This is a genomic window from Mesorhizobium sp. M0590 (assembly GCF_040320905.1).
Classification (GTDB): Bacteria; Pseudomonadota; Alphaproteobacteria; order Rhizobiales; family Rhizobiaceae; genus Mesorhizobium.
In genome coordinates this window covers 165415-223085 of the sequence record NZ_JAMYQN010000010.1, presented here as the reverse complement: position 1 = coordinate 223085, position 57671 = coordinate 165415, and the positions used below count along the sequence as shown (strand labels likewise).

Genomic DNA, 57671 nt, shown 5'->3' with positions numbered 1-57671 from the left:
GCCTGACTACGCTCTCGCGCACTCCATAACGTGCCAGGCCGGCACCGCACATGGCGGTGTCGTGCGGCCAGATCGAACCATTGTGGTAGGACATCGGATTGAAGAATATCGCATCGTCGGCCAGCGTCCTCACTCCCCAACCAGAGTGGAACGACGCAGAGAGCAGCTGATCGGCGACCATCTGCGCCCGTTCCGGCTCGGGCAGCCCGACAAAGAGAAGATGGCCGGCATTCGACGTCCGTACCTTGCAGAGCTCGCCTGCACCATCGATCGCCAGTGCATAGAAATTGAGATCGTCCATCCAGAAATGGCGTTCCACCGCGGCGCGCATGGTTTCGGCGCGTTCCTCCCAATGATCGGCCTTGTCGTCCTCGCCGCGGCGGCGGGCGAGCGCCGCCAGCCCACGGAACGCGGCAAAGACGTAGCCTTGCACCTCGACCAGGGCGATCGGCCCCTTGGGCATGCGGCCATCGGCATGGAAGACGGAATCGAAACTGTCCTTCCAGCCCTGGTTGGCAAGGCCGGTCTCGGCGCCGCGCTGGTAGGTAACGAAGCCGGTCGCGCGGCTTGTCTCCTCCGTCCATTCGGCCGCTGCACAGAGCGATGGCCACAGGCTGTCGACGAACGCCATGTCGCCGGTACGATCCGCATAGGCGCAAGCGAGATGAATGTAGAGCGGCGTGGTATCGACGCCGCCGTAATAGCGGCCGAACGGGAGCTCCCGCAGTGCCGCCATCTCGCCCTTGCGGGTCTCGTGCATGATCTTGCCCGGCTGCGAATCGCTGAACGGCGACGTTTCGGTCGCCTGATGCTGGGCGAGAAAGGCGAGTACGCCGCGCGCCAGCCCAGGATTCAACCACAGCATCTGCAGTGCGGAAATCACCCCGTCACGGCCAAATGCCGTCGAGAACCAGGGTATGCCGGCATAGGGGTAAGGTCCGGTTGAAAGCTCGGTGGTCAGCAACGCCACGTCCGCGCGCGCGCGTTCGATCCAGTCGTTGAAGACGCGGCCGGAGCTGTGCACCGTCGCGCCGTGGCGGCGTTTGGCGCGCATGCCGAAGCGAGCGCGGGCGGCAGCAGCCCGAAAACGGTCGCGGTCGGGTGTCTCCGCCACTTCCGGGCCGACCTCGATATAGAGGACCTCGCTGCTGCGCTTCGTCACCGCAACCAGGAAATCCGCGCGGCTGGCGGTCAAATTGTCCGGCGCCTGCGAGAACGAGATCGCCGACAGGCGCACGAGCTGGTCCAGCCCGTCATATCGAAGCACCACGGATGTCGGACTGGTCTCGGCGGCGTGGGCTATTCCGCGCTTGAGCCGGGTCGAACCGCGCACCTCGAACATGTCGCGGAAATCTGCTGCGAAATGCAAGGAAACCCGAATGGCCGACGATTCCTGGCTGTAGTTGGAAAGGGTGATGCGCTCGAACAGCCGGTCCTGCCAAAGCAGCCTGACGCGTTCTATGTGGATCGCGCCCTGCGGAATGTCGCGACCACCGACACTCTGGATCGGCAGATTGGTCAGGTTCGAGGTGAAAAGCACATTGTCCTGGCTGAGCGAGGCGCCGAGCAACGACATTTGCCGGCCACCGACCGTCAGCCGGAATTCCGAAAGCACACGCGTGTCGTCTCGGAAAAAGCCATCGCCGGCGCCGCGGATGTCGCCATAGGCGTCGGCCACCGCGAAGCAGTCGGCTTGCTTGAGGGCGAACAGCCGGTGCGGCTCCCGGGGCGCAACCTCGTCGAGGGAGGCAAGGGCTACGGCGGGATCAAGCTTACGCTCGTCGAGTTGATTCATACGTCACAAGCTCTGTCGTTTCGTTCCAACGTCCACAATGACGCCGATCAGGACGCTCTCGCTTCACCGGGAGCGTCGATCACGCGCGTATACGCAGCCACATAGTCGTGGGCCATTCTCGTGGCAGAAAAACGGTTTTCGAACACGGCTCTCACCTGTCGCCTGTCGAGGCGCAGCAATTCCGGTATCGAGGTGACTGCGGCATCGACCGTATCGACAAGGAAACCGGTCACGCCGTGGTCGATGATCTCCGGCAGGGCACCGCATTTCCAGGCGATTACCGGCGTGCCACAGGCCATAGCCTCTATCGCGGCAAGACCGAACGGCTCCGGCCAATCGATCGGAAACAGCAGGCCGGCCGCCTTGCCGAGGAATTCCGCTTTTCTGTCCTCTTCGATCTCGCCGATATAGTCGACACGGTCGCCGTCGATCAGCGGCTCGACCGTGTCGTGGAAAAAAGGGCGGTCGTCGTCGCCGATCTTTGCTGCAAGCTTCAGTTTCAGCCCGGAGCGCAAGGCGATCTCAATGGCACGCTCCGGGCGCTTGTCGCGCGACAGCCGGCCGAGAAAGGCCAGATACGGCTCGTCCGCATTCGTCTCGAAAGTCGGCTCGTACATATTGATCGGCAGCCCGTGATGGATGGTCGCCAGCCAATTGGCCCTGGGTAGCCCGGTTCTCTGGCTGCGGGAAATGGAGATCATCGGAAAGCGCGGAAAATGTTCGTAGGCCGGGGCTAGGTCGACATAGTCGAGCCTGCCATGCGGTGTCGTCACCGTCCGGTCGGGCATGTGTTCGAAGAAAGGAAAATGCAGGAAGTGGCTGAGATGGAAATGGATGATGTCGAACTGTTGCGCACGGCTCCTCACCTCGGCGAGCATCGAGAGATGCGCCGCGGTTTCGGATTTGTGCGGGCGCGGATCGAGACGGAGCGCGCGCTCGCGACACGCCACCAATTTCGCCGACGTCTTGGTATCGCCACTGGCGAACAGGGTCACGTCATGGCCAAGCTCGACCAATCCTTCGGTCAGATAGGAGACGATGCGCTCCGTCCCTCCATAGAACCGGGGTGGCACGGATTCATGGAGCGGCGCCACATGGGCTATTCTCATGTTTTGGCATTTCCCTCAAAAAGACTGCTCGTGGCATCGAAATGCATCAGCCGCGCTAACGTTCCCGTACAATGGCAAGATGTCACCCAATTGGGGCAAGATGTCACCCAATTGGAGCTGCCGGGCGCGTCCACCGCTGCTCGTCTCGTGCAGCCAACATTTTTCAGGCCAAGCCCTCTTTTGCCGGGAACCAAAGTCGGGTTCGCGAGTTTAGTGGGGTTCGATCGCACGCATCCGGTCGACGGGGAGGAAATGATGGACCGCTTGCAATTCTTTTCGCCCGTGCGGGTTTTGCGCGGACAGGGACAGCCTGTGGAGGAGATCGACAGCGTTGCCGAAGCAATGGCATTCTTGCGAAAATGGCCGGCGGGGCGGCGCGGGCCGGTTTACCAGTGCGCCGTGAATTGCTGCGCTGCGGCCATGGCCGGCCGGATGTCGGCCGAGGAAGCGAGAAAGGCTTTTGCCGGCTTCGCCCGGATCACCCGCCTGCTCGAGGGCGATCGGCCGTTGCCGATGAGCGGCGAGGATCGGCATCGCGATCACGCCTTGAGGCGATAGCGCCGACTGCCGCAGATGGTCCGAGCAAGGGTGGCATTCAGCCGGAGCGCCCGATCGGCGACCGACGAGCAGCGCCGGCAAGGTGTCGTAGAGCGCTGCCCAGTAGGGGGCGTAAAACTCACGCCGGTATTCCGGCACTATCCAGTAGACTGCGGCAATGGTCGTGAGCGTAACGATGAAGCCGATGAGCTTGCGCACGACACGCTCGACTTCAAGCGCTCGCATCGGCTTCGCCTGCAATCCCGTTGAACGCCTTCGAAACGTCTGGAAATAAGCCGTGTCGACCGCGATCATTGCTGCAGTAGTAGCTGCAATGACAGTCATGGCCTGCAAATGCACAGGCCAGCTTCTGTCGGCGAGCATCGCGACGGTGAGCGCAAGACCAAGCAATCCTGCAAGGCCAGTGAGGGGCGCGGTCGCCGATTTCGGTCGGAGCGTCATACTACTACTCCCGTTGTCGTGAGGATCGATCGTCGTTGCCGGCCGCGTGGTCGCCGCCACGGTTCAACTCGAGTGGCGCCGCCACCGGAGCCGCTTGAGCAGCCGCTACACTCCGCCGCTGCCGTTAGACCCGCCGCTGCTTGTTCCGTCGTTGCCGCCACTGGATCCGCTGCTGCCGCTCGAACCGCTGCTGCCGCTCGAACTGGTAGTACCGCTTGAGCCGCTGGCGCCGCTCGATCCGCTCTGCTGCTTGAGCCGCCGATGGGCCCCTTGTTGACATTGTGCGGGGAGGGATGATTGTTAGCGCCCTCGCTTACATTTTCGCAGGTGCATTTGCGCTGATATTTGGCGCCGAAGGCACTGCCTTCATTGCTCGCCTTCTGGCAGACCAACCCATGGCAAATCAACGTCGCTTCGGTTGTCTCGGGGGTAAGGCCCGTGATGACTAGTGCGGTTGTCGTGGCCGCCATGCCCGTGATCGTGAACCGGAGTAAATTCCGAAAATTTTGCATAGATACCTCGCTTTCTGACGCCTCGCTTCTCGGGCTCGCGCCCAAGCTTCCTCGTTGTCGAGTGGATGTTTGCGACAAGGCCGCATACGGATCGCTTACGCCTCAGCGGTCGGGGCTCAGGGGCGGCATAAAAAGTTGGACGAAACGCAGACAATGGTGCCGCATTGCGGTATTTCGACCGGAAAAGGCCAAAGATGCACTTTTGGGGGAATGGATAATGTCGAAACGGCTTAGACTGGTGCTGGGAACGGCCGGCGCAATTGCCGTCGCCATTGTCTGGGGGATCGTCGCCACGTCGATGGGGGTGCCATCGATTCTGATCACTGTAGGAGCGGTCGCGATCGGCGCGGGCATCTACAGCTATGTCGATCGAAGCCGAAGCTGATCCGGTTATCAGGCTACGGGCATAGCGCAAAAATCCCACGGTCGCAGACTGTCTGCGGCAATGCTCAGTGTACGAAAATTACCAACGACAGCGTTCTGTGGAACGAGTGGCCTGCCGAAGCTATTGTGGTGGCGGTCCGAGACACCCCCGCCTCGGGTCATTGGCTCACCCGGCCGAGTGGTCCGCTGCTACCCGATGGCAGCGGACCTTTATCCGGAGGACAGACCCGGAAGACGGACATTGTGCCGAATCGAGGGAGAACGATGGTCGTTGACGAGATTGCCGCGCGGCGCCTGAAAAGTCAGCTCGAGCAATACATGGAGACCAGGAAGAGGCGCCACGATGCGGTTTCCACCGCAGCGGCTGAGATCGCGATCAGGGCTGTCATGCCGAATTGCCCGGCCTCCGGAAAAGCCCTGGACGACATGATTGCGGCATGTGCGTTCGAACACGGGCTGGGGGTACTGTTCGATCGACCTGACGCATGAAGGCCTAAACGCCATGAATCCCAACGCCAAAATCGCACGGTGCTGTCGTGCACAAATCCGACGCTGTTCCTGAGACCGCTTGCGACTAGATAAATCAACCAACCGGAGCAGGCATGCCGAGATATTTTTTTCATTTCCGAAACAATGACGGCCGCTTGACGGAAGATTTCGAGGGTCAGGAGTTGGACGGTTTGTCCGCGGCTCAGGATAACGCAATGGCTTCGGCCAAGGAAATCCTGGCCGAGGGCCTGCTCAGCGGCAGCCCGGTCCTGACAGGCCTTTCCTTCGAAATCTGCGACGAGAACCGGAACCTGCTTTTCCGATTTCCATTCTCGGAAGCTGCCGAAAAGGCCGGCACTCGGCCGTGATTGGCCAAAAGCCCCGCGATGCGGGCGAGCTTTGATCGAGCCTGGCTGAAAAACCGCATGTCGCGGCAAGACGGTCGTTGGTGCAAATCAGCACCATAGGCAAATTAGTAGCATAGCTGCCGGCACAAAGCAAGAACAAATATGGGCTTGCCTTGCCTACGGGGCATTACTTATGTCCCTGCGTGTGCCGGCCCGGGCTATCGTGCGTTTCAGGAACTCGAGGGCAGGCACGGGTAGGGGGCACCAAGCGACGTTGCCATTTCCAACCAGTATGTCGATTTGTCGGGCCGGGTGTTCGTCAACTTACCGAAACGTCTTCGCAGGATGCTGTGATCAGGAGTTCCTTTCTCCCGCGGTTGCGTTTACAGGACGCTCAGGACAGTGTCGTTTGCGCGCCAGCAACTGGACCGAGTTAGGCCGGGCGCACAGTCCCCCTCCGTCAAGGTAACCAGTCCGGCGCCGTTTTTGGAGAACAATGATTTGTGGTGGTCAAATAAGCAAAAGAGATTCAAGGGAACGTGGGACGACCGACTGGACGGCCTATTCTCAGCAGAGGTCGACTACGCCGGGAAATCCATTCTCGATGTTGGCTGCAACATGGGTGTTGTCGCCTATGAGATATCCAAGCTAGGACCGAGTTCGATCCATGGGATCGACATTCTCAAGCCGCATATCGAGACGGCCAGGATGATCTTCCTGGGTTGTCCGGTCCAAAGCCGGTTCGATTGTCTCGATCTTGGCAGCCGGAAGCTGCAAAATGTTCTCCAACCGCAGTACGACATCGTCATGCTGCTGGCGGTCTACCATCACATGCAGTGGAGCCTCGGCGCGGACAAGGCGCGACGCGTGCTGTGCGATATCGCCGGGCGTGCTCAAACGATCGTTGCCCGCGTCCCTCCTGGCAAGGATAAGGAGATGATCGCGGTGCTTTCGGATGTGGGCTTTTCAATCAAAAGCAATCACACATCGCCTCTTGGAAGCCATCTCATGGTCCTCGCGAAACACTGACCAGGCATAGCGCGGCCGACGACGAATGGCGCAAGAGCCGCGTGGCTGGGGTCCGCTATGCTCGCATGCGAGGAACCGACGGTCATAGGCCGATGACGTGCAAGGATCCGGTTCGGCATTGACTGCGGTCGGGAACGAAGCCACAGACAGGTGATCGAAACCGTCTCGCGCTTCAAGATAACGTGAAGACCGGACGGGATCGCAACGGGCGGCGACGAGATGATTACAAAGAAACGAGTGTCAACGGCCCCAGCATATCCGCTGATCAAGCGTCTGATTGGCGAAAATCTGCCGCCGCACAAGATGCTGTATGTGACAGGTTTGCTGTGCTCGATCGCCGCTGCTGCGGCGACCGGCGCGGCGGCCTGGATCATGAAAGTCATGATCAACACCATCTATGTCGAGCGAGACGCTGCCGCTGTATCGGGTATCAGCGCCGTCATCATCGGCATTTTCCTGGTCAAGGGCATAGCTGCCTACTGCCAGACCATCACGACGGGAAAGATTCGCCGGGCTATCGTTTCGGACCTGCAAAACCGGCAATTTTCCCGAATGGTGTATTTCGACATCAGCCGTTTCGCGAACCAGCATCCGGCAAAATTCATCTCCAAAATCATGTTCAACGCGCGCGCCGGGGCGACCGTTATTCTCACCCTCACGAGCAGCGCCGTCTCTGATCTGCTGACCCTGATTGCCTTGGCCAGCGTCATGGTCAAGCAGGACCCGGTGATGTCGCTGATATCCGTGGCGGTTCTGCCGATGCTGTTCCTGTCAGTCGGCGCGATAACAAGGAAGCTCAAGGCGCTGGCGAGGGGCGAGACGGAATTGGCCGCACAAGTCCAGTCGATCGGCACGGAAGCCGTCGAAGGCATCCGCACCATCAAGTCCTTCCAGCTCGAGGACAAGGCGGTTGCCAGCTTTGCAAAGGCCGTCCGCAAGATGGAAAGACGTGGCATCCAGATCAACCGGACGTCAGCATTGATGAGCCCATTGATGGAGACCGGCGGCGGCGTGATCATCGGGCTTTTCGTTATGTACGCCAGCTGGCAGACCCTCGGCAACGGCAAGACGCCCGGCGAATTCATGGCCTTCATTACCGCGTTCCTGCTTGCCTATGAGCCTGCCAAGCGGTTGGCCCGGGTCAATGTCGACATCCAGAAGCAAATGGTCGCCGTCGAGCAGATGTATGATTTGATCGACACGCCCGAGCAACGGCGACTCGCGATTGCGGGCGAGCGTCTGACCGACGTCGATGGTGGTATCCGCTTTGAAGATGTGGCCTTTTCCTATGACGGCAACAGCCCCGCGCTCGAGGGTGTTTCCTTCGACGTGCGACCTCGTGAGAAGCTGGCGATCGTCGGCCGCTCCGGCGCCGGCAAGACCACCATCGTCAATCTGATCCTGCGCCTGATGGAGCCGGACAAGGGCAGGATCCTGATCGACGGAAAGGACATTTCGAAGATCAGCCTGGCCGACGTTCGCGATAACATCGCACTGGTATCTCAGGACGTCTTCCTGTTCGAAGGCTCGATCCGCGACAACATTCGCGACGGTCGCCCAAACGCCACCGATCAGGAAATCGAGTCCGCTGCGAATCTCGCCCGGGTCACCAGCTTTGCGTCTGCGCTCGAAAACGGGCTCGACACGCTTGTCGGGCCGAGCGGCACCAACCTGTCGGGCGGGCAGAAACAACGCGTTGCCATCGCACGCGCCCTGCTCAAGAATGCTGCGGTAATCGTCTATGATGAAGCGACATCCGCGCTCGACGGTGAAAACGAACGGGCGGTCATGGAGGCAGCCTTCGACAACACATTTCAGCGCACGGTGATCTGCATTGCGCACAGGCTGTCTACAATCAAGGCGGCCGATCGTATTCTCGTGTTTGACGCCGGACAGCTTGTCGATGCTGGAACGCATGACCAGCTTGCCAAGCACAGCGAGATATATCGTTCGATATTCCACCTGGAGACGCCCGATCCGATGGTCGAAAGCGGCAAAAAGCTGCGGCAGAGCGTATTGCGCTGAAGGCCAATGACCAGCTTTTATCACGGTTCCTATGTCCGGTATGTGATTGGTGGACTGGGCCTTCAGGTGCGCCGGTACAAAAAGGCGGTGCGCAGGTTGTTTTTCAGTCCCAAGCAGCCTCGTTCCATTCTTGAGCTACAGGCCAAGGTTGAGGCCCTGATCGTGCGCAGGGACTGGAAAGGCCTTGAAGCCGGTACCAATGAGATGGCTGTCACGGCCGATCATAATCGCGACCCGGAGCTGATGCAGAAGGCGGGCCAGGCGTTCGAACGCCTTGGCAACTTTGCGCGGGCAGCTGAGCTTCGGCTTTCCGCTCGCCGGCTGCGGAAAGGGAAGAGCGCCAACGAGTGGACCGGCGAGAATCTCGGATCGGATACACTGGCGATCGATCTTGTGGAGGATGACCCGCGCAGCCTTGGCCGGGTTATCCGCCACGCGCGACTGGCCGGCGCTGCCGCTGCCTATGCCCAAAGTGCAACAATTCGGGTCGAGCCGCGCCTGGTATCAATTCTGCAGCGAACGTTCCCGAAGGCGACCGTGGTCCCGGCGCAGCGGGATGTGGTCGGCGACAAACACGCGACTTTCGAAGATCTCGCCTGGGTGTTCGGACGCGACGCCGAAAAGCTTGCTGCCGACTTCGTACCGCTGCGGGCAGATCCTGAACTCGTCGAGGCATTCCGCAAGCGCTATCGGGCGATGACGGATCTGCCGCTGGTCGGTCTCTCCTGGGGCAGCAAGTCCCATACCAAGGACGTGCCTGATTTTCCTGAATGGGCACGGTTCATCGCCCAGACGCCAGCGACATTCGTTTCGCTCCAGTACGGGCAGATCAAGCCGGCGTTGCGGCGCCTTCGCAACGGCAACGACGCGCGTCTGATCTTTGACGACAGCGTCGACCAGATGGTCGACATGGACCGTTTCGCCGCACAGCTCGCCGCACTCGATGCTGTCGTGACGATCAGCAATACGGCGGCCCATCTTGCGGGAGCCATTGGCGTGCCGACTGTTTTCCTCATCGACGATAATTTTCAGACGGCATGGCCAGTGACTGGCGACCGGACACCCTGGTATCCGAAGGGCATTGTCATTCGCAAGGAGGGGCGCCCTTGGTCGCTGGTGCTCGACGAGGCCGGCCGGCGGCTCTCGTCGATCCTGACGACGCTTTCCGACGCTCCCCGGGGACGATAGAACATCGCCGTGCAGAACAGACGAACCATCCTTCAGAAGGCAAAAACCGCCGATCTGCGCCCGCAAGGCGCCGTCGGCAAGCGGCTGCAGAAGGTTCTCGAGCGGGCAAAGGAACTTCTTAGACGTCCTTCGCGCCACGCCGACGAAAGCGCCGAACGGCATATGAGGCTGATGGAGGAAAGCGTGCAGCGTGGTGATTGGCAAACTGCTCGCGACCATGCACTGGCGCTTGGCGTGCTTGGTGAGCAGCTTGGCGATCTCGGCCTGATCAAGAAAGCGGGGCGTGGACTGAGGCGTCTCGACGGAGGAAATCGCATCTGGCAGTTGATGGCGGCGAGCAAGCAGCTGCGCGGCAGGCCCGATTGGGATGGCAGTGATCTTGCGGGTCGCACGCTTCTCGTCGATCGTCGCGAAGGCGACCTGGCGATCTTTTTCCAGTTCGCGTCTTTGCTTGGTCCAGCAGCTGCGGCTGCCGGTCGATGCATCGTCTTCGTCGAGCCGCGACTGGCACCGCTTTATCGCAGAACATATCCTGCGCTCGATGTCAGGATTGAAGGGGAAGAGGACATGGCGGCGGTGGACGCCGATGTCGTTGCCGGTTTCGAGACGCTCGCAAAGCATTTCTGGCCGGACGACCCGGCGGCACGCGCGCCCTTCGTTCCGCTGGAGCCGGACCGCCGACTGGTTGCCGAGCTGCGCGGCACCTATCTCGATGGCGGCCCAGGTCCCCTGATCGGATTTGCTTGGGGAAGCCTCAACAAGAGCAAGGATCTGCCGGCCCTGGACGATTGGCGGACGCTGTTCAGCAGTCTGCCGGGGCGCCTCGTCAGCTTGCAATATGGCGATGTCGGGCCGGCCCTCTCCGAGTTCGAGCGCCACGCGCCGGGGCGCATCATCCATGACGCTTCCGTCGACCAGTTGACGGACATGGACCGCTTTGCCGCCCAAATTGCGGCGCTCGACGCGGTGGTGACGATCAGCAATACCGGCGCCAACCTGGCCGGAGCGCTCGGCGTGCCGACGATTGTCATGCTCGACGACGGGTTTCGACTGTCCTGGCCTGCCTTCGGCGAGACCGTCGCCGCATATCCGAGCGTTCGACTGGCCCGAAAAGGCGGCCGAGCCTGGGCGTCGGCAGTGCAGGAAGCAGGCGGACGGGTCATGCAAATCATCAGCGGAGCTGGCGATGGAAGGTAGCCTACTTCTCGGCCGGTTGCGCCGCGCTGTCGCGCTTGCAGGCTACAAATACAAGGTCTGGTTCCGACGTCACCGCCGGCAGCTCTTCCTTCGCTGGCGCGACGGCGACATTGCCGATCAGATGGCGGATTATCGGCGAAGCGTCGAGTCCCGCGATTGGCCGGCGGCCCTGCCGAAAGCCCTGGCTCTTGGATCCATTGCGAAGTCGAGGGGCGAGGTCCACCTGATCGACGAGCTCAGCAAGGCGCTGATGCGGATGGGCGCTTATGGCGCAGCCGCCGAACTCAGGATCGCCCGACGCCACATCGTCAACGGCCGCGTCGATGGCGAGTGGCTGGGCCAGGATATTTCTGGCCAGACACTGCTGATTGATCTGATGGAAACCGAAAAGCAGGGTCTGGCCACCGCGATCCATCATGCGAGTTCCGTCGGCTGTGCCCTGGAGCGCGCCGCCCGCTCGATCGTGCTGGTCGAGCGCCGCCTGGTACCGCTCTTTCAGCGCACTTTTCCGACCGCCGATGTGCGGCCGGTCGGCGCTGGCGGCAAGGCCGCCTATGCCGAGGCGCAGGCCTTCGCCGGCGTCCAGCATCTGACTGCCGTTTTCGAAACCGACGAGGCGACGATCCGCGAGCATTTCGTGCCCCTTAAGCCGGATCCGGCCCGGGTCGCTGAACTTCGCGCCCGCTACCGGAAGGAAGGACGGCCGTTGGTCGGTATCGCATGGGGCAGCTCCAATCCCGGCAAAGACCTGCCGCCGCTTGCCGCCTGGCGAAACCTGATCGGCCGACCGGACCTCCGGTTCGTCTCGCTGCAGTACGGCCAGATCGAGACCGATCTGAAGATCCTGACCGACGGTGAGCCGGAGCGAATTCTTCATGACAGATCGGTCGATCAGCTCGTCGACATGGATCTTTTCGCCGCGCAGGTTGCCGCGATGGACGCCGTGGTGACCATCAGCAATACCGGAGCGCATCTGGCCGGCGCGCTCGGCATCCCCTCGGTTTTCATTCTGGGCGACGGCTTCAAACGCTCCTGGCCGGTCGAGGGCGACCGCACGCCCTACTATCCATCGGCCGTGCTGGTCTCGAAACGGGAACGCCCCTGGTCCGTGGTGATGGGCGAGGCCGAGTCCATTCTGGCGCCATGGCTCACAAAAGTGAGTGGCTAATGCATGTCGTCCAAAAGCGCGTCACTGAATACGCTTCGACGCGATGCGCATTAAGGAGTTCGGCCGACGGACCGCGGAATGGAGCGCCCGTGTCGAACAGTCGTCGCAACAGGCCAAAAAACATAAGGCATTCCGAACCGGGATATAGTAAAGGCCAATTCGCCCCGCAGAGGATCGCAATTCTTGCCGGCATTTCTGCCTTGTGTTCGAATTAGCCGTAGGCTTAGGCGCCCAGTAATGGGGTTGGTCTGGCCGGCAGCGGTTCGGGCGCCAGCTCTGATAATCTAAAGGAGGTCTCTCCATGTCCTTTCTAAACATGTCCTTTCTAAAATTTTTCCAGGCCAAAGAGCCGCCTCTTCCTCTTATCGTATCCTTTCCAAAATCGGGGCGCACGTGGCTGCGTGTCATGCTGGACGATCTCGGAGTTGAAGTTCAATACATTCACGACGGAACCGACCACAAGTTACTTCGACCGATATCGGGCCTCAAGGAGAATAAATCTCGATACAAGAAGAGAAGAACAATAATGCTTGTTCGCGATCCAAGAGATACGGTGGTCTCAGGGTACTTTCAGGTTCAGAAGCGCCACATGCTTCCAGCGGGATCGTTCAGCGATTTTATCAGAAGCGACAATCATGGGATTGAAAAGATCATCAGATTTAATCTGCATTGGTTCGCGGCCATGCCCCGGATGCGCGAAATCCGGTATCTTCAATATGAAGATATGCATCGGGATACGGCTGGTGTCCTTCGCGCGATCCTTGGATTCCTGAACCAGCAGGCTGACGATCGGACGCTTGTCGAGGTGGCGAACAACCGAACGTTCGACAAGATGAAAGTGAGTGAATCGACCGGTGATCTGTCCGATCGATACGGCAAGATATTACAGCCGCGCGATGCGAATGATCCCGAAAGCTTCAAGGTGCGCAAGGGCAAGATAGGCGGTTACGGGGAATATCTTTCCGAGGACGACGTGGCCTATTGTGACGAGCAGTTGGCTAAGTTCGAATATTGGGAGAAGCTGGACAAGGTTTTTAGCACGAACGGCTTGTGCTACGCTCGCGTCGATAACCGCGCCCGGGTCGCCTTGGGTTAGGGAGCATTGCCGACATGGTGATGCGGACCGGATTCATTTGCGGCTGCGGCCATAGCGGGACGACGTTGATTGCGACGATCCTTGCGTCGCATCCCGACGTCTACCTGCCGCTCCAGGAAACCAACATTTTCTTCAAGTGGACGCCACTGGCCATGTTCCGCTTCTGGAAACTGAAGCGGGCGGCGCTCGATGCTGGAAAGAACCTGCTGCTTGAAAAGACACCGCGGCATATCCGCCGTGTCGCCCGCATTCGCCGGCTCGTGCCCGGTGCGCGTTTCGTCATGCCGGTGCGAGATGGGCGCGACGTCGTAGCGTCCCTGATCAAACGACTTGGCGACCCAACGGAGGCTCTCGACCGCTGGATCAACGACAATGCGCTGGTTCTTGCGGAACGGGGAAAGCCGGATGTGCTGATCTATCGCTATGAGGACCTGGTCGAGAATCCGGCCAAAGTCGTCGAGCAGATATGCGGCTTTCTCGATGTAACCTTCAGCCCGGATCTCCTCGACTATCACAAGAACCCGCAGCAGTGGTTCAAGCCGACCGACGCCAGCGGCGAGACGCCGCATGCGGTGCTCCGGAACCAACAGGTCAATCAGCCGATCTATGACGGGAGCGGAAGATGGCGCTCCGAACTTGGAAACGCCGAGCTACAGGACCTGGTCCAAGGACGAGGTGCCCAGCTTATGAAAGCATTCGGTTATGCATGATGTCGGTTCGGCATCTGCTTGAAATGCCGTCTACCAATCAATTTTGTCGATCAAACCCGTTTTGAACAGGCTGTGAGCTCCTTCGTACAGCATTGACTGTTCGCTCATCGCGCTGAGAGCGGCTTTACCGCTCGATACCTCATGATACTGGCGATATTTGGAAGCGCCGTTCCAATACTGACCTTCCGCCACCGCGACCTGCGCCTTGTCGTTGAAATCGGCGAAGAACTTGAAATGAAGCAGGCCAGCCAATCCCTTTATATAGTTTCGCCAGTAGGGCAGCGGTGAGTGAATCGACGTAAAAATCGTCTGGCGATCAACATATATCAGAGGAAACTTGGTCAACTTGTGCTGCCTGGCGAAAAGCCGGGTTCTCGGGCCGCCTGTGATCTTGAGATGCCGAGGGCTCCTCGTCACCTCATAGCCGCTGCCGTCGAAATGGTCCGCAACTTGCCATGGCGGCACGATGGGATCGAAGGGTACGTCCCAGATGTTTCCGCTCGGATACATGTCGATCATCGGCGCCAGCAGGCGTGTCATTCCGCGCCGCTTGAGCCAGTCGGCCATCGCACCGAGCGGATGCTGATCCATACCGTCATAGACAAGATATTCGTCCGCATCCACGGTCAGATACCAGCGAGGCTGACCATAGATCTGCACAATCCGCTGACGCCAAAGGTTTCCCAGGTCCGACTGCGAATAGGTGATCGGCGAGCTGAATAGATCGACATCTGGCTGCTCGGCCAGAAGCTCAGCTGTTCCGTCTGTCGAGCGGTCATCGAGGACGGCGAATCTGGTGACGCCGAGTTCGCGATAGTGCTTCAGGAACGGGCGTAGCCTGTCCGCCTCGTTGCGGATGACGAGGATCAAAGGCAGGTCATTCGCTTTAAGGGGCGTTATCGGCCGCAGCGATGACACTTCTGCCCGTCTTCCGAAGGTGTGTCTCAGCCGATATATGGCGGTGTCGGTAATCGTCCGGCGGACAATGGCGGGCCAGGTTGCTTTGCTCAAGCCATCGATTCCCCTCATGGCGGTCACCGCCCGGCTGGAGCTGGCGCTGATCCGCTGTTTGCAGTTAATTTCTACATGCAGCACCGTTAGGCAAATCGCAAGCAGTTGCGGACAATGGACACAGGCCTGTTCTGAGTTCCGGCGGGTGAGCTTTCCAAGTGTTGCCGATGCGAGCTGGCCTCTATAGACATCGTCAGATGGCAACAAGGCCGGAGCCCAGACCCCATGTACGCCGGCATTCGTGGCACCGAAATTCAATTCGACAGGCCGCTCCTGTTCGTGCGCCAGCGTTATGCGCCTTTCGGTGGCGGCGAGATCATGTTGGAAAACATCATGGCCGCATTCGCCGCGCGTCAGCGGCGGGTGGCCGTGCTGTCCGGCGACTGGCCGCGTTATGAAGGCATCGAGTTCATCCATTGTGCCGGCCGCCGGTTTCCGCGTTCGCTGCGGGCGACGTCCTTTGCCCAAGCTGCCTGCCGCAAGATCGCCGAGATGCCGCCGGCGCTGGTGCAGAGCAACGATCGCCTCCCGTGCTGCGATGTCTTCCGGGCCGGGGAGGGCGTTCATGCCGCCTATCTTGCCGAGCGGCGGCGTTTCGAGACGCGGCTTGGCAGGGCGGCAATGGCGCTGAGCCCCTTTCACCGCCAGACGCTGCGCCTTGAACGTGCAACCTACGCCAGCCCGAGGCTCAAAGCTGTCATTGCCATTTCGAAGATGGTGGCAGAGGACATTGTCCGTCACTACGATTATCCGGCGGAAAATGTGCACCATATTCCCAACGGGGTGGATCTCGACCGCTTCAACCCGCAGCTGCGCCAGCAGCATCGGGCGACAATCCGCGCGCGGCTCGACGTCGACGAAAACAGGCCGGTCGTCCTGTTTGTCGGCTCGGGCTTTGCGCGAAAAGGACTTCTTGCACTGATGAAGGCGGTCGCTAGGCTCGATGGCGAGCCTGAATTGTGGGTCATCGGCCATGATTCGCGCGCCAACGCCTTCAGGCAGGCCGGTGACAGGCTCGGTCTCGGCGCACGGCTCAAGATGCTGGGGCCGCAGAAAGACATGCTGCCGTGGTACGGCGCGGCCGATATTGCCGTGCTGCCTTCCATCTATGATCCTTTCGGCACAGTGGTCATCGAAGCGATGGCCAGCGGCTTGCCCGCCGTGGTAAGCACCGGCTGTGGAGCGCGCGAGCTTGTCGAGCGGTTCGAGCCGACGCTCGTTTGCGATGCGGCCAGCGAAAGCGACCTCGCTGCAGCGCTCGCGCACGCGCTGCAGTTGTCGTCACGACCTGAGACCGCAGCCCGGGTGAGAGCGGCGGCCGAACACTATGATTTCAATGTCATGATCAAGCGAATGATGGCGCTGTATGAAGGCCTTGATCTGAAATGATTTTCGACTTTGTTGAATTAGGTTAGTACCCTCAGTGTGCTAACGGGCCGGGAGCCGATGCTGCAGATGCATTCGAATGACAGTGGCAGCTTTGATGCCGGAGCATTCTGACCGTGCCGGCGCTCTCGGTCATTATCATCACCCGCAACGAGGAGGCATCCATCGCGCAATGCCTTCGGTCGGTCCATTTTGCCGATGAGATCGTCGTTCTCGACAACAACAGCAGCGACAGAACCAGGGAGATTGCCGGTGCTCTGGGAGCAAAGGTTCTGATGACCGTTGATTGGCCCGGTTTTGGTGCGCAAAAAAACCGTGCGCTGGCCGCGGCAACGGGGGATTGGATCCTCTCGCTGGATGCCGATGAGTGGGTGGAGGCGCCGCTCGGCGCGGAAATAAGGGCCGCAATCGCCGACCCAAAAGCCAATGACGGCTTCGAAATACCGAGAAGATCGCGCTTTTGCGGGCACATTGTCCGCCATAGCGGCTGGTCGCCCGATCTGGTGCTCAGGCTCTTCCGTCGCCGCTCCGGGCGGTTCAGCGACGACACCGTGCACGAGAAGGTATTGGTGAACGGGAAGGTCAGCCGATTGTCTCAGCCGATCGAGCACGATTCCATTACCGACTTGGCAGATGCCCACGACAAGATCGGCCGGTACGCAGAAGCGTCCGCCGCGCAACTGCTTGCCGAGGGCAAAAAAAGCTCGATAGGCAAGGCGGTTTTGCGCTCGGTCTGGGCCTATGTGCGCAGCTATATTTTCCGGCTGGGATTTCTGGACGGTTCCATTGGTGCGATGGTGGCCGCGTATTCGGCCAGCTACACCTATCAGAAATGGGCCCGTGTCGCATTGGGAATGCGAGGCCCGGTCCACCCAAAAAAGCAACGCTGAGGCCAGGACAAATCTGTGAGAAACCGGCTTGGTTGACCGCAATTGTTGCCGAGCCATCGCCAACTAGTTAGTGTACGACCGTAAAAATCGAAAGCCAGGGTAGTGAATATGACTGATGCGTTTAGGGTATTTATCGGATGGGACAGCCGTGAGCCGATCGCGTACGACGTCGCGCGACACTCGCTGCTCAAACATGCGTCGGCGCCTGTCTCCGTCATTCCGATCAAACAGGACGAGATGCGTGCCCGCGGGCTATATTGGCGGGAAAAAGATCCGCTCGCCTCAACGGAGTTCACCTACACGCGCTTCCTCACGCCCTTTCTCGCCGACTACACGGGTTGGGCCCTGTTTTGCGATTGCGATTTCCTGTGGCTTGGTGACGTCGCAGGCCTGCTGAAATATACGGACTCGGACAAGGCGGTCTATTGCGTCCAGCATGACTATACGCCGAAGGCCACAACCAAGATGGATGGTGTGGTCCAGACGTCCTATCCTCGGAAAAACTGGTCGTCGCTGATGCTGTTCAATTGCGCGCATCCTTCGGTCAGATCGCTCACGCCAGAGGTCGTGAATCAGGAAAGTGGCGCCTATCTTCACCGAATGCAGTGGGTTGCCGACAAAGATTTGGGCTCATTGCCGGTAGAGTGGAATTGGCTCGAAGGTTGGAATGAAAAGCCTGCAGTCGGCACACCTAAGGCGGTCCACTATACCAGCGGCGGCCCGTGGTTTGCCGAATGGCAGAATGTCGACTACGCCGATTTGTGGATAGCAGAACGCGACGAGTTCCTGGCTTCCGATCAAGCGGAATCTTCTCAGAGCGCCGTTCGATAAGAACATCGTGTTTGGCAGGTGACCTGGGCGCTTCCGAAAGTGGCATTGATTTTCGTGTCGCCAAGGGCGCAGCAACCAGCCGTCAGGCGCGGGGCGTCGACAACAATGCGTGTTGCCGCCTGGGGGCGGGACCGGGGCAGATTGCGCCTACGAATCTGGCGGCTCCGGCCGGGTAAACATGCCGCGCTGAGATAAGGATCAGCTCGCGGCAATATGATCGGTTTTTTGGGTCCGTCAGCTCTTTCATCGGCCTAGCCGGCACGCGAAAGTCGACCATGCCGTCACTGCGAAGACGCCTCGATCGTTTCCTGGAGAACCGCGGGCCTAAAATACCGCGGCTGCAGCTGAACCATGTCGAGCGCCTGGCGCTGGTCCGTCGCCATGGTGATTTTTCCCTTGCCTATTCGACCGCCGTGCAGAAGGGGCTTCACTACTTCGGCGATGCCCAGGGCTACATCGCTTACGGCAGCAAAACGCGACATCATTTCGCGCTCGGTGATCCAGTGGCTGCCCCGGCCGATCGGCGCGACTATATCAGACGTTTCATCGAGGTTGCCGGCAGCCCGTGGTTCGTGCAGATCGGCGACCAGACGGCGCGCGTGCTTGCCGGGCTTGGCTATCAGGTCAACCGCCTCGGCGTCGACACCAGGCTTGTCCTGCCCAGACACGACTTTTCCGGAAAGCGCAATGAGACAGTGCGCTATTCCGAACGCTGGCTCTTGAAGAAGGGTTTTTCCTTCGCGGAGGACAACGGGACTGTCTTCCTCGACGAGATTGCCAGGCTCTCCCAGAATTGGCGGGGCGACCGCATCGTCAAGCGCTGGGAGATGAGATTTCTCAACAGGCCGTTTGCCGATCACCTTGGCGTCGATATGCGCCGTTTCGTCCTGCACGGTCCGGATGGGGAGCTCGTGGCCTTGCTGGATTTCGATCCGCTGTTCAGCGACGGCAAGGTCATCGGCTACACCACCTCGTTCAAGCGCAAGCACATCGATGCCTCGGCGCATGCCGAGATCGGCCTGACCAAATTCGCGGTCGACCGCTTTCGCGATGAAGGTGTTTCCGTCGTCACCCTAGGCCTGTCGCCGCTTGTCGAAATCGGACCTAGCGGGTTTGCCGAAAGCGATTTCTGGCGGCACGCCTTCCAGCGTGCCTATGACTCCCCCTGGGTCAATCGCACCCGCTTCAATCTGCAGGGGCAGGCGGCCTTCAAGCGCCGGTTCCATGGTGTCGAAGAGCCGACCTATCTTGCCTTTCGCAAGGGGACCTTTTTCGAAGCGCTTTCTCTGCTCCGGCTGATCAGGGCCGTCTAGTGCCTAGTGGCTGAGCGCTCGTCGTCTCCTAGTATGGTCGACCTCACACGGTCAGGCTCGGTTGTTTAGGTGGGAAAGGAATGCCGCGGCGGGAAGCAAAAGACCGGCTGCGAACCGCCGGCCCATTCTGCGGCGTCCACCAGTCCCGCCGGGGCACTTTGGCCTGAGAACGGCTCCGCGTCAGCGCCAAGGGGTCGGATTCACGGTTGCTGCAGCGTACCGCCAGGAATAACGAGGGTACCCTGGCCTGGCCTTGAGTATCTGAAGCCTATGAAGAACAAAGCAACGATGATCAAACAAATGACGATGACCGCGACGACGCTGCCAGGATGGTGTCCGGTATCTGGCGGTTGGACCATTGCCTTCCCGTATGGCTATCGCCGCGGACCTTCTTCATCTTCCAACCGAGCATGACGACTGTCAATGGGTACAGGAGTTGCGCCCGCCATCCAATCAGCCGACTGCAGCGTCGATCACGTTGCGCGCTTGCTGACCGAAGCTGATGATGGACCTAACCACAGCTTGTCCCAAGCACGCTTCCATCGCTGCGAAGCGTTGAAGGGCGGCGATCCACCGCGGCTTAGTCAGGCCGGAAACAGGAATGCAGCAGCGGGATCGAAAAAGACCTGCCGGCTGCAGGGCCACACATCCTGCGATTGCATGGCGGCGGAGGTCGGCCTGATGTCAACCTCCTGTCCAGCGGCGATGCGCGCGACGATCCGCCGGCGCTCGCCGTAAAATGCGATGTCGACGATCTCGACATTCAGTTCCGCGCTCGCCGGGCTCCGCTCCATGCTAAAGGCTTCGGGCCGGATCATCAGCTTGGTCTTCTGGCCTTTGCCGAACGTGCCGTTGGCCCTGACTCCGGATATGACCGAACCGTCTGTCATGCGGATCGTTGTCGTGCCGTTGGTGGTGCCGAGATGTTCGGCGGCGAGGAAATTCGAATTGCCGATGAAGCCGGCGACGAAATCGGTCGCCGGCCTGAGATAGAGATCCTCGCCGGTGCCGGTCTGCTCGATGCGGCCATCCTTGAACAGGGCGATTCGGTCCGACAGATGCAGCGCCTCTTCCTGATCGTGGGTGACGTAGAGAATGGTGACGCCGGTCTGGCGATGGATGCGGCGGATTTCGCCCTGGATTTCCTCGCGCAGCTTCTTGTCGAGCGCCGACAATGGCTCGTCCATCAAAAGGATCGGAGGATCGTAGGCCAGCGCCCGGGCCAGCGCGACGCGCTGTTGCTGGCCGCCCGACAGCGCACCGGGTAAGCGTCCGGCAAAGCTTTCGAGCCGCACCAGGGCCAGCATGTCGGCGACCTTTTTCTTCACCTCGGCGTCCGGCCGGCGGCGAACCCGCAGCGGAAAAGCGACGTTTTCGGCCACCGTCAGATGCGGAAACAGCGTGTAGCGCTGGAAGACCATGCCGATGTTGCGCTTGTGCGAAGGCACTGCAAGCAGCGACTTTCCTTCCAGCAAGACATCGCCGGAAGTCGGGTCCTGAAAGCCGGCGATCGCGTAGAGCGTCGTCGATTTTCCCGAACCGGAGGGCCCGAGGAAGGTCAGGAACTCGCCCCTGGGAATGTCCAGCGTGACGTCGTGCACGGCGACGATCGCCCCGAACGCCTTGCGCAGATTGCGGATGGAGAGGAAAGGGTGGGTCATGTCCGGAACTTTCGCTGCAGCAGCGCCGTCATCACCATCAGGGCAAGCGTCAGCCCGACCAGCAGGCTGGAGGCAGCGGCGATCACCGGACTGAGGTCCGACCGCAGACTGCCCCAGATCTTGACGGGCAAGGTTTGCAAGCTGGGGCTGGCCATGAAGATCGCCACCACGACTTCGTCCCACGAGGCGAGGAAGGAAAAGATCGCGGCGGAGAAGATGCCGATCCGGATCGACGGCAAGGTGATCCTGAGCCTGGCCTCGAGCGGGCTTGCCCCGCAGACGATTGCCGCGTCCTCGATCGACTTGTCGAACCCTTCGAGCGCGGTGGCGATCGGAATGATGGCGAAGGGCAGCGCCAGCACGGTGTGGGCGATGACGAAGCCGATGGTGGTGCCGCCGAGGCCAAGGCGAAGGAAGAAGGCGTAGATGGCGATGGCGAAGACAACGACGGGCAGCACCATCGGCGTCAGCAGCAGGCCGCGCAGGATCTCACGTCCGGCAAACCTTCCGCGAACCAGGGCAAAGGAGGCGAGCAGGCCGATCGCTACTGCCAGGATCGCCGTCATGGTGGCGATCCGAGCGCTGGTCAGCGCGGCGTCGAGCCAGGCCGGATCGGCAAAAAGCTCCTGGTACCATTTGAGCGTCCAGCTGGGCGGCGGAAAAGCCAGCCAGCGCGACGAGCCGAAGGAGAGCAGGACAATGAAGACCACCGGCAACAGAAGAAAGCCAGCGACCAGCGCGGTGAAGCCGAGCAGGGCAACCCGCAGCCAACCCATGCGGTCATAGTCGAGCAGCATCTCAGATGCCTCCGCTCGTGCGCCTGGCACCGACAAGGCGCAGCTGCAGTGCGTAGAGAACCATGGTGACGACAAGCAGGATGAAGGCAGCGGCGCTGCCGAGCCCCCAGTTGAGCAGCGACTGGACCATCTGCGCGATCATTTCGGCAAGCATCATGTTCGACGTGCCGCCGAGCAGTGCCGGCGTTACGAAGTAGCCGAGCGACATGACGAAGACCATCAGGCCGCCGGCCGCGACACCGGGCAGCGACAGCGGCACGAGGATGCGGTGGAACGCCTGGAAAGGGCTTGCGCCGCACAGCGACGCCGCACGCAGCGTCATCGGATCGATCGCCCGTAACGTGCCGACCAGCGGCAGAATCATGAAGGGCAGCATGATATAGACCATGCCGATAGTGACGCCGGTGAGATTGTTGATGAGCGGCAGCGGCTGGTCGATGACGCCGATGGTCATCAGCGTCCGGTTGATCACGCCGGTACGCTGCAGGAGCACCATCCAGGCATAGGTGCGGGTGAGCAGGTTCGTCCACATCGACAGAATGATGATGCCGAAGATGATCGAGGCCAGTCCCGAAGGCATGATCGCCAGCATCCAGGCGACCGGAAAGGCGACAAGGACCGTGACGATGGTGACCAACGCCGCGACCAGGAATGTGTTGAAGAACACCCGCGCATAGGTGCCGTCACCAAGCAGGGCAGCATAGTTCTGCAAGCCTGGCTCGGGCTCCGTGACACTGCGCAAAAGCAGCGCCAGCACGGGGACGATGAAGAACAGCATAATCAGAATCAGGGCCGGCAGCAGGCCATTGAGACCTGCCGGCACCCGCACCGTTCCAAAGTTCCGGCGTGTTTCGACCGACATGACAGCGACCCGGCTACGGGACGAGACGGCGCGAACCGTCTCGTCCATTGCGGTTCAAGAGCGGGCTTATTTCGCCTGCCAGGCATACCAGCGCGCGGCGATGGTGTCGCGATTGGCGGCCCAGTAGTTCATGTCGAGATTGATCTGTCCGTCGACATGAGCGTCCGGCAGCGATTTCACGGCATCGGTCGGCATCTCTGCCTTGGCCTTGGTGTTGATCGGCGCATAACCGCTGGCTTCGGCAAATTTGGCCTGACCGGCGGGGCTGCTCGCCGCGGCGAGGAATTTCATCGCCGTATCCTTGTTCTTGGCACCCTTCGGTACCACCAGAACGTCGGCTGCGGTCAGGTTCTGGTTCCAGGAGACGCCGACATCGGCGCCATCCTTGTCCAGTGCGAAGACGCGGCCGTTCCACAGCTGGCCGAACGTTGCTTCGCCGGATGCGATCAATTGCTGCGACTCCGCCCCGCCGCCCCACCAGACGATGTCCGACTTGATGGTGTCGAGTTTCTTGAAGGCGCGATCGAGATCCAGCGGATAGAGCTTGTCCGCCGGAACACCATCGGCCAGCAGCGCGATCTCGATGACACCGGGCGCCGACCATTTGTAGAAGGTCCGCTTGCCCGGGAACTTCGTCAGGTCGAACATGTCGGCCCAGCCGGCCGGTTCACCCGAAACGGCGCCCTTGTTCCAGGCGAGCACGAAGGAATAGTAGAAACTGCCGACGGCGTGATCGGTGGTGAAGCGCGGATCGAGGTCGGCCTTCGGCACGGTCTTGAAGTCGATCGGCTCGAGCAGACCGTCCTTGGCCGCCTTGATGGCGAAATCCATCTCGACGTCGACGACGTCCCAGTTGACACTGCCGCTGTCGATCATCGCCTTCAGCTTGCCGTAGTCGGTCGGGCCGTCCTGCATGACCTTGATGCCGGATGCAGCGGTGAACGGCTCGGCCCAGGATTTGGTCTGCGCTTCCTGGGTCGTCCCGCCCCAGCTGGTGAACACCATGTCCTCGGCCTTTGCGGCCGTCGTTGCCAGAACTGTCGTTGCAATAAATCCGGCAAGGAAGCCGGTGATGATCAGTTTCATGTCGTTCTCCTCTGTTGTTTTCGTTGTTGTCTGTTCGCGATCGGTCGTTTTCGCCTTGATCGCGCATCTCCGGCCAGCGGCGGCTACCGCATGACAAAAGGATCGGGAATCGGGTCGTCGGAGGTGCGTATCCACACCGATTTCGAACGCGTGTAGTCGCGGATCGCATCGAGGCCCCCTTCGCGGCCGAGCCCGGATTGGCCGTAGCCGCCAAACGGAACCAGCGGCGAGACCGCCCGATAGGTGTTGATCCAGACCACGCCGGCATGGATGCCGCGCGCCATGCGGTGGGCTTTTGCCAGATTGGTGGTGAACACGCCGGACGCCAGACCGAACTTCGTGTCGTTGGCGAGCGAAAGCGCTTCAGCTTCGCCGTCGAAGGCTAGCACACAGAGCACCGGGCCGAAGAGCTCTTCGCGCACGCAGGCAAGGGTCTGATCAGGCGCGTCGATAATCGTCGGCGCGTAATAGAAGCCGTCCGCCATGCCCGCGGGGCGAATGCCGCCGGTGACCAGTTGCCCGCCCGCGGCCAGGCTTTCAGCAATGATCTTCTCTATCCATTCGCGCTGGCGCGAGGTGGCGAGCGGTCCCATTTCGATCGCGGGATCCTGCGGATCGCCAATCCTGATCGCCTCGGCCTTGCGCTTGAGCCGGGCGAGGAATTCGTCCTTGACGGAGCGCTGGACCAGCAGCCGCGAGCCGGCGACGCAGCTCTGGCCGGTGGCAGCGAAGATGCCGGCAACGACCGCGTTGGCGGCGCTGTCCAGATCGGCATCGGCAAACACCACGACCGGGCTTTTGCCGCCGAGCTCGAGCGTCGTGAAGGCGAGGTTTTCCGCCGTATTCCTGACGATCTGCCGAGCGGTCGAGGGACCGCCGGTGAAGGCGACGCGGGCGACGAGCGGATGACTGGTCAGCCGGTGACCGCAATCGTGGCCGAAGCCGGTCAGGATGTTCACGGTCCCGGCGGGAAATCCCGCCTCATGGACGAGTTCGGCGAAGGCCAGCAACGGGGCAGGGCCGTCTTCCGATGCTTTCAGAACGATGGTGCAGCCGGCCGCCAGCGCCGGCCCGAGCTTGACGGCGGACAGGAAGAGCTGCGAGTTCCACGGCACAATGGCGGCGACGACGCCAATTGGCTCCGGCCGGATGGTCACTTCCATGTCGGCCTTATCGATGGGGACAAACGAGCCCTCGTGCTTGTCGGCCAGCCCGCCATAATAGCGGTAATAGTCGCCGACATAGGCGATTTGGGCGCGGGTCTCGCGGATGATCTTGCCGGTATCGCGTGTCTCGAGTTCCGCCAGCCGGTCGGCATTGGCGACCACCAGATCGCCGAGCCGCACCAGAAGCTTGCCGCGTGCCGTTGCCGTCATTGCCGGCCACGTGCCGGAGCCAAGCGCCCGGTGAGCAGCTTCGACGGCGCGGTCGACGTCATCAGACGATGCAGCGGGCATCTTCGCCCATGGCGCGCCCGTCGAGGGATCGATGCTGTCGAAGGTCGCCGCCACTTCGACGAAGCTGCCGTCAATATAGTTCCTGAATTGAGTGGTGCTCATCGCAATCCAGCTTTCGGCTCGGAAAAGGCCGGCATCACCCTGTCGATGAAGAGCTGCAGCGATTTCTTCTTGCGCCGATGGGAAAGGCCGCTGTCGATCCAGATCGAATACTGATCGTAGCCGAGCGCTTCGTAGGCCTTCAGCCTGGCGATCACCTCGTCGGCTTCGCCAATGACCAGGTTCTGCTTGATCTTGTCAGGCGCATATTGCGGCATGGCCGCGATCTCGTCTTCGGTCAGCGCCTCCATTATGCCCTGGTGCACCGGCTTCTTGTTCTGGAACCAGGCGCCGAACTGGCAGTAGAACTGCGATAGATCCTGCGCGAGCCGGTCAGCCTCCGCGGCATCCTCGGCGACGAAAGTATGCATCAGCAGCATGATCTCCGGCCTTGGTACGTCGGAGTGGGCATTACACGCTGCATTGAAACGCTCCATCAGGCTGGCCACTTCGCCATCGCCGGAGGCAAGCGGCGTCACCTGGACGTTGCATTTGCTGGAAACCGCAAAGTCGTGCGAGTTCGGATCGCGTGCGGCCACCCAGATCGGCGGATAAGGCTTTTGCAGCGGCTTGGGCGACGAGGTGGTTGAAGGAAACGACCAGAACTCGCCGGCGAGTTCGAAATCACCATCCCAAAGGCCCCGGATCGCCGGCACCATCTCGCGCATACGCTGGCCGGCACCCCAGGCCTCGAGGCCTGGGAAAAGTCGCTGGTATTCGTAAGCGTAGGCGCCGCGCGCAATGCCGATGTCGAGACGGCCGCCGGTGACGACGTCGGCCATCGCTGCTTCGCCGGCAAGCTTGATCGGGTGCCAGAACGGCGCGACGATGGTTCCTGTTCCGAGCCGGATGCGCCTGGTTTTGGCGGCGAGCCAGGCGATGTTGATGAACGGGTTCGGCGAGATGGTGAATTCCATCCCGTGATGCTCGCCGATCCAGGCAGTCTCGAATCCTGCCTCTTCCGCCTGCAGAACCAGCTCCTCCAGCTCGCCGACAAGCTCGGAATGCGGCTTTGTCAGATCCGATCGCTCCATGTGCACGAAAAGCGAAAACTTCATCGGTTTCACCCGCGGCCGGAAAGAGGAATTTGAGAAGGCGAGGGCTTGGCGAGCGGCCGGACTTCGCCTTCGACCTCGTTGCCGACATAGACGCCGAATGCATCTTCCGTACGTTCGCGCGCATAGCGGGCAAGCATCGAACGCACTGCGGGATCGGCGATCTTCAGATCCGCGATCTTCTCGATGTCGACAAGCCGCATCTGGCGATCGTCGGAATTGGATCCCTCGACCGTTCCGCGATAATAAACATGCGTGCGCCAGGGTTCGGCGGCATCGTCCCACACCGCGAACAGGAAGCCGAGCTGGGCGTCTATGGCCCTGGCGGCAAGGCGCCCCTTGAGGCTGCGCGCATCGTTGGGCGTGCCCAGTCCGCGCCCCGCAGGCAATTCACAAATCCCGTCGGCCGTTTCGACGAACAGCACACGGCCCTCGTTCTCGAGAATGGCGCCGACCTCCGTATCGGGGGGCGCCGCCGCCAGCGCCTCCTGGCTGAGGCCAGGCGTGACGTAGGTGCCTCTGCAATAACCGAGGGGCTGGGCTCCGTTGTGGCTGAAGTCGCGGACGCGGCCGATGAGGATCGAGTGATCGCCAGCATCGACCAGCTGCTCCATGCCGCAATCGAACATCGCAACGGAGCCGTCGATCAGCGGATTGCCGGTTCGGCCCGGTTGCCAGCTCACGGCCGCGAACTTGTCCGCTGCTTTGGAAGCGAAGATGCCGGAATGGGCCTTCTGGTCCTCTGACAGGATGTTGATGGCGAAACCTCTCGACGTCGAAAAAGCACTGTGCCCCAGCGCCCTCTTGGCGATGCAGACAAGCACCAGCGGCGGCTCGAGCGAGACCGAGGTGAAGGAGTTGGCGGTGAAGCCGCGCGGTTCGCCTTCCGCGCTGATCGTGGTGACGATGGTGACGCCGGTCAGGAACGAGCCGAGTGCGCGCCGGAATTCGCCGCTGTCAAAGACTGCATCCGTCTCCGGCTTCACGCCAGCGTCTCCTTCCGTGTCGAGAAATTCCATGATGTGTTTGGTCACTTTTTCAGGTGAAGCCATTGCCATCATGTGCCTTTCTCCATTGAGCACGAGGCATTGACCGTGCGGCGCAAGCCTCGCCATCGCCGCCGACATGGCCGGGGTCGAATTGCTGTCTTGCGACCCGGTCATGAACAGGGCTGGTGCGGCAAGACCGGGGAGAGCATCGGCATGCTCGGCATCGGCACGGGCAAAGAGGCGATAGGTGCGCGCGTAGCCTTCGGGTTCGACCCTTTCAAGGGCGGCGCGCGCTGTGGTGGCCGCCCCGATAAGGTTCGCCGGCAGCGGGTCGCCGAACCAGCGGGCAAGCGTAGCCGCAATGGCGGAAGGGTTGCCACGAGGGCCAAGCGCGGCCGCCCGCTCGCGCACGGCCTGCGTCAAGGCCGCGGGGCGGCGGAACACCGCGTTGAGGCACACGATGGCGCGAACGCGCAAAGGGGCGCGAAGGGCGATTTCCAGTGCGACCAGCGCGCCCATCGAATGGCCGACGATCGACACCGACGCCACGCCAAGATGGTCGAGCAGGCGAACCGCCTGATCGGCGAAATCCGACAGGCTGGCTTCTTCCGGCGGCAGCGGTGAAACGCCGTGGCCGAGCATGTCGATGGCGATCAGGTCATGATGGTCTTTCATCGCCGCGATCTGATCGTGCCAGATCGCGGCGTTCATGCCGACACCGTGAATGAGCAGAACCGGCGCGCCGGAGCCGGCGCGGATGAAGCCGGTGCCGTCCGGAGCCGTGTCCCGGACCCATGCGGTGGCAGCGACGTCAGCCATGCAGGTCTCCGACCTCCTTGAGGTCCTGATAGCGGTCGCCGATACGATGGTGCGGGCGGCCACCAATCGAAGCGCCAAGCGCCACTACCAGCTCATCGGGCGCTGGCGCGTCGCCGATTTGGAAATGTACGGTCAGATAGTGGGAGCGGCGGCCTTCGTCGTTCTTGTCCATCAGCGGGATCATGATCGGGGTGTTCGGCCCTCCGCGCAGATTGGTGAAGGCGAGATAGGTCTTGGCGCCGACGGCGCGACGGTAATGGTTGCCGAAATGCAGCGTATGGATCAGCGCCGATGCATGCTCGATCTCGCCCGCCGTGCCGCAGACCGCGGCCTTGCCATAACCCTCTATCGCCTCGCCGGAACCGGCGACGGCGATAATCTCGCGGGTCAGCAGTTCACCGAGGACGGGAGCAATAGCGCGGATCTCCGGCGACAGGTCGTCGGTGAAACCGCGGCCGGCCCAGGGATTTGTCAGCACAGCCGCGACACCGATCAGACGCAGCGGTTTTGGGGCTTCCTTGCCGCCCTCGATTAACGTGTTCTCGATGTACGTGACGATCTTTCGAATGGCTGGTTTCATGAAAGTCCTCGGTCGCCACGGCGCTGTGCAACGCCGAAATCTTTACATCATCTTATGGTATACCATACTATGGAGCACCAGAAGCCTTGTCAATCGGCTATGGAATCTGTTTTGTGGCCGGATCGGGGTAGGGAGAGAAAATGTCAGGCGATACGCTGCGGATCGACCGCTCTGCCAAGACGCTGAGGACGCTGGCGCTGGAGCGCATGCGTGAGGCGATCATGGGCTTCCATTTCCAGCCTGGTGAAAGGCTGGTCGAGCGGCCGCTATGCGATCAGCTCGGGGTAAGCCGTTCCGTCGTGCGCGAGGTGCTGCGGCAGCTGGAGGCGGAAGGCCTGGTGCAGATGATACCGGGCCACGGACCCGCCGTGGCCAAACCGGATCTCGGCCGCACCGACGAAATCTATGAATTGCGGGCGCTGCTCGAGGGCATCGCGGCGCGGGCTTGCGCCCTGACAGCCACGGACGCGCAGATCGCCTCGCTCGATGCCGCCTTGACGAACCTGCTTGAGGCGTGGGCGTCCGGTGCGCCTGTCGAGGTGATGCGGGCAACGACCAAGTTCTACGAAACGCTGTTCGAGGCGGCGGACAAGCGCATTGCCTGGGAAATCGTGACGGGGCTGAATGTCCGCATCAACCAGCTCCGCTCAATGACGATCGCGTCGGAGAACCGCCGCGAGCCGGCGATCGCCGAAATGACCGAAATCATGGATGCAATCCGGTCGCGCAAGCCGGACGAGGCGGAGGAGGCGGCGCGGCGGCATGTCGAATCCGCGTGGCAGATCGCCCGCAACACGCTTCGCCTTGGCTGACTGGTATGCCGCCGGCGGTCCATCGTTCCACGGCAGGCATCTAACTGGTGCGTACAGTGACATGTGTGACATGCCAATTTGCTTTCAGTTGCGGCGGCAAAATCGTATATCGGGTCAGTTAGGTGTGCATCTCTTGCCAAATTGCTCTGTCATTCGAACGGAGTATCGGACGGACTGAGACAGAAAAAATAGTAAAATGAATATGTTACGCCACAAAGTTGCCGTGGCGCCGATGATGGAGGGGACGGACAGAGGCCGAAATATTAATAAAAATAATGGCTTAAGGGGGTTAGGTTGGCGATGCAGTACCTAATGCAGTACCGCGGAAGTTAGCTTACCGCCGTTTTCTGATGCGGCGGGTTCTACATCTGGGTCAGCATAAGGACTGGTGCCAGCGTTTACGGCACCGACGGTTGGGTGGCTTTCATGTCACAGCTTGGGTGGCGGTATTGCATCCATAAAAGCAAGACCCGTCAAAACCACTCCCAAACCGCAGAGGAATAGATACATTATCAGCCAGAATGCGTTAAGCCGCAGGTTTTCAAGTCGAGGGAAATGCTGAGTGTGTTCTTTGTCCGCGAGATTCTTCAATCTTTTTATCGGCGCACTCTTAAGCAAGCTATCCAGTTCGTCGCGGTATGCTCGCCCACGCTCCATGTGCAATGAGAAGCGCTCATAGTGTTTAGCCGAGAATGCGGCTCCGAATACGCCGACGCCGACCATGAATAGCGTCAGCGGCATATCTATTCTCGTCAACCCTCTATCGAGTGTTATGAAGCCGATGCTTGCGGCTGCAATTGCAATAAGCGCCGTCGCGACTGTCGAACGCTGGGTTTCATGGTGGCGCCCTTGAGTGCAGTGCTCTTGATACATCTTCCAGAACACGTCACGACGTTCCGATTCACTCTCGGACATGCCGACCTCTCCTTGCATCAACAACCGAACTCATCGGGAAGAAGAGTGATAGTCGAACACACTCAAGGTTGGGCCGCCAGCACATTTTTTTCGCGAGCCGGGAGCAATCTGTGGGAATTCGGCTGATTGAAACACGCGGATGTTCCCTTTCTGGCACAATGCCGCGCTGATTATTATCAACAAGCTATCGAAAGTTGCAGGTCTGATGCACAATCATCCCACTTGATATCCCAGTCGCGCGCTCGCGCTCCATAATTGCCGGTAGTGTCAAAACTGCCAATCGGCTCCCGTCTTCGGTGAAGGACAGTGAGGTCACCTCGTTGCCGGCGCCTGCCTTGCTTACTTGACGGCATAGACGCGCTACTTCCCAGAGTTCCACTAGGTCGCGCACATGACGTGAGTTGCTGTCCCAATCACCATCCGTGAGGCCGACCGCCAGCCGCCGCCTTCCGCCCGCTGTCAGTGCGAGAACCAACGAACCACCGCATCAGTCACATCCCAAAATGTCAGGTAGCTCGTCGGTGGACGTCCGATGAACTTGATAGCGCAACTCATGACGAGGAGCTTGCCATCCCGTGTCAGGCCAGACTGCAAACCTAGGATGATCCAGTCTGGCTGCTCGATGCTCTGTTCGTCGCAGACGCCGTCGAAGATGTGCTGAAGGGATGCCGATCGCAGCTCCGGTCGGTGAACTGAATGCCGTCGCCGACGGGTCTCTTGAGGCGTCTTTTGCAGGCGTCAGCCGCCAATCTCTCTCGGACGTTCCCCGCCCCATCTATCATTGGCCGTCTGTCGCTCGCCTGGTGTGACGGTAGCTTTCGCCGGCCTAGTCTAGCGCGAGCACCGCTTTTCCGTGCGTGCGCGGTGCCATTTGAGCAGATTGCTACGCGTTGGCCTGTTTGTCGTCACGTTCTTACCGCCAGCATCTGCCTCTTTGCGGCCTTGCGGTATTGATGCGTTGTCAAACGCAGTGCCGGCACGATCGCGGGTCGTTGCTGCGCAGTTAGGCACCACGTCGTAAATCCGTGGATGGCCGCCGCGGACAATCTTTCGATCCAGAAATGGTCGATGCAGCAGGCGTCCACAAGATCAGGAAACGATTGGCATCCTGGGTTCGTCCTGTGATCCACATGTCGGCTGGCGAGAAGGATACAAACCCACAGAAGGACCCTGCACTCTGTTAGCGATCTCAAAGTCGCTGGTTGTCGATGAACGCTCTTCGAGTAGCTCTTGCCCAATCGCGCAGCGATCTTCTCGCCGCCTTGATCGCCGACGCGCTGACGAAGTCGCCCGAGTTCGAGCTTGTCGGCGACGACGTTTGGGACCTCGCGTCGATAGAGACGGCGCTGGGCGTAGCGGCGCACGACATTGACGTGCTGATCGTCGTCGGGGACATGGGCGCCGTCGCTCTCGATGATCTGCTCGGCCGGCACGCGGGCATTGTCATTTCGCACATTGTCATCGGCTCGGACGCCGTACGCTTCAATCTGAAGAGCGTGGGAGTCGACCAGTTGCTGTCGACGTTGATAGCCCTAGCGAGGGACCGCGGCAGCGGCGCTCTTCGCGCGGTTGAGTACCAAGCGGTCGCAGGCATGTCGGGCCGATTCGAGGACGACTGCGGCTTTGTACCGATTCCGGCGCGAAGTGAGGTGATGGATCTTGCTGTCGAATGGATCAGTGCCGTGCTACGCCAATACAACCGGCGGTTCCCCATCGCTGATGGCGAGGTTGCGGGCTTATCACGAGCCAACGCGTCGATCGAACTGGCGCTTGCGGCGGATTATCCGGCGGACGACGCGACCCTTGACGTGGCCGAGCGCCTGTTCGTCGCCCTCGACTCTACCGGACATAATGACGAGCCGCTTGTGCGCATCCGCCGGCGACTGGGTCTGTCGGATACCGAAATCAAAATATTGCTGCTTTGCCTCGCGCCGGATCTTGACGTCAGGTATCACCGGGTCATCGGTTCCTTCAATGACGACATGACGCGCCGCGGCCCAACGCTGGCGCTCGCCTGCAGCATGCTGGGCGAGCCGCTCGCCGTGCGCGCCGCGCTGGCACGTGCAGGTGGACTGGCGCGCTGGCAACTGCTCGATTGCGGTGCGCTGCTGCCGCGTGGCGACGACGTGCTGCGCGTCGATCCGAGCGTTGCCCAATGGTTGCTGGGCGATCCGAACGCGTTGCTCAACGATGCGGCGGTGCGCGCCGCAAGCCGAGCCGAGACATGGCGCGGCGCTGACCTGCTGACCGATCCTCTCGACATCGCCTTCGCAGACAGCATGGCGGCCGGACTTGCGTCGAGCGACCAGCATGGTCGTTGGTTCGTTCTCGGTGGTGCTGACGGCGACGGCTGGCGCGCGCTGACAGAGCTTGCCGCATCGCGGGGCGGGCCGCCGCTGTTGCGCGTTTCGCTCCAGGCGCTGGCTTCCGGACTGCCCGGGGAAGCGGCGGGGATCGCGGCTCGCATTGCCCGTGCGGCGATACTACTCGGTGCAAGCCCTGTCATCGACGCCGAGATCGACGACGCTCCCGTCGATCGTGATGCAGCAATGGCGACGCTGGCGGGGGTGACGCGATTCTTGCCGCAAGGCACCGTCCTGATTACCAGCGATGCCAGGCGCTGCATCGGTCTGTTGCACGCGCAGGTCGTCGCGGTATTCGAGCGTGACGCGCCGGCTACGCCGGCGACGGTGGCAACATATGCAACCGCAGCAGCCCAGTTCGGCCTGGCATTGTCGGCTGATTCATGTGTGCGGCTTGGTCATTCCTTTCCTATGGCGCTCGGGAGCATCGAGGATGCGGTTCGGCTCGCGGCTTTGCAGGGGGCAGGCGACAGGACGCCGGATGCGCAATACGACGCTGTCGCGGCCGCATGTCGGCATGTCGCAAGCCCGGACATGCCGCGCTTCGCCAAGCGCATCGTGCCCACCTTCACGCTCGACGACGTGGTGCTTCCGGCCGAATGGCACAAGCAGTTGCGCGAGCTTGTCGGCAATGTCGTGCATGCCCCGAGGGTGATGAACGACTGGGGTTTTGCCGCCAACATGCCAAGCGGACGCGGCATCGCGGCCCTGTTTCATGGGCCAAGCGGCACCGGCAAGACCACCGCCGCGCACGCGATCGCACATGCGCTAGACACCGATGTCTACCAGGCGGACTTGTCGCTCCTCGAAAGTAAGTTCATCGGCGAGACGGCGAAGAACGTTGACGCAGTCTTCACCGACGCTGAGCGGTCGCATGCAGTTTTGGTCTGCGATGAGGCTGACTCAATTCTAGGTAAGCGCAGCGAGATCAAGGACGCGCACGACCGCTATGCCAATATCGACGTCGCCTACCTCTTGCAACGCATCGAGGCCTATTCGGGCCTGGTGATTCTCACCACCAATTTTCGCCAGAACATTGACCAGGCCTTTCTGCGTCGCTTCCGCTTCGTCGTCGAGTTCCCCAATCCCGATGCCGAAGGGCGCGAGCAGATCTGGAGCAAATGTCTACCAAGGATGGCGCCGGTCGCGGCCGATGTCGATTTCGGTTTCCTCGCGCGGCGGGTCGAAGTGACTGGGGGCAACATCAGGCAGATCACGGTGCGTGCGGCATTTTCCGCGGCTGCGGACAATTCGTCCGAGATCACCATGCGGCACGTCCTCGCCGCGACACGGGCTGAACTTGTCAAGGTGGGTCAGATGTCGGCCGTGCGCGAGATCGATGAAATCGAAGCGCTCCGTCACAGAAATCTCCGGCAGGTGGCGTGACCGGGCCATGAACAACAACGCCATCCAACTCGTCGGTGAGGAGATCGTGAAACGGATTGCGGCGACGAAAGTCGCCGTGCATTTCGGGCCGCTGGATATTGGCGATGACATTGAGCCGACGAGGCACCTGATACTGTTCCCCTACAGGGTGAGCGTCAACGCCGACATGCGCAACAGTGAACATCGGGTGCCGGCGCTAGTCGACGATGGGCATGGCGTACCCATCGTCCGCGATAAGATTTTCGACGAGGCGATACCGCTCGACGTTCATTTTCTGCTCTGCGTCCGGCCATCGAAGCCCGAACGTGAATGGCAGGGAACGGTCGACCTCGGGAAGGCGCTGCAGGTGTTGAACGCAGCGTCCGGCCGTTTCGGCCTCCTTGTCGACGGCGAGATTGTCCATCTTTCGCTCGATACCGTCTCGACAGAGGAGATGGCACGTATCTGGTCGCTGTTCCCGGCGGTGAATTACCGGACCTCGGTGGTCTACCTGGCGTCACCGGTCTGGATCGACCCCGAACACCCACGCGAAACGGGAACACCCGTGGTGCACGAAAAATATCTGCCGCGACCGGTACCGATCGTGGAGCGTGCCTGATGCTGAGCGAACTCGAAAAAAACGCTTCGCCGACGCGCCGGGCCCTCTTTGCGATCGAAGTGATCGACAGCGTTTCGGGATCGACACTCTACGATCGCATCAAAGTCGAACCGTTGGACGCCAACGACAAGGTGATCAACGGGCCGCCGGTGATCAACCACTCGGGCAAGTTCGTTTGGCTGGAGCCGCGCAATGACTGGCCAGCCAGGGTCAGGGTGAGGCCGGACGACAGGCCCAATCCGCCACCTTTCGAGGATGCGGTGATCGATACCCCGCAACCCGCCGACGATCCCATTCCGGCAAGAAAGCGCCTGTTCACGGCGTTGCTCAGGCCCACCGCCGCTTATCCGTTCGGCGAGGGAACCACGGCGGTGCGCGGCGCGCTGAAGGACGGCATGGCCCGCGATGCGAACCCGATCAGGGACGCGATCGTCCAACTCGCCTGGCAGTATGACGACGTGAATTGGAAGCCAGCCGCCCCGGCCGCTGGCCACGAGCCGCTGCCCGGCGAGGCCCGCACCGATGGCTTTGGGCAGTTCGCCACGTTCATTCGCCTGCCCGCCGACGACGCAAAGGTCGCCGTGCGCAACGGGTTGCTGACGGTGCGCCTGCAAGTGACTCGCGCCGGCATGCCGACATGGATCGTGCCGGGAAACCGCTGGGTCGAGGACAAGGCTATCGAGAAGATCACGGCGGGCCGCCTGTTCGAGCAGGACGTCAACCTGGCATGGCCGGCAAACTGAGCTGTGAAACCCGAGGAGGGGGATGCGACGATGGAAGACTGCAGACCAATCGACGACCAGAAGAGCATAGTCGACAAGGCGATCGCGGATTACGAGGCCCAACAACTTCCGCCGTTGAAGAAGGAACTGGACGCCCTTGTCGACAAGAAGAACAAGGCGGCTGCCGAGTACGAAAAACTCTACGACGGAAGAAAGAAACGCTGGTGCGAGCAGAACGAGAAGATCGAACGGCTGCACACATCGCTGAAGGGCATGTTCCCGAAATGGAAAGACCTCATTCAATCGTGCGCTTGTCCGGCGCGTGCGGAGATCGACGCTCAGGAAGCAGCGATCGCCAAGCGTCGGAAGGCCGCCAAAGGCGGCAATGAGCGCAAACGCGATGCGGCCAAAGCCACGGCCGATGAGACCAAGTTGTATCTCGACACGCTGACTGCGAACGGAACCAAAGCCGATGCGGCCCTGACAGCCGTCGACAAGGCGGTTGTCGATGTTCAGAAACTGCTTCAGGGCACCGCGCCGGTCACTGCCCTCTACCCGTTTTGGTTCGAGGTTCTGCCAGCACATGGGAGCCTGACGCCCGAGGGGCTCGAGGCTCGCATGGATTTCGCCAAGAACCAAGCACCCAAGGACCTCTGCAAGGTGTCAGTCGTCGCCGGCAAGGCCGAAGAGGAAGGCGAGGAAGAAGGCGAGGAAGAAGGCGCGCAGACTGTCGAGGATCATGAGCAGACGCAGCCGCCACCACCAGATGCCGAAACGCTGCCGCATGCGGTGCCATGGCTCGTAAAGCCGGAGTCCTACGGTCATGAACTCGACTGCGCATGGATGCGGTTCAGCATTGCGAAAGTCGACTACGCCGCGACGATCAGAAAGTTCGAGGACTGGCCAGACGATTTCCCCGGGTCTGAGAAGCGCCTCATCGGTGCGAAGAAATTGCTCTCCGAAAACATCGCGGCCTGCCTCAGCGCGTCCGTAACTCCAAAGCCCTGTTAGCCGACTGAGGCGTCAAAGCCCTGTCGACGGCTTCCTCAAATTCAGGAGAAATGGCAATGCCAGAATATCTTGCTCCAGGCGTATATGTCGAAGAAATCGAACGCGGGCCGCGCCCGATCGAGGGCGTGCCGACAAGCACGGCCGCCTTCCTTGGCGAGACCGAGCGGGGGTCTACCAAACCCCGCGCGATCACCAGCTACGGCGACTACAAGCGCTGGTTCGGCGATGTGTTCGGCAACCGTGACCGCTACATGCCATACGCCGTCAATGGGTTTTTCGAAAATGGCGGCCGACGAATGTTCGCATGCCGTGTTGTCGGGCAAGGCGCGTTGTCGGCCGAGCGCGAATTCGGCGTCTTTGTCGCCCGGGCCGTCGGCGCGGGCGAATGGGGCAACCGCATCTGGATCCGCATTTCTGCAAGCACGACCGAGCGGGTGAAAGACGGCAACAAGACTCCGGTTGGCTTTCGCGTGCGGAGCGCGTACTGGGCATCGGTGCCGGACGGTTTCGATCCTTTCGATCCCTTCGATTCTGACAACCGCTCCATTCTTCCGCGCCCGACAATAATGGAGGATTTCGACGACCTCGTACTCGAGCGGACGTCGCCGGATTTTTACGAGAAACGGCTTGACGACAACTCGCCGCTCATAACGCTCAAAGGACCCGACAACGACGAGGAGACCCTACCGGCGTTCGAAGTAGGTATGCTGGGCGGGGGTGGTGACGACGGACAAGAGCTTGGTGTCGACGACTTCCAGGGCGAGCCGGTTCCCGGACAGCGTGACGAGCCGCAGGGGTTGAGCGCACTGACGCTCGATCCCTACCGAGAGGTGGCTCTTGTCCACGCGCCATTCCATGGGCCTGCTCCTGATCTCATTGCTCAGGCGGTCATCACGCATTGCGAGCTTAACCGCTTTCGCTTTGCTGTCGTCGACTCCGTGCCCAACCAGAGCGACATCGCCAGCCCCGAACTCGATCCGCGCACAACGCTGACCGACAGTTCCTATTCCGCGTTCTACTATCCGTGGATCAAAATCGCGGACCCGCAGACCGGAGCAATGAAGATGGTGCCGCCTGGCGGCTATGCGCTCGGCATTTACGCCAGGACCGATACCGAGCGTGGCGTGTTCAAAGCACCGGCCAATGAGATCGTCCGAGGCGCGGTCGACCTTCGCTTCGACATTAATGACCGGGCACAGGAGACGCTCAATCCGCGCGGCGTCAACGCCATCCGGCGATTCGCCGGACGCGGCATCCGCGTCTGGGGCGCCCGCACCATGTCGTCCAACACGCTCTGGAAATACGTTTCAGTGAGGCGGCTTTTCATTTTCCTCGAAAGATCGATTTACGAGGGAACTCAATGGGTTGTGTTCGAGCCTAACGACGATCGCCTGTGGGCGAGAGTGAAGGACACGCTGCGCATCTTTCTGCGGGCGCAATGGCGGGAAGGCGCCCTGTTCGGCAGGACCGAGGAGGAGGCGTTCTTCATCACCTGCGATCGCACCACGATGTCTCAGGATGACATTCTCAATGGCCGCCTGATTTGCGAAATCGGCATCGCTCCGGTCCGGCCGGCGGAATTCGTCATCTTCCGCGTGTTCCAGCAAACAGCCGAAGCCCAACGCTGAGGAGGGATGAACCATGGCACGCAAGGACCCATTACGAAACTTTCGCTTTCGGCTCGAGATCGGCGGCATCACACAAGCCAATTTCAGCGAGGTCGCGATCGGTGAGACGGCAAGCGATGTCGTCGACTATCGTGACGGCAGCGAGCCGAACTACGTGCGCAAACTCAGCGGGCTGACCAAATTCGGCACTGTGACGCTGAAGTGGGGTATGACGGACTCAACCGAGCTTGAGTCCTGGCATGACGCCATCATTGCGGGCCAGATCCAGACCAACAGAAAGCTGGTCACGATCATCGTCCAGGACGAGGCGGGCGCCGACAAGGCACGGTTCGTGATCACCGATGCATGGCCGTCCAAATATACGGTGAGCGGCCTCAACGGCAAAGGCAACGAGGTGCTGATCGAATCGATCGAACTCGTCAATGAAGGCATCGAGCGCGTCCAATAGGGGATGCCACGAAGCGGAGGATCGAGCCATGAACATTCGACCGAGCGAAAGCTTCCAGACCGAAATAGAATTCACGCTACCCAAGGGCTACCTCGACTCGACCGGCATCCTGCACCGGCGGGGGGTCATGCGGCTGGCCACCGCCGCCGACGAAATCCTGCCGCTGCGGGATCCGCGTGTGCAGCAGAACGAGGCCTATCTCGCGATCATCGTGCTGGCGCGGGTGATCACCCGGCTGGGCGATCTCGCTTCGGTCGACACCCGGGTGGTCGAAGGCTTCTACGCCTCCGATCTCAACTACCTGCAGCGTCTCTACGAACAGCTCAACGGTGGCGACGATCCCGACGGCGGCCCCGGGATCAGTCCTGCGATCATCGATCAAACGGCCTCGCCGAAAGGATTCCAGACCGTGGGGGAAGCCTGAAGGCCTATCCCGCGCGCCAGTTGCGCGAAGAGATGGCCTTTATCGCCTACCACTTCCATTGGGGCCCAGCCGAGCTGATGACCCTGGAACACGCGGATCGGCGGCAATGGTGCCGCTCGATCTCCGAGATCAACCGGACCCTGGACGGCACCCCGCCCAACCCCTTCGACAACCTCTGAGTTGCCTTCGCCAATGCGTATCGACCCATTCATGAACTTCAGGTTCCTCGTCGAAATCGACGGCATCCAGCGCGGCGGATTTGCCCGCGTGAAGGGGATCGCGCGTGAGATCAAGGTCGATACCTACCGCGAAGGGGGCGTCAACGATTACGAGCACAAGTTCATCAACCAGACCACCTACGGCAACCTGGTCCTCGAACGTGGTCTGGTCGACGACTTCATGTGGGGTTGGCACGACGGGTTGGTCGAAGGTGATGTCAAGCGCCGTCCCATAACCATCGTGATGCGCGATTCCACCAACAACGAAACATGGCGGTGGCTCATCGATGGCGCCATGCCGGTCAAATGGTCGGGCACTGACCTCGATGCCGCAAGCTCGCAGATCGTGGTGGAGAGTATCGAACTGGCCCATCGCGGGTTCCGGAAGGGAAAATGACGATGGCCGGACGCATCGTTGCCACCAGGACATGGACCCGGCGCCAGCCGCTCACCAACCGGCAGGCATGGTTGGCGACGGGCCGCCGGCTTTCGGCGCGCATCGTGGTTCGGCGCCGGCTTGCCATGCCGGTTTCCTTGTCCTGGCGCCGCCGCCAGCTGGTTCAACGCATTGCCGAGGGTCCGCGCCATGGCGCGCTGGCCCGCCATGGCCAACTGCCCGCGCCGTCTGCCCCGGCCCTGGTTTCAAGTTCTTCGTCGGTCGTCATTCTGCGCGAGCGGGAGATCGCATATCGTGAATCCGCGGTTCCGGCGGGGGAACTGGCGCCGGTGAGCGGAGAGCTGAACACGTCGAGCCCGCGGCTTCTTCGCTCTTTGCACGAAATGCTCCGCGAGCGCATCGTACGCGAACGCTTTCTGCCTAGGCCGCCGATGAGTGCCCGTCGCCCGGCCCCGAACGCGGCTCGGCATCCGGGGCGGCTTGCGATGCGCAGCGAGCGCATTTTCGCCAGCCAAACCGTCATGGTCGCCGCGGCGATCACAGCGACACCTGTTTCATCCGCGCCAAGGGTGCGGGCCGTCGCCTGGCAACGCCTGCGGTCGCTGCGCTCAGGTAGCGTCGCCGCGACCCTGTCGACGCGAACAATGCCAGCTTTTTCCCGTGGGCCGTCCGTGATTGGTGCCGAGGTGAATATCCACCGTGGCAATGGTGGGCGCGGAGCCACGCAACGACGCCTGCGTTCGACCGCCACCTCCGTTCGCGCCCGGCGTATCGAAACCGACTCCGTTGTTCCCGTCATCACCCGCCAGGAGGCGATGTCGCTGGTGTTTCGCACTCGCGCGCCGGGCGCCGAGGGTTCCGCAGTGGCATCGACCACAGCGCCCCTTGTTGCGAACGCGCCCACGCCCACACCCCCCACCAGTTCGCGATCCGCAGTGGCCGGCGCACAGATCATGCCTCGGTTGTCGAATTCGCCCGCCACCAATGCAGCTGCTGTGATCGATCCAGTTCTCGTCAGCCGCCTCACCGACGATGTGATGCGCCGGATCGAACAACGCCTTCGCATCGAGCGCGAACGGCGCGGTCTTTAGGAGCAGATCATGGCCCTTGAAAAAGCCAGCATCGATATTCTCTCCGGCTCGAAGGCAGGCGTGCAGATCCGCGTGATGTTCAATCCTTCCGAATACACCATCGAGCGCTCGAACGCCTACAAGTCGACATCAATCCCCGGCCTCGGCGGCCCGCTGATCCATTTCATCAACGGCGAAGCCGACGTGCTGTCGATGGAGCTCTTTCTGGACGACTACACCGACAAGCCGGCGGACCGGAGCACCGTGACTCAGAGGCTCGACGAGTTCGCCAACCTGCTCAAGATCGACAACGACCAGCACGCACCGCCCATCGTCCGTTTCGTCTGGGGCAAGCTGAGCTTCAAAGCGATCATCGAGAAGCTGTCGCGCAAGCTCGCCATGTTCGAGCCCAACGGCCGGCCGGTGCGGGCAACGGTGAATGTCAGTTTCAAGGAATACAAGACACTGAGTGAACTCGTCACCAAGCCACGCCTGCAGTCGGCCGACAAGAGCAAACGCCGGGTCATTGTGGGTCTCGACAGTCTCTGGCTGCTGGCATCGCGAGAATATCACGACGCCGCCAGCTGGCGCGGTATCGCCAATGCCAACGACCTGGACGACCCACGCGATATCGTCTCGGGGCAGTGGGTAACCGTTCCACCATTGGAGCAAAGAGATGGAATTCGCCGAAGCATCTGAGCGCAATGGCGCGTTCTACGTTCCGGCTTTCGTGGTGAAGGTCGGAGGGCAGGCGCTGACGCAGGATCTCGCCATCGGCGTCAGCCAGGTTGAAGTCGACCTGATGCTGGGAGGGGCCGGGCGTTTCAGCTTCACCGTCGTCGAGACCTACGATCTTGAGCGGCGCGCATTCCTGAGCGGCTACGGCCAGTCTGTGCTTGAACTGCTGAGATTTGGCGCCGCTGTCGAGATCCACCTTGGTTATGGCGACCACTCCGCGCTCATCCGGATGATCAGGGGCGTCATCACCGAAATATCGACGAGCTTTGCCGAGAGCGGCACGCCTGAGCTCAGTGTTGCCGGTTACGACAATATGTTCCCGATGACTCTCGGCAAGCGCTCGCAAAGCTGGGCCAATGTCAGCGACAGCGATGTCGTCAACCTCCTGGCGCGAGAACACAACCTCAGCACCAGGGTCGAGCCGACCACGGAAAAACACGCCCAGATCGAGCAGAACCAGGAAAGCGACATCGAGTTCGTCAAGAAGCTGGCCGCACGCAATCACTACGAATTCTTCATCGACCCCCCAAGCGGTTCGCTGAGCTTCGGCCCCCCGAAAGACCGGCAGGCTGGTGTCGTTTCGTTACGCTGGGGGGAGAGCCTTCTCAACTTCAAGCCAGAGGCGAACCTCGCCGCCCAGGTCTCGTCGGTCGAAGTCTATGGCTGGGATCCGCAGAGCAAAAAACCCATCGTCGGCAAGGCTGTCGCCGGTGAGGAATCCGGCAGCGAGGGCACTCGAACTAGCGGCGGCGCGGCGCTGCAAACGGCAACGGGCAAGGGTGCTGTCCTGCAACTGCGCCAGCCCGTTTTCACCGAAGCCGAAGCACGCCGCCGAGCCGAAGCAGTGCTTAACGACCACGCCAAGCGGTTTTTGACGGGAGAGGCCGAAAGCATCGGCCTGCCCGACCTGCTGCCCGACCGCAACGTCGCCATCGGCAACCTCGGCGAGCCTTTCTCGAAGACCTACTACATCCAGCAAACCACCCACAAAATCGACGGGAACGGCTACCGCACCCGGTTCAAGGTCAAGGAGACTTCGCTATGAACATGATGGATCCTTTTCCGCGTGAAACAACGCTCGAAGCCGGCGGAGCAGTCAAGGGCGTCGCGGTCGCGATCGTACGACAGAACCAGGACGACAGCGGGCAAGGGCGGGTGAAGGTCACCTATCCCTGGCACGCCCAGCCGCGCAACAGCTATTGGGCGCGCGTCGCCAGCCCGATGGCTGGCAAAAACCGTGGAACCTTCTTCATCCCTGAAGTGGATGACGAGGTGCTGGTCGCGTTCGAGCGCGGCGACGTGCGCTTTCCCTACGTCCTCGGCTCGCTGTGGAACGGGGTCGACAAGTCGCCGGCCAGCAATTCCGACGGCAAGAACGACATTCGCATGATCAAGACCCGCAAGGGTCACAAGCTCACCTTCGACGATGGCAGCAAGGGGCTGGTGCGGCTTGAACTGAACGACGGCAAGAAACTCGAGCTCGATGATGACGGCATCAAGCTCGACGACGGCAAAGGCAACAAACTGGTCATCGAGACGAAAGGCGGTTCAATCAGCATCGAGTCGAAAGTGAGCCTCTCGCTGAAGGCGCCGAAGATCGAGATCGCGGCCACTGGCGACATGAAGCTCACGGCCGGTGCGTTGCTCACCGTCCAGGGCTCAATCGTGAAGATCAACTGATGGGACAGCCAGCTGCACGCTTCGGCGATCTCACCTCCCACGGCACTGGGCTGCTGCCGGGGCCGGGCTGTCCGACCGTCTTGATCGGAGGCATGCCTGCCTGGCGGGCGGGATCGGACATGCATCTGTGTCCGTTGTTCAACGGGCTGCAGCCACATCTCGGCGGGGTCGTCTCCATGGGCAGCACAACCGTTCTGATCGGCGGTTTGCCGGCGGCGCGGGTCGGCGATGTCATCACCGAGGCGGGTGGTCCCAATCCCATCGCCAAAGGTCTGCCGACGGTGCTGATCGGATGAGGAACACGATGGACGATCAGAAAGAATGGCTGGGGCGCGGCTGGAATACTCCGGTCGCGATCGATCCCAGGACCGGTGCGCTGACATTCGCCTATTACGAGAAAGACATCCGGCAGGCTATCCAGATCATTCTGCGGACACAGCGCGGCGAACGGGTGATGCGGCCGGATTTCGGCTGCGGCATCCACGATCTTGTCTATGACGTGATGGATGTCGCGATGCTGACCCGGGTCGAAACCTCGGTGCGCGACGCGCTCATCAAATACGAGGCCAGGATCGAGCTGATCAGCGTCGCGGCGGATCCGCTGCGGGCTGCCGACGGCATGCTGCTGGTCGAGATCGAATACCGGGTGCGGCGCACCAACCAGACCGGAAACTATGTCTTTCCCTTTTACTTCCGCGAAGGCGGCGCGAGCCAAGCGGAGGTCCGTCGCCAATGACATTGCCTCCGGCACCTCAATACGACAAGCGCCGACGCGCGGAGCTCGAAAAGGAACTGCTCGATCGCGCGCGCATGTGGCTGCCGGAATGGCACGCGCTGACCCAGGCTGGCGACGCTGGTGCTGCCGTGCTCAAGATCGCCGCTCAGCTTGAGTCTCAGGTCACGCAGCGACTTGACCGCGTACCGGAGAAGAGCTTCCGCGGGTTCCTCGACTGGCTTGGCGTGCGCGGCAAGGCTGGCCGGGCGGCGCGGATCCCATTGGCCTTCCACATGGCGGCGCACTCGGAGCCGGTGCTGGTCCAGCCGCCGATCCAGGTGCAAGCCGATGCCGGTGGGCAGCCGGTCATCTTCGAGACCAGTGTGCCGGTGCAGATTGTCCCTGCGGCACTTGTGGCCGTGTTCGGCGCCGAACCGAAGGACGATCGTTTTTATGGGCCGTTCGAGGGGCTTTCGCCCTGGGAAGCACCAAAACCGGCGCCCAGCGAATGGCGCCTCCTGGCGTCGGCCCGCGCAGAAACGACAAGGCTGCAGCTCGATCCGCCAACTGGGCTGGAAGCTAGAATGACGATTGAGGATCCGGCCAAGAACCGCTTCCGTATCAAGGAAGCCAAGGACGGGTTGGTGACGATCGAGCCCGGCGTCGGAACGGTCGAATTTCGGCCCGGCGAAGATCCGGTCGCCGCGACGGATCTTGACGCGGGCAGTGTTCTGAGGCGGGTGACGGCCTTCGACCCATTCGGTGCGACGGAACGCAACCGACAGGAGCACGCACTCTATCTCGGTTCCGAGGGTGGGCTCGACATTAAGACTGCCGCTCTTATCGAAGTGAGCGGAGAACCACTGCCACAGAACTGCGAATGGCATTATTGGGGAAAATTGGGAGATGCCACCGACGCTGAATGGGTTTTGCTGGCATCCAAGGCGGTTGGAGATCGCGTTTTCCTGACCAAGCACTTCGGCGCCATCGAGCCGGTGACAATCGACGGGAAGTCATCCCGCTGGCTGCGCGCGAGACCGATTGATGGATTTTCGGAGATATCGCAAAGCGTCCGCAAGTTGACGCTGCGGCTCAATTGCTCGGAACAGCTTCCTGAGGAGCAGGAGGAGCAACTGGCGGCTGTCGTCAAGACATCCCCCAAGGGGCTTGTTCTTGAGGGCATCGCCAATACCGCACCGTTGGTGCTGACCACGCCATTCTACCCCCTCGGACGCGAGCCGCGGCTATTCGATTCATTCTATCTCGGTTGCAACGAGGCATTTTCAAAGCCTGGCGCTACCATTACCATCAGCGTTGAGACGGGTGAAAGTTTTTCGGGTCCGATTGTCTCGGTCGCTCAATCGGCGACCGCCAGCACCATCGCCGGTATCGGCGGCGACAGACGGCTGCATATCATTAGGATCGACAATGACCCAAAGGTCACAGCCGCAGGCATACCGGCCTTCGATCTGCCGATCCAGCCGCGCGACGTCAACGGCCGCGAGGTCAGCCTGACACCAAAACTCAGGCCGGGCGCTGCTGCTTTGGATGGCAAAGTCTATTTGACGGTCGCAGCGGACAAGGAGGTCTGGTGTTGGACTTCGGCCCCCGCCGAAGGGACCGAACCCTGGAGGTCGCTAGGGTCGCCCAACGCGGGCAGCGACGTCACCGACACGGTTGTCGTCCGTGCAGCTAACGGCGTTGTCATGGTCTACGCCATTGCAGGAGGCGCTCTCTACCGGCGCGATGCGATCAACGACAGTGCCTGGGCAAGCGTAGAGAACTTCGTACAGAAGTCTGATGCCGCGAGCGTGCCACTCCCTACCAAAGACTTCTCGTTCGAACGGCTTGCCGCAATCGTCCGCGCCGGCGACCCGCCTGGCTCGCTGTGGGAGAGCGACGGCCTCGCCGTGGTGACGAAGAACGGCGCTTTGCTGATTTCGGATGCGACAAACTCAAAATGGACCATAGCCCGGAGCGGGAAGACCAGTATCGACACTTATCCGCTAGTGGTGGCCTCGGACGGAATGCCGAAGGTGGCGTACATGTCAGAAGCCCGAAAGGTCAACGCTGGCGAAAAGAACGAATTCGAGGAAGATTGGGTGATCGCGCTCGATGTCACCGATCCCCTGCACCCAGACGAGAAAGACCCCCAATTGCGGCTGATTGGCCGCAGCTTCGCCGTCGACCCGCAAAGTGCGCAGATGCCCACGGCTCTCTTTTTCGGCAAGAGTGCCAATGGTGCCATAAAACCTTGCCTCTGGCAGCCGTTCGGCGACGAGTTCTTGATCCAGGGACCTGCACGGCCCGATGGATCCGATCCGATCGGCGCGCCGGTCCGACACGTCGATCGCTATGTTATTCCCGGGCCGGCGGGGACAATTGCGCTCGCCGTCATTGCAAGCGGAGAGGATTTTCCGGGCACAACGGCAAAGGCCGCAATCGTGGTCGACCGAGCAAGCGGCTTTGCTGCGGAGCAGTTCCTGCTCATCGACTTCACGCCAGACAATCAGCAATCCAGGACCATGCTCGCGCCTGAATCCATCGCCGACCTCGACGATGGCGGCACGGCCTTCATTTTCGGCGATGCGGTGTCGCCCGCCAATTATCCGCGGAATGTGGACATCTATCGCGGCAAGCATGGCGACCGTGACGCGACCTGGGACAAAGACACGAACGGCCTAAAGTTGTCCGCAGGCGATGCTTATGCGGCAGTCGGTACTCTGCTCTACATCAAGTGGGGCGACAATCAACGCGTGATGAAGATCGCCAGCCTGACCCAAGATGCTGCCACCGGGGTCAAGACGGTCACCTTTGAAAGAGCCTTGCCCCAGTCCGCAAACGGCTTGGTTACTTACCGCAATGTCACTGCAGCCGAGCGGCACAGCGCCAAGAAACGGGTGGGTCTGGTCCTGCCTCGTCCCGGCACTTTTCCCCCGCCGCTGAGCCAGATATTGATCAAGGTGGACAACACCGAACCGCACAAGCTCGCATATGTGCTGCCGGGCGGCCGGATGATCATAACCACTGCTGCGTCCGGCGCTGCGCCGGGCGATGTCGTAGTCGCCCGCATTCTCGTGGCGTTCGGCGGGCAAACCACATATTCCCCCGCGCGGCCGCGCAACCCCGAACTGTCCTGGGAGTACTGGAACGGGCAGAGCTGGTGGCAGATCAACGGGGTCAAGGATGCTACGGAACATCTCGTTGACAGTACGGGACACCTCGTTTCGTCAGGGGATATCGTCTTCAAAGCGCCGGTGGATCTCAAGGAGAGCGATGTTGTCGGCCGCACCAATCACTGGATCCGTGCGCGGCTCATCGGCGGCGACTACGGGCAGGAAAAAGTAACGCTGACCACCACCGGCCCGCTGGATGGATCGCACACGCAAACCGTCACCCGTGATGCCAGCGGCGTTCGCGCCCCGTATGTCGTCAACATTTCCGTCAGCTACAAGCTCTGCACCCCTCTGTCGCCCGATCTGGTGCTGACGCAGGACAATGGTGGCTATCGTGACCAGACCGATGTCAATACGCAGCCGAATGCCCAAGTGCAGCTCTTCACGCCGCTGAAGAACGCTCTGCCGAAAACGGGAGTACGTCTCGTCAAAGGTGGTGCAGCGGCATCCGGTTGCGACTGCCGTGGGGCGGCGGCCGACGGCCCGGTGGCGACATCCGACGATCACGAGGCCGAGCTTGATCGCGCCATCTATCTGGGCTTCGACGCGCCGCTCAAAGGGGGTTCCATCACCCTTCTGGTGCTTGTCGAGGATGGCGCTTTCGATGGCGCCTTCCCGCTGGTGGTCGAAGCTTTCGTCGACGGGGTTTTCGCGCCTGTCCCGGTGAAGGACGGGACGAGGGGGCTCAGCGAGACCGGCATACTCACGCTGTCCTTGCCCGAAGAGCTGCGGGAGGCCCGATATTTCGGCCAAACCCTGCACTGGCTGCGGCTGAAACCGAAGTTCGGGTTCGAGGGCACCTGGCAACCCAGGATCCGCGCTGTCTACCTCAATGCCGCCTTCGCCGACGCGGTCGAAACGCAGAAGCAGGAGGTTCTTGGCTCATCCGACGGTTCGCCGGGCCAGAAAGTGTCCGTTGCCCGCCCGCCGGTGGTCGAGGGTTCGCTGGAACTGAGGGTACGCGAGCCACTTGGCGATGAGGAAATCGACGAATTGCTCAAAGCGGATCCGGACAGCGTCCTGACGGCAGTGGGTCCGTGGCAAGGTGCGTGGGTTCGCTGGACACAGGACACGCTCGCCGCCGCGAATGCAACGGCCAGGGTCTTCGAGCTTGCAGCGGCGGACGGCAAGGTCACGTTCGGCAACGGCAAGCATGGCCGGATTCCTCCGATCGGCCGCGACAACATTGTCGCCGTCACCTATGAGCGCGGCGGCGGCGATGCGGGGAACCAGGTGGCCGCCTGGGGGCAGATCAATCTGATCACGCCGATCGGTGGCGTCGACACCACGATCGCGCCCGAAGGCGCCGCCGGCGGCTCGAGTCCGCAAGGTGCGGAGACCGCGTTGCGGTTCGCACCGGCCAACCTCAGGATGCGCGACCGCGCCCTGACCATTGGTGACATCGAGCAGCTTGCCCTGCAGTCTTCCCCCGATATCGCGCAGGTGAAAGCACTTCGAACGGATGCTGGTGTCCGGGTGGTGCAGGTCATGCGTGGCCGCTTGCCCTCGCCTACGAACGCCGCACGGCGCGAACTGAGGCGCTATCTCATCGAACGAATGCCGCCGTTCCTGTCGACTGCAGGCGCATTGGTCGTCGAGACACCTGCAATTGTCGCGGGCAGCATTGCCCTGAAGATTACCGTCGCGGATCTCGCCGAGGGCGGATCGGTGGCCGACGAAGCCATCAAACGCGTTGTCGCCCTGCTGGATCCCGCGACAGGAGGGATCGACGGTCTCGGCTGGCGGCTGGGCGCATCGCCGGATGAGAGCGACATCACAGCCCAGCTCATGGCCAACAAACGTCTGCCCGGGATCAAGGGGCTTGTCGATGTTCAGTCCGCCATCGTCACCCATGCCGCCAAAGGCGCGCGCCCGCTGAAGCCCTCCGAGCTGTTTGTCGTTCGCGACGACGACGTTTCGGTGACGACGGTCGTGGATGAGGAGGTCGGCGCCTGATGGACCTTCGGCTCAACCTCGACGACATCGATTTCGAACGGCTCCTGGAAAAAGGACGTTCGTCGATTCCGGGTCTCGCGCCCGACTGGACCGACCACAATATCCACGATCCGGGCATCATGCTGATCGAGCTTCTAGCCTTCGAGGCGGAGGCCCAGATCTATGCCCTATCCCGGTTGCGGCGGGACGAGCAGCTTGCTTACGCCAAGATGCTCGGCGTTGCCCCACAGCGGCCTGTCCCGGCGACTGCCCTGATCTGGCCCGTCGAGCAGAATCCGGCGTGGCCGCCGGGGAAGGGACCCTTTGACAGGGTGCTGGCCGAGGGAACCCTGGCAACCCCCGATTATCCGGAGGCGCCTTCATTCGCTACCGACACGACCCAGTTTCTTACCAACGCAAAGCTTGCCAAGGTTGCGAGCCACTTCGCGGATGGCAGGGTCGCCGACCAGACGCAAATCAACAGCAAGAGCGGTGCGACCTTCCTGCCATTCGGGCCAACTCCATGCGTGGACGATAGCCTGGTGCTCAGCTTCACGGGCAAGCTGGACATGGCGGACAAAAAGGCGGTGCTCATCCTCGGTGTCGAGACACCAACGCCAAGAACGTCGAGGATCGCGGCCCGACCGGGCCGGTCCTGGTTGAGGGCCAGCTTGCAGGACGACAATGGCTCGCAAGCGCTCGACATCGTCCAGGATACGACCGAAGGGATGCTGCAAAGCGGCGTCATCATATTGGCCAGGCCACACCGGCGACAAACGGGCGCCGGCTTCGACATCGTTATCCAGAGCGCTCCCGGCGGCCTTTTGCGGCCGCCCCGGCTGCGTCGGATCGGCCCGAACGTCGTGCCGGTGCTGCAGCGTACCAAGCAGCACGAGGAAGCCCCGGTCATCGGCACCGGGCTTCCCGATCAAACCTATCTGCTGCGCGAACAAGGCTGGGTTGAAAAACCCGCCTTCACTGTCACCGAGCTCGAATTTGGCGGTAACTCGGTATGGAGACAAGTGGAGGACTTTGAGAGCAGCAGTCCCGATGACCCGGATTTTACCTTCGATCCAGTCGAGGGATTGATTCGTTTCGGCAACGGCATTAACGGCAGGGCGCTACCGGCGAACGCCACCCTCACGGTCGACTACTTCACCTGCCGTGGGACCGAAGGCAACCTGCCCGCCGGACTTGGCTGGAACGTTGCAGGTCTTGCCGGCATCTACGGCGTCAATGGAGAGCCCTGCAGCGGTGGCAACAACACCGACAGGCTCGACGATCTGAAGGTCAAGGCGATCGAGCAATGTTTCAGAAAAGAACCCTATGTCACCTCCGGGGATCTGGCGGCGGCAGCCAGGGGGCTTGCCGATCTTGGTGTGGCACGGGCGGTGGAGCTTGCGCCGGACAGCGGCAAGCTGCGCGGAACGCGGGTGCTGCTGGCGGTGGCGTGCCGCGACGCGGAGGGCGTTTCAACAGCCGAATCCGACGCGTGGCTCGAGACCATCCGTGTGCGGCTCGCGCCTCGCGTCCCGCTTGGCCAACGGCTCGTCGTCGCCCCCCCCCGCTATGTCGAAATCCGCATCACGGCCCGGCTGACTGTCGCCCGCACGGCCAACGTGGCGATGGTCCGCACCGCGGCGGCGAAGTGCCTGGCCGACAATCTCGCGGCGGTCGATCCGAAATTTCCCGACAAGAGCTGGCCGTTTGGCCGCGATGTCGCGGCGCTCACGGTCAAGGCCTGGCTCCGCGGCATCGACGGTGTGACCAAGGTCAGCGACGTTGTCCTCCACCAGTCTGGAACGCCGGTCGAAACGAAGATCGCCATAGGTCCGGCGGAGCTCCCCAAGCTTGTCTTCGCCGCGGATGACCTGACCTTCCAGCAGGCCGGGGAGACGCGGGGATGAGTGCGCAAAAGGTCTATCGCTTCGCCGCGAACAAACAATGGGACTTGTGCTTGATACGCGGGCTGCGGGCCGATGGCGAAGGGCTGGTCCCGGTGCAACCGCTTGGACCTCATGCCGCTGCAGTCGGAAGTTTGGGCGCTCTTTCGACGGTTGCGTCCGACCCGTACGACAATCCGGTTTGGCGGTTCGTGCCGTCCAATGCTTCGGGGCAGGGCGGCGATATCGGCTGGATGGACGAGTCCGATCAGATTTCCGGCCCGGACTGGATCGACGAGATCGTCGAGGCAAGTCCCCGCCTCGTCCTGGATCGCCATCGGGCATGGGCGTTCGATGCAAGGACGCTGCGGCGCTATGATCGCGAGACGTTCCAGTCCGCCAGGACGATCACCCTCGATGAACTGCATCGTCTCGACGAGCCAGCCCTCATCGCCATCGTCGATATTGCACCGGACGGCAAGGACGGCATCTGGCTGCTCGTCGCGACAGCCGATCGGCATGAGCTTCTGCATCTCGATTGCCGTGATTGCCTCGTCAGCCGCCGAACCGTGTCCAATGCCGCGGGTGTGCCGGGGCAGATCGGAATTCTCGGTCGCGGAACCACGATTGTCCTTCTTTCGACGCGGGGAGAGAGGCTGTCGTTCGTCTGCGCCAAGACCGGTTCTGTCATGCGCGATCTGTCAATGGAACAGCTTTCTCCGGGATGGACTGCGACCCGACTCGCGACCGATGGGCGCGGCCGCATCGGGCTTGGCTGCGAACAAGAGGATGAGAGCAAGTGGCAATTCCTGCTTCTCGATGCTGCCGGCGAATTGCTTCAGCCTGCCTTTGAGGACCTGTTTCGAGACGCGGCTGCACCTCGCGTCGATCTCGTTCCTTCGGACTTCGCCCTCGGGCCGGCGACGGTGTGGTTCGCCACGAAACGGGGGCTTTGGCGGTTGGCCGGCGCCGAGGAAACCGCGGCAACGACGGCGTGGCTGATGACGCCAAGGCTGATGTCGCCGGTCGGTGAGCGTAGGGGCTGGTCGCGTGCCGAGTTGATGATGGATCTGCCCGAAGGCGTCTCGATCGAGGTAAGCTATGCCAGCACCGACGACGCTAACCTCGCGGGCCAAGTACTGGCAGTATCCAATGATACGGGTCTTACGGTCGCCCAGCGGCATGAGCTGATCTGGCGGCTGCTGGATGACGGCGACACACTCAACCGGACTTTTGCCATGGCGGGTCCGGCCGGGAAGGGTGGCCCGATCGCTGTTCCGCTGTTTGGGACTCAGGATCAATGGTTCTGGCTGCGGCTCAGGCTCGACGTACCGGCGTCGGCACGTTCGCCCCGACTGACCGAACTGAGGGTTCTCTACCCCGAGATCTCGCTCATGGAACGTCTGCCGGCGATGTTCAACGGTCCCGACAACGATCCGGGCGGCGTGCTGCGCCGGCTGGTCGGGGTGATCGAGACGACGACCCAGGGCATTGATGCGGCGGTCCGGAACATCGGACGCCAGCTTGACGCCATCCACGCACCCGACGCCTGGCTTGATTATCTCGGGCGCTGGTTCGACCTGCCGTGGCACGATGCATTGCCGTCGGAAACAAAACGCGCCCTGCTGGGTGTGACGGGAGCACTGGTGAACCAGCGCGGCACCAGGGATGGTCTGGCAACGCTTCTCGAACACCTGCTGGGCAAGAACGCGATCATCGAAATTACCGACATGACCGTCGACTACACGCCTATGCGGCTTGGTGGTCCACGCACGAAAGGCGCCGCGATCCCGGCGCTGCTCGCCGGTCGGCGCGGGGCGGATCTGAAGCTTGGTCGCAAAGCGACGGTGGGATCACTGCGGCTTCCCTGCGCCGCGCCAGACGACAACCCGCTCGCAACGATCGTTCCGACACTTCGGATATCGGTTGACGCGCCAATGAACACCAAGCGGGCGCTGGCGCCGCTGCTGCCTGTTGTCCTTGAACAATTTGTACCGCTCGGCCTCCGGATCGCGATCCGGTGGACTGCCCTGCCGAACACGATGTTCGGCGAGGACGGCAATCTCGTCCTCGACGCCGAGGGGCCAGGTGGACTTGGCGAGAATAGCGTCATCGGGCGGACAACCCTGGCGGGCTGGGCTGAGGGGCGCATCACGGATTCGGGTTTCGAAATGGGTTTGCGGCAGCGTCAGGCGCGGCCAGGAAAGGGAGAAGGTCGTCATGCATGATTTAGCCGACGCCAAACGCAACCGGTTCTTCGCCGGCAAACGAATGCAGGCAGATGAATACAACATCGAGCAATCGTACGAGATCAACCGCCGGCGGCTGATCAACCGCGCGGTTCTGGGCTGGGGTGTCGTGCAAGGCTTCGCGCTGTCGCAGCCCGACCGGCCCAAAATCGAGGTGGTGATACCCGACGAGGTCTCATTCGTGGAGCCGGACGTTCCGGATGCCGGCGGATCGGACGCCGCCGAGCCCGTTGTCGCTGAAGCGCCATGGCCGGAACCACGGAGCCCGGCGCAAGATGCTCACCCCGCCCCCGCTGCTCCCATCGAGGATAACACCCCATATCCGCTATGGGTCGGCGATGGCATCGCCTTCGATCGCCACGGCCGGGAAGTTGTGCATGCGAGGAATTGCTCTCTGGATGGGAGCAACACCTTCTACCTTTTTCTCGACAACGGTCACTGGTGCGCCCGTGACCTCAGCAAGCTGCCCGAGGGCCGTTACATCCTCTCCGTTCACTACGCCGAGGAAAAGACAGGCGGCATCATACCGCCGCGCTTCTGCGGCTGCGGTCATCCAGAGCGGGCGTATGTCCGTGAGACGGCGGTCTTTTCGCTGCGAAAGTGGGATGAGAAGAAAGCCTGCCCATGCGGCGAGTTCGGGTGTCCCGGTGACCGCTGCAAGGATTGCGTTGCCGATGCCTGCAAAGGCGATGTCCGCGGGCCGCATGCGCGGCTGAGCCAGTGGGTCATGGATCGGGACATCGCCGACCACGATTCCCACCTCGATTGCTGGGGCAAGTATGAGATTGCCATGCACGAATGGATCGAACTGGCTTGCCTCACCGTGCAACCTGGCGACAAGGAATGCGATCCCGTCAAAGTCGTCATCGACGATGCAAGCGGACCGCGGCGTCTGGTCAAGAACAATGATCTGCTGTTCGATCTCGTGCGCGGCTGCGACCTTACGCACATCTCCTCGATCAGTTGGGGAGATTGGCATCGTCGTGGTCGTGGCCATGTCCCATGGTCGGACTTCAAGAAAATGTTCCATTTTCATCAAGAATTACGGCACGAGTTCAAACATCAGCCCGGTACTTTTTTTAAAACCTATCGGACCAACTTCTTTGTGAATTTTTCCGGGCCTGTACTTCGCAAATCGATCCGGCCTGACATCGTCACAATTCGGGTAAATTCCACAGAGAGTGGCACTGGATGGGGCCTTGTTCGTGTTGTCCCAATCTCCTGGCTTGATTCGACGCCGTCCAATGGCGACGAGGGCAGCCTTTTTACTGATCAATTCCGCATCGAAGTCCGGCGCAAGTGGGCCAACGACGAGATCAAGGAGGACGGATTGTCCGAACTTCGAGGTCACGATTTCTTCGTCGAAATAGAAGTACGCGGCGATCTGATCGAGGACTGTAATGGTTTGACAGTTGACGCCAGTTCGCGAGGTCTCGATGCCGTACCGACAGGCAACGGCACACCCGGAGGCACCTTTATCTCCCGATTCGGTGTCCGGCAAATGCCACAAGACCAGAACGACGCCGATTAATGGAACTATCCCGCAAATCTCGAGGATACGATTATGAAAGAGCTTCTATTGGTCAAGGGCACCTCGTCGCTGGCCCGCCCGACCTACAGCCCGGGGCAATTGCTTGAAGATGAGGACCTCACTGCCGCCGTCGACTATACTCGCGATCTCACACGGCTGCTGTTCCGCTCGCTGTTCGGATGCGGGGTGATCTGCGGATTGCAGGTTAAGGGCGGGCCGACCTGCAAAGGCCAGAAGCTCAGCGTCCAAATCACCCACGGGCTGGGCCTCGATTGTGGCGGCAACCCTATCGAAGTGCCGAAGGATTTAACGTTGGAGTTCGATCCTGGTTGCGATCCGTTCCCCACGAGCGTCTGGGTTGTCGCCTGCCACACCTGTCAACCTTGCCGCTCACGCGAGACCGCGTGTTCGCACGATGACGATGCGACATGCGTCAAGACGCGCCGGCAGGATGGCTACAAGATCAAGCTCTATCCGGGTTCGGCGGTACCGCCGCCCGGTGTCTGTTACTGCGGTGGGGACAAGGTCGACGATTGCGGCTGCGGCTGCGATTGCGGGGAATGCATCCTCATCGCCAAGCTCGATCTCACTCTCGTCAAAGGTACCTCGCAGCTGGAAAAGGCTGTCCCGGATGTATCGTTGGTGAGACAGATCCGGCCTGCGATGGCTCACCCCTGTCCCCCGCAAAAGAAACAGGACGCCGCCGCGGCCGATGGAGCCCCGGCTGTGGCCCTCGAAAGGACAACTGCCGCCTGAACCATCCCGGCGCATCAGGCCTGCACATAACGAGGCTATTTCCCGCATGACGGAACGCGCTCTGCAGAGACAGGCTTCGAAGCCGGACCGGCGGCCGCTGGTCGCGGTTCAGCGCGCGCCGGTCGCCCAGGCATTCTCTCCTATGCAGGCGCTGCAACGGCGGGTGGGCGATCAAGCCATGCTGGCGGTGATCGCGCGCGCCGCCACCGTCCAGGCGCCGCCCGCTTCCTCCTCACCTTCAGCCGGTCTGCGCATCTCTTCGCCTCAGGACGCGGCCGAACGGGAAGCAACCGCGACGGCGGCGGCTGTCATGCGTACGGCAACGCCGGTGTCGGTGTCATCGCGCGAGGGACCCCAACTGCTGCGCGCGCCGACGAAATCTGCCGCCGTTGCGATCGCCGGATCGCTTGCGTCGCCAAGCGTCACGGCCCAGATATCAGCCAGCATGAGCAGCGGCGCGCCGCTTTCACCTGCCGTGCGCAATTTCATGGAGCCGCGCTTCGGCTCAAACTTCTCGCAGGTTCGCGTCCATACGGGAGAGCCGGCGGCTGGGCTCAGTGACCGCGTGAATGCAAAAGCCTTCACCGTCGGCGGGCACATCTTCTTCGGACGCAACCAGTACCAGCCCGAGCGGCGCGAAGGCCGCGAACTGATCGCACACGAACTGACACACACCGTCCAGCAAGGCGCCGCCACACCGCACAGCATTCAGCGGAACGGCGGGCCCTCGCTCTCCGATCGCATTTCAGACGCTGCCGCCGATCTCGCGGCGACTGCGTTGCCAAATCCTGGCGATCTCGTGCTGCAGGCGTTGGGAATCGTTGCTCCTGGCCTTGTGCCGATCATCAATGGCGGTCCGAATGGTTTCGCCGAGTGGCTCAAGGGCAACGCGATGTCGGCGGTCGAGGGCGTCTTTACGACGCTGATGGCGCCGGTGAGCGCCGTGGCCGGTGCCGGGCAGGGGCTCACGGCGCAGTTCGCGCCGGTGATCGCCAGCCTCCAGGCTGCTGCTGCGCAGATCGCCAAGAACGACTGTGGCCCGATCCGCGATGCCGCCGACAAGATCGAGAAGGCGGCCGAGAAGCTGATCACGCCGATCGTCGAGACGCTGCAGCCGGTGGTCGCGGCGATCAAGGATTTCCTGAGCGGGGTCTGGGACAAGATCGGCGCCCCGATCTGGAACTGGATCAAGCAGTACGCCTCCTCGCAATGGGAGCAGATCAAGGCCATCGCCAAGATGGTGTCCGACGCGGCCAAGTGGCTGTGGGACAACACCAGCGCTATCCGCGAAGTCTATTCCCAGGCCTGGACGTGGCTCAAGAACAAGCTGGGAATAGGTGACGGCCCAGAGGGCGAGGCCGGCATCCTGCAATGGGTGCAAGGCAAGCTGAGCGCCGTCTGGGAAAATATCAAACTTCAACTGGCGCCCTTTACCAAGCAACTGACGATCATTGGCGCTGCCGTCGCCGGCGTTGCGCTGGCGCTGTCGCCGGCCGGGCCAATCCTTGCGGTCGGTGGCGCGATCGCCGGCGCGATAAACGGCATCCGCTGGATCGCCGCCAACTGGGGCAAGGGCAACATCATCGCCACGGCACGGGTCTATCTTGAGCAGACGCTGATACCGCCGTTGCTCGATGCCGTGGGCCGGCTGAGCGCAACGTTTACCAACGTTGCACAGTCGATCAGCGGCGCGCTCAACAATCTCGCCGCAGGCATGGCGGGAGCAGTTGGCGTGCTGGGAGGCTCGATCCTGTCGTTTGCGGTCTCCGCCGTTCAGTGGATCGCCTCGCAGGTTAACGCGCTTGCTGCCTGGGCCAATGGCCAACTGGCGCAGCTCGGCGCCTGGTTGAAGGGAGCGCTCGGCAAACTGCAAACCCTGCTCAAAGGCGTGCTGCAGTTCTTCGGCCGCGTCGCCGACGTCATCATCGACATCTGGGGTCTGCCGGTGCTGCTGGGCGAGGCGATCTGGGACCGCGTTCCCGCCTGCGTGCGCGACCCGATCGTCGATTTCCTTGGCCCGATCATTCTCAGGCAGATCGAGATCTTCCAGGAGTTGGCCAAGGACAATGAAGCCTGGCAGAAGACCAAGGAGGATGTCGGCAAGATCATCAAGCTTGTGTTCCACGACCACG

Annotated in this window: 50 protein-coding genes (2 of these 50 only partly in view); 37 read left to right on the top strand and 13 right to left on the bottom strand. The window is 61.5% G+C overall.

The window, feature by feature from the left end; genetic code table 11:
• On the bottom strand, window positions 1–1795 hold the 5' portion of the coding sequence (locus NKI52_RS18750) for an amylo-alpha-1,6-glucosidase (RefSeq protein WP_352646123.1). The gene continues 368 nt to the left of window position 1, outside the view; the window shows 1795 of its 2163 coding nt (coding positions 1–1795); the start codon lies at window positions 1793–1795; the stop codon falls past the left edge of the window.
• A gap of 47 nt (window positions 1796–1842) precedes the next feature.
• Window positions 1843–2904: a glycosyltransferase family 4 protein gene (locus NKI52_RS18745; protein ID WP_352699002.1), complete on the bottom strand. Its 1062-nt coding sequence runs from the start codon at window positions 2902–2904 to the stop codon at window positions 1843–1845.
• Here NKI52_RS18745 and NKI52_RS32750 point away from each other — a divergent pair.
• The 11 genes from NKI52_RS32750 (at window position 2794) to NKI52_RS18690 (ending at window position 14048) form a co-directional block, all read left to right on the top strand.
• Window positions 2794–3462 (top strand): DUF982 domain-containing protein, encoded by a 669-nt coding sequence (locus NKI52_RS32750; RefSeq protein WP_502896931.1) that lies wholly within the window; start codon window positions 2794–2796, stop codon window positions 3460–3462. The two genes, NKI52_RS18745 and NKI52_RS32750, sit on opposite strands and share 111 nt — an antisense overlap.
• Window positions 3463–4632: 1170 nt before the next feature.
• On the top strand, window positions 4633–4800 hold the full coding sequence (locus tag NKI52_RS18735; RefSeq protein ID WP_352593649.1) for a hypothetical protein: 168 nt from the start codon (window positions 4633–4635) through the stop codon (window positions 4798–4800).
• Window positions 4801–5063: 263 nt separating this feature from the next.
• A complete protein-coding gene (locus NKI52_RS18730; protein WP_352568673.1) occupies window positions 5064–5288 on the top strand; it encodes a hypothetical protein in 225 nt (74 codons plus the stop codon).
• A gap of 113 nt (window positions 5289–5401) precedes the next feature.
• The gene (locus NKI52_RS32745; RefSeq protein ID WP_023674976.1) at window positions 5402–5656 is read left to right on the top strand and encodes a DUF6894 family protein; all 255 of its coding nucleotides are present in this window, start codon (window positions 5402–5404) and stop codon (window positions 5654–5656) included.
• A 465-nt stretch (window positions 5657–6121) separates the two neighbouring features.
• A complete protein-coding gene (locus NKI52_RS18720) occupies window positions 6122–6664 on the top strand; it encodes a class I SAM-dependent methyltransferase (protein WP_352568671.1) in 543 nt (180 codons plus the stop codon).
• Window positions 6665–6901: 237 nt separating this feature from the next.
• Entirely contained in the window at window positions 6902–8689 is a 1788-nt protein-coding gene (locus tag NKI52_RS18715; protein ID WP_198023529.1) for an ABC transporter ATP-binding protein, read from the top strand.
• A gap of 6 nt (window positions 8690–8695) precedes the next feature.
• The gene (locus tag NKI52_RS18710; protein WP_352699000.1) at window positions 8696–9877 is read left to right on the top strand and encodes a glycosyltransferase family 9 protein; all 1182 of its coding nucleotides are present in this window, start codon (window positions 8696–8698) and stop codon (window positions 9875–9877) included.
• 9 nt (window positions 9878–9886) lie between these two features.
• Window positions 9887–11074: a glycosyltransferase family 9 protein gene (locus NKI52_RS18705; RefSeq protein WP_352568668.1), complete on the top strand. Its 1188-nt coding sequence runs from the start codon at window positions 9887–9889 to the stop codon at window positions 11072–11074.
• Complete coding sequence (locus NKI52_RS18700; RefSeq protein ID WP_352646114.1) at window positions 11064–12242, top strand: glycosyltransferase family 9 protein; 1179 nt, start codon at window positions 11064–11066, stop codon at window positions 12240–12242. The genes NKI52_RS18705 and NKI52_RS18700 overlap by 11 nt, the downstream gene beginning before the upstream one ends.
• A 301-nt stretch (window positions 12243–12543) precedes the next feature.
• A complete protein-coding gene (locus NKI52_RS18695; RefSeq protein ID WP_352568666.1) occupies window positions 12544–13338 on the top strand; it encodes a sulfotransferase domain-containing protein in 795 nt (264 codons plus the stop codon).
• A gap of 14 nt (window positions 13339–13352) precedes the next feature.
• Window positions 13353–14048, top strand: coding sequence for a sulfotransferase family protein (locus NKI52_RS18690; RefSeq protein WP_352568665.1), 696 nt, complete (start codon window positions 13353–13355; stop codon window positions 14046–14048).
• A gap of 30 nt (window positions 14049–14078) precedes the next feature.
• Here NKI52_RS18690 and NKI52_RS18685 read toward each other — a convergent pair whose 3' ends face one another.
• Window positions 14079–15476 carry a glycosyltransferase family 2 protein gene (locus tag NKI52_RS18685; RefSeq protein WP_156937290.1) on the bottom strand — a complete coding sequence of 466 codons (1398 nt, stop codon included), beginning with the start codon at window positions 15474–15476 and terminating at the stop codon, window positions 14079–14081.
• Here NKI52_RS18685 and NKI52_RS18680 point away from each other — a divergent pair.
• The 4 genes from NKI52_RS18680 (at window position 15393) to NKI52_RS18665 (ending at window position 19479) form a co-directional block, all read left to right on the top strand.
• The gene (locus NKI52_RS18680; protein ID WP_210164203.1) at window positions 15393–16448 is read left to right on the top strand and encodes a glycosyltransferase family 4 protein; all 1056 of its coding nucleotides are present in this window, start codon (window positions 15393–15395) and stop codon (window positions 16446–16448) included. The two genes, NKI52_RS18685 and NKI52_RS18680, sit on opposite strands and share 84 nt — an antisense overlap.
• Window positions 16449–16561: 113 nt before the next feature.
• Window positions 16562–17335 (top strand): glycosyltransferase family 2 protein, encoded by a 774-nt coding sequence (locus NKI52_RS18675; protein ID WP_352471919.1) that lies wholly within the window; start codon window positions 16562–16564, stop codon window positions 17333–17335.
• Between the two features lie 108 nt (window positions 17336–17443).
• Window positions 17444–18166 carry a glycosyltransferase gene (locus tag NKI52_RS18670; protein ID WP_352448862.1) on the top strand — a complete coding sequence of 241 codons (723 nt, stop codon included), beginning with the start codon at window positions 17444–17446 and terminating at the stop codon, window positions 18164–18166.
• 275 nt (window positions 18167–18441) lie between these two features.
• Complete coding sequence (locus NKI52_RS18665) at window positions 18442–19479, top strand: phosphatidylglycerol lysyltransferase domain-containing protein (protein ID WP_352698998.1); 1038 nt, start codon at window positions 18442–18444, stop codon at window positions 19477–19479.
• Window positions 19480–20063: 584 nt separating this feature from the next.
• On the opposite strand, the gene NKI52_RS18660 is transcribed toward NKI52_RS18665, so the two are convergent.
• From NKI52_RS18660 to NKI52_RS18625, 8 genes are all read right to left on the bottom strand, one after another.
• On the bottom strand, window positions 20064–21140 hold the full coding sequence (locus NKI52_RS18660) for an ABC transporter ATP-binding protein (protein ID WP_352698996.1): 1077 nt from the start codon (window positions 21138–21140) through the stop codon (window positions 20064–20066).
• Window positions 21137–21937, bottom strand: a complete 801-nt coding sequence (locus NKI52_RS18655) for an ABC transporter permease (RefSeq protein WP_352698994.1) — start codon at window positions 21935–21937, stop codon at window positions 21137–21139. The genes NKI52_RS18660 and NKI52_RS18655 overlap by 4 nt, the downstream gene beginning before the upstream one ends.
• A 1-nt stretch (window position 21938) precedes the next feature.
• Window positions 21939–22799, bottom strand: a complete 861-nt coding sequence (locus NKI52_RS18650) for an ABC transporter permease (RefSeq protein ID WP_352699033.1) — start codon at window positions 22797–22799, stop codon at window positions 21939–21941.
• Between the two features lie 66 nt (window positions 22800–22865).
• Window positions 22866–23885, bottom strand: a complete 1020-nt coding sequence (locus tag NKI52_RS18645; RefSeq protein WP_352698992.1) for an ABC transporter substrate-binding protein — start codon at window positions 23883–23885, stop codon at window positions 22866–22868.
• A gap of 83 nt (window positions 23886–23968) precedes the next feature.
• The gene (locus NKI52_RS18640) at window positions 23969–25444 is read right to left on the bottom strand and encodes an aldehyde dehydrogenase (protein ID WP_352698990.1); all 1476 of its coding nucleotides are present in this window, start codon (window positions 25442–25444) and stop codon (window positions 23969–23971) included.
• Entirely contained in the window at window positions 25441–26499 is a 1059-nt protein-coding gene (locus NKI52_RS18635; protein ID WP_352698988.1) for an LLM class flavin-dependent oxidoreductase, read from the bottom strand. The genes NKI52_RS18640 and NKI52_RS18635 overlap by 4 nt, the downstream gene beginning before the upstream one ends.
• A gap of 5 nt (window positions 26500–26504) precedes the next feature.
• Window positions 26505–28304: an alpha/beta fold hydrolase gene (locus NKI52_RS18630; RefSeq protein ID WP_352698986.1), complete on the bottom strand. Its 1800-nt coding sequence runs from the start codon at window positions 28302–28304 to the stop codon at window positions 26505–26507.
• Window positions 28297–28884 carry an amino acid synthesis family protein gene (locus NKI52_RS18625; RefSeq protein WP_023674996.1) on the bottom strand — a complete coding sequence of 196 codons (588 nt, stop codon included), beginning with the start codon at window positions 28882–28884 and terminating at the stop codon, window positions 28297–28299. The genes NKI52_RS18630 and NKI52_RS18625 overlap by 8 nt, the downstream gene beginning before the upstream one ends.
• Window positions 28885–29024: 140 nt before the next feature.
• Here NKI52_RS18625 and NKI52_RS18620 point away from each other — a divergent pair, with 140 nt between their 5' ends.
• A complete protein-coding gene (locus NKI52_RS18620; protein ID WP_023674997.1) occupies window positions 29025–29696 on the top strand; it encodes a GntR family transcriptional regulator in 672 nt (223 codons plus the stop codon).
• Between the two features lie 429 nt (window positions 29697–30125).
• Here the strand turns inward: NKI52_RS18620 and NKI52_RS18615 are convergent, their stop codons facing one another.
• Window positions 30126–30611 carry a hypothetical protein gene (locus NKI52_RS18615; protein WP_352698984.1) on the bottom strand — a complete coding sequence of 162 codons (486 nt, stop codon included), beginning with the start codon at window positions 30609–30611 and terminating at the stop codon, window positions 30126–30128.
• A 1262-nt stretch (window positions 30612–31873) separates the two neighbouring features.
• On the opposite strand from NKI52_RS18615, the gene NKI52_RS18610 reads away from it, so the two are divergent.
• Genes NKI52_RS18610 through NKI52_RS18540 form a run of 15 tightly spaced genes read left to right on the top strand, consistent with a single transcriptional unit; the run spans window position 31874 to window position 44030 of the window.
• Window positions 31874–34360 carry an ATP-binding protein gene (locus tag NKI52_RS18610; protein ID WP_352698982.1) on the top strand — a complete coding sequence of 829 codons (2487 nt, stop codon included), beginning with the start codon at window positions 31874–31876 and terminating at the stop codon, window positions 34358–34360.
• A 7-nt stretch (window positions 34361–34367) separates the two neighbouring features.
• A complete protein-coding gene (locus tag NKI52_RS18605) occupies window positions 34368–34958 on the top strand; it encodes a Pvc16 family protein (RefSeq protein ID WP_352698980.1) in 591 nt (196 codons plus the stop codon).
• Window positions 34958–35701, top strand: coding sequence for a hypothetical protein (locus NKI52_RS18600; protein ID WP_352698978.1), 744 nt, complete (start codon window positions 34958–34960; stop codon window positions 35699–35701). The genes NKI52_RS18605 and NKI52_RS18600 overlap by 1 nt, the downstream gene beginning before the upstream one ends.
• Window positions 35702–35731: 30 nt before the next feature.
• On the top strand, window positions 35732–36691 hold the full coding sequence (locus tag NKI52_RS18595; RefSeq protein WP_352698976.1) for a hypothetical protein: 960 nt from the start codon (window positions 35732–35734) through the stop codon (window positions 36689–36691).
• Window positions 36692–36747: 56 nt separating this feature from the next.
• Entirely contained in the window at window positions 36748–38319 is a 1572-nt protein-coding gene (locus NKI52_RS18590) for a phage tail sheath C-terminal domain-containing protein (protein WP_352698974.1), read from the top strand.
• Window positions 38320–38332: 13 nt separating this feature from the next.
• On the top strand, window positions 38333–38767 hold the full coding sequence (locus tag NKI52_RS18585) for a phage tail protein (RefSeq protein WP_352698972.1): 435 nt from the start codon (window positions 38333–38335) through the stop codon (window positions 38765–38767).
• Between the two features lie 28 nt (window positions 38768–38795).
• A complete protein-coding gene (locus NKI52_RS18580; protein ID WP_352698970.1) occupies window positions 38796–39191 on the top strand; it encodes a hypothetical protein in 396 nt (131 codons plus the stop codon).
• Between the two features lie 20 nt (window positions 39192–39211).
• Window positions 39212–39370: a DUF6760 family protein gene (locus NKI52_RS18575; RefSeq protein ID WP_352698968.1), complete on the top strand. Its 159-nt coding sequence runs from the start codon at window positions 39212–39214 to the stop codon at window positions 39368–39370.
• Window positions 39371–39401: 31 nt separating this feature from the next.
• Window positions 39402–39806: a phage tail protein gene (locus tag NKI52_RS18570; RefSeq protein WP_352698966.1), complete on the top strand. Its 405-nt coding sequence runs from the start codon at window positions 39402–39404 to the stop codon at window positions 39804–39806.
• Window positions 39807–39808: 2 nt separating this feature from the next.
• Window positions 39809–40897 (top strand): hypothetical protein, encoded by a 1089-nt coding sequence (locus NKI52_RS18565; protein ID WP_352698964.1) that lies wholly within the window; start codon window positions 39809–39811, stop codon window positions 40895–40897.
• 9 nt (window positions 40898–40906) lie between these two features.
• Entirely contained in the window at window positions 40907–41575 is a 669-nt protein-coding gene (locus NKI52_RS18560) for a CIS tube protein (protein WP_352698962.1), read from the top strand.
• Window positions 41553–42659, top strand: a complete 1107-nt coding sequence (locus NKI52_RS18555) for a phage late control D family protein (protein WP_352698960.1) — start codon at window positions 41553–41555, stop codon at window positions 42657–42659. The genes NKI52_RS18560 and NKI52_RS18555 overlap by 23 nt, the downstream gene beginning before the upstream one ends.
• Complete coding sequence (locus NKI52_RS18550; RefSeq protein ID WP_352698958.1) at window positions 42656–43294, top strand: phage baseplate assembly protein V; 639 nt, start codon at window positions 42656–42658, stop codon at window positions 43292–43294. Before NKI52_RS18555 ends, NKI52_RS18550 begins: the two co-directional genes overlap by 4 nt.
• Window positions 43294–43590: a PAAR domain-containing protein gene (locus tag NKI52_RS18545; RefSeq protein ID WP_352698956.1), complete on the top strand. Its 297-nt coding sequence runs from the start codon at window positions 43294–43296 to the stop codon at window positions 43588–43590. Before NKI52_RS18550 ends, NKI52_RS18545 begins: the two co-directional genes overlap by 1 nt.
• Before the next feature lie 8 nt (window positions 43591–43598).
• Window positions 43599–44030, top strand: a complete 432-nt coding sequence (locus NKI52_RS18540) for a GPW/gp25 family protein (RefSeq protein WP_352698954.1) — start codon at window positions 43599–43601, stop codon at window positions 44028–44030.
• On the opposite strand, the gene NKI52_RS18535 is transcribed toward NKI52_RS18540, so the two are convergent.
• Complete coding sequence (locus tag NKI52_RS18535) at window positions 43982–44986, bottom strand: hypothetical protein (RefSeq protein ID WP_352698952.1); 1005 nt, start codon at window positions 44984–44986, stop codon at window positions 43982–43984. The two genes, NKI52_RS18540 and NKI52_RS18535, sit on opposite strands and share 49 nt — an antisense overlap.
• 102 nt (window positions 44987–45088) lie before the next feature.
• Between NKI52_RS18535 and NKI52_RS18530 the strand changes: the two genes are divergently transcribed.
• The 6 genes in view from NKI52_RS18530 to NKI52_RS18505 are tightly spaced (at most 46 nt apart) and all read left to right on the top strand, a layout consistent with a single transcriptional unit that may run on beyond the window.
• Window positions 45089–49141 carry a baseplate J/gp47 family protein gene (locus NKI52_RS18530; protein WP_352698950.1) on the top strand — a complete coding sequence of 1351 codons (4053 nt, stop codon included), beginning with the start codon at window positions 45089–45091 and terminating at the stop codon, window positions 49139–49141.
• On the top strand, window positions 49141–51027 hold the full coding sequence (locus tag NKI52_RS18525) for a putative baseplate assembly protein (RefSeq protein WP_352698948.1): 1887 nt from the start codon (window positions 49141–49143) through the stop codon (window positions 51025–51027). Before NKI52_RS18530 ends, NKI52_RS18525 begins: the two co-directional genes overlap by 1 nt.
• On the top strand, window positions 51024–53231 hold the full coding sequence (locus NKI52_RS18520) for a phage tail protein (RefSeq protein ID WP_352698946.1): 2208 nt from the start codon (window positions 51024–51026) through the stop codon (window positions 53229–53231). Before NKI52_RS18525 ends, NKI52_RS18520 begins: the two co-directional genes overlap by 4 nt.
• Window positions 53224–54783 (top strand): hypothetical protein, encoded by a 1560-nt coding sequence (locus tag NKI52_RS18515; RefSeq protein WP_352698944.1) that lies wholly within the window; start codon window positions 53224–53226, stop codon window positions 54781–54783. The genes NKI52_RS18520 and NKI52_RS18515 overlap by 8 nt, the downstream gene beginning before the upstream one ends.
• A 33-nt stretch (window positions 54784–54816) precedes the next feature.
• The gene (locus tag NKI52_RS18510; protein ID WP_352698942.1) at window positions 54817–55539 is read left to right on the top strand and encodes a hypothetical protein; all 723 of its coding nucleotides are present in this window, start codon (window positions 54817–54819) and stop codon (window positions 55537–55539) included.
• A gap of 46 nt (window positions 55540–55585) precedes the next feature.
• Window positions 55586–57671, top strand: the 5' portion of a protein-coding gene (locus tag NKI52_RS18505) for an eCIS core domain-containing protein (RefSeq protein ID WP_352698940.1). 1862 nt of this gene lie beyond the right edge of the window; 2086 of the gene's 3948 nt are visible here — the first part of the coding sequence; the start codon lies at window positions 55586–55588; the stop codon falls past the right edge of the window.

What these genes read in the sequence shown, in the direction of transcription:
- NKI52_RS32745 (WP_023674976.1), top strand. Translation starts at nt 5,402, where the DNA reads ATGCCGAGATATTTTTTTCATTTCCGAAACAATGACGGCCGCTTGACG.
- NKI52_RS32750 (WP_502896931.1), top strand. Translation starts at nt 2,794, where the DNA reads ATGGCCAAGCTCGACCAATCCTTCGGTCAGATAGGAGACGATGCGCTC.
- NKI52_RS18605 (WP_352698980.1), top strand. Translation starts at nt 34,368, where the DNA reads ATGAACAACAACGCCATCCAACTCGTCGGTGAGGAGATCGTGAAACGG.
- NKI52_RS18620 (WP_023674997.1), top strand. Translation starts at nt 29,025, where the DNA reads ATGTCAGGCGATACGCTGCGGATCGACCGCTCTGCCAAGACGCTGAGG.
- NKI52_RS18550 (WP_352698958.1), top strand. Translation starts at nt 42,656, where the DNA reads ATGAACATGATGGATCCTTTTCCGCGTGAAACAACGCTCGAAGCCGGC.
- NKI52_RS18565 (WP_352698964.1), top strand. Translation starts at nt 39,809, where the DNA reads ATGGCCGGACGCATCGTTGCCACCAGGACATGGACCCGGCGCCAGCCG.
- NKI52_RS18690 (WP_352568665.1), top strand. Translation starts at nt 13,353, where the DNA reads ATGGTGATGCGGACCGGATTCATTTGCGGCTGCGGCCATAGCGGGACG.
- NKI52_RS18560 (WP_352698962.1), top strand. Translation starts at nt 40,907, where the DNA reads ATGGCCCTTGAAAAAGCCAGCATCGATATTCTCTCCGGCTCGAAGGCA.
- NKI52_RS18670 (WP_352448862.1), top strand. Translation starts at nt 17,444, where the DNA reads ATGACTGATGCGTTTAGGGTATTTATCGGATGGGACAGCCGTGAGCCG.
- NKI52_RS18525 (WP_352698948.1), top strand. Translation starts at nt 49,141, where the DNA reads ATGGACCTTCGGCTCAACCTCGACGACATCGATTTCGAACGGCTCCTG.
- NKI52_RS18655 (WP_352698994.1), bottom strand. Translation starts at nt 21,937, where the DNA reads ATGCTGCTCGACTATGACCGCATGGGTTGGCTGCGGGTTGCCCTGCTC.
- NKI52_RS18590 (WP_352698974.1), top strand. Translation starts at nt 36,748, where the DNA reads ATGCCAGAATATCTTGCTCCAGGCGTATATGTCGAAGAAATCGAACGC.
- NKI52_RS18635 (WP_352698988.1), bottom strand. Translation starts at nt 26,499, where the DNA reads ATGAAGTTTTCGCTTTTCGTGCACATGGAGCGATCGGATCTGACAAAG.
- NKI52_RS18695 (WP_352568666.1), top strand. Translation starts at nt 12,544, where the DNA reads ATGTCCTTTCTAAACATGTCCTTTCTAAAATTTTTCCAGGCCAAAGAG.
- NKI52_RS18630 (WP_352698986.1), bottom strand. Translation starts at nt 28,304, where the DNA reads ATGGCTGACGTCGCTGCCACCGCATGGGTCCGGGACACGGCTCCGGAC.
- NKI52_RS18700 (WP_352646114.1), top strand. Translation starts at nt 11,064, where the DNA reads ATGGAAGGTAGCCTACTTCTCGGCCGGTTGCGCCGCGCTGTCGCGCTT.
- NKI52_RS18660 (WP_352698996.1), bottom strand. Translation starts at nt 21,140, where the DNA reads ATGACCCACCCTTTCCTCTCCATCCGCAATCTGCGCAAGGCGTTCGGG.
- NKI52_RS18665 (WP_352698998.1), top strand. Translation starts at nt 18,442, where the DNA reads ATGCCGTCACTGCGAAGACGCCTCGATCGTTTCCTGGAGAACCGCGGG.
- NKI52_RS18600 (WP_352698978.1), top strand. Translation starts at nt 34,958, where the DNA reads ATGCTGAGCGAACTCGAAAAAAACGCTTCGCCGACGCGCCGGGCCCTC.
- NKI52_RS18545 (WP_352698956.1), top strand. Translation starts at nt 43,294, where the DNA reads ATGGGACAGCCAGCTGCACGCTTCGGCGATCTCACCTCCCACGGCACT.
- NKI52_RS18640 (WP_352698990.1), bottom strand. Translation starts at nt 25,444, where the DNA reads ATGAGCACCACTCAATTCAGGAACTATATTGACGGCAGCTTCGTCGAA.
- NKI52_RS18685 (WP_156937290.1), bottom strand. Translation starts at nt 15,476, where the DNA reads ATGGATGAACTCGATGCCTTCATAACGCGGCCAGTCGCCGGACAGCAC.
- NKI52_RS18510 (WP_352698942.1), top strand. Translation starts at nt 54,817, where the DNA reads ATGAAAGAGCTTCTATTGGTCAAGGGCACCTCGTCGCTGGCCCGCCCG.
- NKI52_RS18615 (WP_352698984.1), bottom strand. Translation starts at nt 30,611, where the DNA reads ATGTCCGAGAGTGAATCGGAACGTCGTGACGTGTTCTGGAAGATGTAT.
- NKI52_RS18650 (WP_352699033.1), bottom strand. Translation starts at nt 22,799, where the DNA reads ATGTCGGTCGAAACACGCCGGAACTTTGGAACGGTGCGGGTGCCGGCA.
- NKI52_RS18680 (WP_210164203.1), top strand. Translation starts at nt 15,393, where the DNA reads ATGGCCGCATTCGCCGCGCGTCAGCGGCGGGTGGCCGTGCTGTCCGGC.
- NKI52_RS18595 (WP_352698976.1), top strand. Translation starts at nt 35,732, where the DNA reads ATGGAAGACTGCAGACCAATCGACGACCAGAAGAGCATAGTCGACAAG.
- NKI52_RS18540 (WP_352698954.1), top strand. Translation starts at nt 43,599, where the DNA reads ATGGACGATCAGAAAGAATGGCTGGGGCGCGGCTGGAATACTCCGGTC.
- NKI52_RS18555 (WP_352698960.1), top strand. Translation starts at nt 41,553, where the DNA reads ATGGAATTCGCCGAAGCATCTGAGCGCAATGGCGCGTTCTACGTTCCG.
- NKI52_RS18710 (WP_352699000.1), top strand. Translation starts at nt 8,696, where the DNA reads ATGACCAGCTTTTATCACGGTTCCTATGTCCGGTATGTGATTGGTGGA.
- NKI52_RS18745 (WP_352699002.1), bottom strand. Translation starts at nt 2,904, where the DNA reads ATGAGAATAGCCCATGTGGCGCCGCTCCATGAATCCGTGCCACCCCGG.
- NKI52_RS18585 (WP_352698972.1), top strand. Translation starts at nt 38,333, where the DNA reads ATGGCACGCAAGGACCCATTACGAAACTTTCGCTTTCGGCTCGAGATC.
- NKI52_RS18625 (WP_023674996.1), bottom strand. Translation starts at nt 28,884, where the DNA reads ATGAAACCAGCCATTCGAAAGATCGTCACGTACATCGAGAACACGTTA.
- NKI52_RS18515 (WP_352698944.1), top strand. Translation starts at nt 53,224, where the DNA reads ATGCATGATTTAGCCGACGCCAAACGCAACCGGTTCTTCGCCGGCAAA.
- NKI52_RS18735 (WP_352593649.1), top strand. Translation starts at nt 4,633, where the DNA reads ATGTCGAAACGGCTTAGACTGGTGCTGGGAACGGCCGGCGCAATTGCC.
- NKI52_RS18580 (WP_352698970.1), top strand. Translation starts at nt 38,796, where the DNA reads ATGAACATTCGACCGAGCGAAAGCTTCCAGACCGAAATAGAATTCACG.
- NKI52_RS18645 (WP_352698992.1), bottom strand. Translation starts at nt 23,885, where the DNA reads ATGAAACTGATCATCACCGGCTTCCTTGCCGGATTTATTGCAACGACA.
- NKI52_RS18730 (WP_352568673.1), top strand. Translation starts at nt 5,064, where the DNA reads ATGGTCGTTGACGAGATTGCCGCGCGGCGCCTGAAAAGTCAGCTCGAG.
- NKI52_RS18570 (WP_352698966.1), top strand. Translation starts at nt 39,402, where the DNA reads ATGAACTTCAGGTTCCTCGTCGAAATCGACGGCATCCAGCGCGGCGGA.
- NKI52_RS18520 (WP_352698946.1), top strand. Translation starts at nt 51,024, where the DNA reads ATGAGTGCGCAAAAGGTCTATCGCTTCGCCGCGAACAAACAATGGGAC.